Here is a 55,607-nt window from a genome sequence, read left to right as displayed (position 1 = left end):
CCGTGCGGGACGGCGCAGCCTCTACGGCACCTACTGCTCGTCACTGGCCGACGTGTCCTCGATCTGACGTCGGTCGGCGCCGGCGGCATGGCGCGCCCGCTGCTTGGTCTTGAACAGCGAAGCGGCTGCCCCGCGGACCGCGCCGGCTGCACCGGTGATCGCTCCGCCCACACCCTTGACGGCGGTGAGCGCCTGCGGCGCGTCCGGGATGCCGTCGCCGTCCAGGTCGACGCTTCTGAACGGACGCGTCACCGCGCCCGCCGCGGTCGTCACCCCGGCTCCCGCGGCCTCGGCGGCTTCAGAGATCCAGTGTCCCGTCGCCTTCGCGGCGTCTTCCAAGGCCGCGAGCGCTCGGTTCGGTGCGGCCTCGACGTCGTCGTCGGGCTTCGCCTTCACCGGAACGGCCAAGTGTGGCGGGAACTTGCCCGGAGCATCGGCGAACGCGACCCGGGCAGCGTTGACCACCTCCCGGCCGAACAGGAAGCGTGTGACCCCTCCGGCCAGGGCTCCGGCTCCGTATTCGATCGCCGCCTGTTGCTTACCGCTCAAGTTCAGGCGCAAGGTGTCCAGGTGGCCCGTCTGGATGGTGCTGACGAGGCTCTGCGCCGCGCCCCCGGGAAGCATGTCCGCAAGGGTGTTCGCCCAGTGCGACCAGTCGCTGCGACCGGCGGCAATCGCGTGTCCGATGTCAACAGCACTGCCGGTCGACGCATGTGCGAGGTCGGTTGCCATCGTCGCGATCTGTTGTTGGCTGACGCGCCCGTTCGACAGTCCGTAGACCAGGGCGTGAGCTTGTTCTTTGTCGAGGTTCATGTTGTGGATGTCAGCGATGGCGAGCCCGAAGATCGCCGTGATTTCGAACTGGAGTTGCTCGTCACCCGCCGGGAGTAGCGCCGCGACTCGCCGAGCTCCCGTCGTCGCGGCGCCGAGTGCTGCGTTCTTGGCGGCAGCCTTCGCGGCTTCCTTGGCGACGACTTTCGCAGCCTGCTTTCCCGCCTTCTTCGCTGCCTGCCGACCCGCGCTTTTGGCACCGGCCGCAGCGGCCCCGGCGACGGGAATCAGCGCGATCCCGACATCGGCCACGATCGCACCGGCGGCGATGACGGCGCCCGCGGTGCTGATGGCGGTGATGTAGTGACGCTCGAGCAGTCGGATCACTTCGGCGGGCGTTGCATCCGGATTACGGCGGCGGACTCGCATGACGTACTTGCGAGCGATCGAATGTCGAGCGCTGACCGCCTTCGCGATGTCGCGCTCGGCGTCCTCCTCGACGATTTCAACCTCGAACGTACCCTCGTCCATGTCGGTCATCGACCAGCCCCCTATGGCAGATGAAGTATCGCCCTGTCCGCCAACCGGCTCACGAACGTCGTTGTGAGGTCCAGGCTGGAATTCGAGGCAGGCGAGGGTCCATCGAAGCACCGGCGAACCCGGATTGGGCCGCCTGAACGGTCACGATGACATCCGCCCATCGGCATGTCCGCGGGCCGACGACCCAGCCTCCGTCACGTTGCGTAGCGAGCCTCAGCGCGGCAGTTGCGTGCGTTCATGAGCGGGCTGCGCGCGATCTCCGGCTACGTGCGGATGGGCTATCGGTTCTGAAACAGGTTGGGTGATTGCGGCTCGAACCTGCTGGGAGGCCCATGCCCCGGGCCGCCTGCAGCGGCCCACGGAAGAACCAGGACATACCGGCCGAGCTGAGCCGTGCCGCAGGAGGTAGGCCTCGCCTGCCCTCAGCCGGTGGAGTCGAGCAGTTTCGCCTTCTGCCGCTCGAACTCCGCCTCGGTCAGCGCGCCGGCCAGCCGCAGTTCGTTGAGCTTGCCGAGCCGCTCCAGCGGGTCGAACCCGGGCGTGGCCTCCGTGCGCATCCGCTCGTACAGCTCGCGCAGATGTGCGGGGGTGTGGTCGTTGACCGTGAGGATCAGGACGAACGAGTCGGGCGATCCGGGGTCGTAGCCGGCCGCGAACCGCTCGCCGACGCGCGGGATGTTCAGTCGGGACACAACTGCGTTCTTCTCGCCCTCCACCGGGGCGCCACCGTCGGTCGGCGTCAGCCGGACCCGCAGGCCGACAACCGGGTTGTCGTTGACGGTCGTGCCGGTCTCCCGCACCGCCAGCACCTCGGCGACTGCGGCCCGGCCGGTCGTCTGCAGGGTGTCGGGCGTGACGGTCGGCAGGCTGTCGCGGATCGCGGCCCGCATGCCGGCCATGGCCTTACGGGTTGCGCGGCCGACCAGCACCGAGGTGAGGCTGCTGAGCACCATCGCCGCGCCGATGACATAGCCGACCCACTGGCCGGTCGGGTCGGCGACCGCGCCGAGCACCGCGCCGATGCCGAGGCCGGCGAGCAGCGTCGCGATGAGGAGCAGGGTGTCGCCGACCATCGCGGCGATGACCGCGAGAAGCAGCGCGACGACGAAGACCCAGATGCCCGAGCCGCAGCCGTCGCCGGTGCACGAGCCGATAAGCATCAGACGATACATGCCGTAACCGGCCACCGCCGATGCGCCGATGCCGATGGTGGTCGCGATGATCCGGGGCGTAGACACGGGCGCACAGTACGTCATACGCGCGACCGGTGCCCGACCGTCCGGCCCCACACCGCCGCACTGCTCGACGCGATCGAGCGGGACGACACGACGACCGCCGCGACCCGCTCTGACGCGGCGCTGACGGCCTCCTGCCCGGCGTGCCAGGTCCCGGCCGTTCGCGCGGCGCATCGTCCACGCCGAACGTACCCAAGATGCCGCCCCCCCCAGCGCGAAGCGGTGCACACGACGGCTTCAACAAGCGTTTCAGGGAGCACGGCAGGCGGCACAAGATCGGATGCACTGTATTCGGCATGTCAGGAAGCTGACGACTGACCGTCGTGACGTTGCGTAGCGGCCGCCGGCGTCCGGGACGATCGCGGCCGCGGAGGGAAGGGTCTCCGCCTCGGTCCGCGACGTCGCCGCCGGCCACGAGCAGCAGGTGAGCGCCGGCGGCAGCCCGTACGGCCCGCGCAGTCACCGGCGGCGTGGACGTTCGGGTGGTATGCCGCCGGATCCGCCCATTTGGCCGCCGCGGTGCCGACCAGCACCCCGCCGCCGCCCCGCTGGCGGGATCCCAGACGGCCCCGGCGCCGAGCACCGCGCCGGCGTCGACGGCCAGGACGCTGCTACCCGCCACGATGGATCGCCGGGGCGCGGGAAGGTTCCCTACTTCAGCTGACCCGCGGTCAGGCCGGACTGGACCTGGCGCTGGAACACGACGTACAGCAGCAGCACCGGCAGCATCGCGATCGTCATGCCCGCGAACAGGCCGCCGAAGTCGCCCGCGTAGCCCTCGTTGACCGCGAGCGCCGTCAGCCCCTGGGCCAGCACCCAGCGCTGCTCGCTGCCCTCGCCCTGCATCAGCACGATCGGGAAGAGGTACTGGTTCCACTGCGTGAGGAAGTTGAAGATGCCCACGCTGATCAGGCCCGGCCGCGCCATCGGCAGCATGATGCGGAAGAAGAGGCTCCAGTGCGAGCAGCCGTCGACCAGGGCCGCCTCGGCGACCGCGGCCGGCAGGGTGCGGAAGAACGCGGTCAGGAAGAACACCGTGAACGGCAGGGAGTAGGCGGTGTACACCAGGATCAGGCCGGGCAGGGTGCCGAGCAGGCCGAGGTTCTTCACGACGAAGAACAGCGGCACCAGGGCCAGGAACACCGGGAAGACCATGCCGCCGGCGAAGGCGTAGTAGACCAGGCGCAGGCCGCGCAGCTCGTAGCGGGCCAGCACGTAGGCGGCCATCGCGCCCAGGAGCATGGTGAGCAGCAGCGCGCCGGCCACGACGACGACGCTGTTGAGGAAGTACCGGCCCATGTGCGCCTCGTTCCAGGCGCGGGACCAGTTTGACACGCGCAGGACGGACGGCAGGCCCCAGGCGTCGGACAGGATCTCGTCGTCGCTCTTGAAGGAGCTGATGACCGCCCACAGCAGCGGGAACGTGGTCAGCACCGCCCAGCCGGCGAGGAAGACGTGGGAGAAGGCGTTGCTCAGGCGGGCCGGCATGTCAGTACTCGATGCGTTCGCGGCGGGTCACGCGCAGGGAGGCGATCGCGACCGACAGGGTGACGAAGAACATCGCCACGCCGATCGCGGAGGCGTAGCCGAACTTCGCCTCGCCGAAGGCGGTGTTGTACAGCCGCAGGCCGACGACGTCGGTGCTGAACTCGGGGCCGCCGTTGGTGATGATCTGCACGAGCGCGAAGGCGTCCAGGGCGATGATCGCGAGGTACACCCACGCGACCTGAATGGTGTCCCACAGCAGCGGCACCGTGATGCGCAGCAGCGTGGTGAGGCGACCGGCGCCGTCGAGCAGTACCGCCTCGTAGATCTCGCGGGGAATCGCGGACATCGCCGCGCCGAACAGGACCACGTAGAAGCCGACGTTGCTCCAGATCATCACGACCAGCACGGCCCAGAATGCCAGGTCCGCATCGCCCAGCCAGGTGCGGGCCAGCGCACCGAGGCCCACCGCGCGCAGGGCGCCGTTGACCAGGCCGCCGTTCGGGGCGTACATCTCCCGCCACAGCACGCCGATGATGGCGACCGAGAGCACCTGGGGGAAGAAGTAGACGATGCGGTACACGCCGCTGCCCCGGATGCCGCGCACGCCGGCCCGCCCGCCGTGGCCGCCGACGCTGAGCATCGAGGCGAAGAAGAGCCCGAGCGCGATGGTGGCGACCGGCAGCACGGCGAGCAGGATGGCGTTGTGTTTCAGGGCGTTCCAGAAGTACTCGTCGCGCAGCAGCCGGGTGAAGTTGTCCGGGCCGACGTAGTCCCACGTGGGGCTCAGGCCGCGCCAGTTCGTCGCCGAGACCTGAAACGCCTGCAGATACGGCGAGACGACGAACACCGCGTAGACCGCCACCGCGGGCATCAGGAACGTGATGGCGAACAGGCGCCGGCCGTGGCGCATGTTCAGCTCCGCTTGTACTTCTTGATGGTGTCGTCCCTGGCGATGGAGTCCGCGCCCTTCTGGCACTGCTCGACGAACTGCTTGGCGTTGATCTGCTTGGTGAACAGCGCGCCGCAGGCAGCGTCGACGAGCTCGCGCTCAAGCTTGCGGTAGTAGGAGTTGTACACCCAGTTGAAGCCCTTGTCGCCGGAGGCCTTGAGCGCCTTGGTCACCGACTCCAGGCCCGGCGGCAGGTTGACGCCTTCCAGCCCGGCGACGCAGGTGAGGCTCGCGACCCGGTTGGTGAAGTCGGTAGCGCCCTTCTTCGACAGCATCACGCGCAGGTACTCCAGGCCCCCGTTGAGGTTCTTGGCCTTGGCCGGCACGACGAACGGCTCGCCGGCCGTGCCGCGCAGCGCCTCGAACGGCAGTTTGTCGCTTGTGGACAGACTGGAGGTCGGCGCGATCGTCATCTGGAAGTCGGGCGGCGTGACGGCCTTCTGCTCGCTCGGAAGCCACGAGCCGCACGAGATGAACACGGCCTTGCCCTTGCACCACTCGGTCTGCGACTGGATGTGGTCCAGGCCCTCGGATCCGGGCATGATGTAGCCGTCGACGGCGAGCTGGGAGTAGGCGTCGGCGGCGGCCAGGATCGCCTCGTGCTTCCAGGCGTTGGGCTCCAGGTTGTCGATCGCGACGAGGATGTCCGCGCCGGCCATCTTGACCGCGGCGGACAGGATCGGCCAGCTCATGTAGCGCGGGTGCTTACCCTGGTAGGTCCAGGGTGAGATGCCGGCCGCCTTGATGGTCCTGCACAGCGCGATCATCTCGTCCCACGTCTTCGGGTACTGCCAGCCCTTGTCGCCCAGCAGCTTGGCGGAGTACCAGATCCCGTAGGCGGTGTAGGCGTAGTTGAGCGCCATGGTCTTGCCGTCGTAGGTGCCGGGCAGCAGCGAGCCGGGCAGCAGCGTCTCGCGGACCTTCTTGTTCGGGTCGTCGATGCTCGGCGCGTCCAGCAGCGGCGCGAGGTCCGCCAGCGCACCCTGGGAGACGAGGCCGTTGAAGTCGATCTGGCCGGCGCCGGAGTTGTTGACGACGTCCGGCGGGCTGCCGTCGACGAAGCGCGGCTGGAGGGTCTGGCCGATCTGCTGGGTCGCGGAGTGCTTGATCTGCGCCTTGGGGTACTTCTCGGTGTACATCGCCTCGTGCGCCTTGGCGTAGTCCTCGCCGAAGCCGCCGTTGAAGACGACGATCTCCAGCGGCGCGTCCTCCTTCACCCCCAGCGGGTTCACGGAGTTCTTCGCGCCCTGCGCGCTGTCGCTGGGCTTGTCGTCGCCGCCGCCGGACAGGGCGCAAGCGCCGAGCGCGCCGGTCGTGGCGGCCAGGACGCCGGAGCCGGCCAGGGACCGGAGCAGGTTTCTGCGGGAAAGGCTGGTCATCGCCACTCCTTCGAGGCCGAGGGACGCCTGTCGATGAGAATGAAGGTTTCCAACCAAAGTTGCAAGAGGCGAAAAGATTGTTACCGGGTCAGGCGCGCGTGTACCGATGGATCTGCCGCAGCCCCGCTGACCTGCGCGATCGCCAGCCAGAGTGCGCCCGCCGGCCCGTAGCGGGCCGGCTTGGACACGGTCCGGTAACGCTGCCGAACGGCCGCCCGGACCCGCTCCGCGACCGGCCCGGGCGAGAGCAGAACCGAGCCGGCGAGGACCACGGCGGGGTCCCGCAGGCCGGCGCGGGCGCCGACCGTGGCCAGGGTGTGCAGCAGGTGTACCGCGGAAGCCTCGGCGATCCCGGCGGCGACCGGATCGCCGGCCGCGGCGAGGTCGCTCACGGCCGGGGCGAGGGCGCCCAGCGCGGCCGGAGGCCGGTCGAACGTGGCGCGCAGCACCGCCTGGGCCCGCGCCTCGGGCGAGTCCCCGGACGCGCCGAGCGCGGCGCACATCGCGTCGGTGAGGGCGGTGGCGGGACCGCGGCCGTCGAGGGCCCGCATGACGGCGCGCAGGGCCTCGCGCCCGATCCAGACCGCGGAGCCCTCGTCGCCGAGCAGCCAGCCGTATCCGTCGCAGCGGTGCGTCAGCCGGGTGCCGGCGAACGCGGCGGCGACCGCCCCGGTCCCGGCGAGCAGCAGCAGCCCGTCGGGGGCCGGGGTGCCGGCGGCGAAGCCGACCTCGAGGTCGGTCACGACCACCACCCGGCCGGGCAGCCCCGCGGCGCGCCAGGCCGCCTCGGCCGCGGCCCGGGCCTCCGCCATCCGTGCGGCCGCCCCCGCCAAACCGACCACCCCGAGCGCGATCCGGCCGATGCTTTCCGGGCATTGGGCGAGTAGGGTCCGCAGCGCGGCCGCCAGCGTCTCGGCCGGTGGCGCACCGCTGGAGTTGCGGTTCGCCCCGCCCGCCTCGGACCGCGCAAGGATGGTGCCATCGAACTCGCTCAGCGCGCACCGGGTCGCGGTGGCCCCGGCGTCGACGCCGATGACGAGGGGATCTCGCATTCGGGCCACCGTACTCCATTGACGAAATCGGCGAGGCAACGGAAACTTTTCCACATGAAGGACGAGGCTCGCCAGGTCTCCACGGCCGTGAAGATCCGCGGACTCCTGCCCTCGCTCTCCCGCGCCGAGCAGCGGGTCGGAACGATCATCGTCGACGAGGCGGCCACCGCCGCGGCGATGACGATCACCGAGCTCGCCAAGCGCGCCAACACCTCCGAGACCACGGTAATCCGCTTCTGCCGCGCCATCGGCGTCTCCGGCTACCCGGAGCTGCGGCTGCGGCTGGCCGCCGAGGCCGGGCGGGTGCAGCAGGACGAGGGCGCCCAGGAGGCGGTCGGCAGCGACATCAGCCTGTCCGACGACCTCGGCCAGGTCGTGAAGACCATCGCCTACGCCGACGCCCGCGCGGTCGAGGACACCGCCGCCCAGCTCGACCTCGACGCGCTCGGCCGGGTCATCGCCGCGATCGCCGGGGCCCGCCGGATCGACATCTACGGCGTGGGCGCGAGCGCGTTCGTGGCCCAGGACTTCCAGCAGAAGCTGCACCGCATCGGCCTGACCGCCTACGCGTGGTCGGACCTGCACCTGGCCCTGACCAGCGCGGCCCTGCTCGGCGAGGGCGACGTCGCGATCGGCATCTCGCACACCGGCACCACCGTCGACACCATGGAGGCCTTCGCCGAGGCCGGCCGCCACGGCGCGACGACGGTCGCGCTCACCAACTTCCCGAAGTCGCCGATCACCCGGGTCGCCGACCTGGTGCTGACCACCGCCGCGCGCGAGACGACGTTCCGCTCCGGCGCGATGGCCAGCCGGCTGGCCCAGCTCACCGTGGTCGACTGTGTGTTCGTCGGTGTCGCGCAGCGCACCTACGACCGGACGAAGGCGGCGCTGGAGGCGACCCGCGACGCGGTGCGCAGCCGGCGGACCAAGTCCGATCGGGGCCGCTGGTGAGCGTCCCGCCCACCGAGGAGCGCAATCCTCATACAGCCGACATCGACCGGCTGCCCACCCTCGACATGCTCCGGCTGATCAACGCCGAGGACCGCAGGGTCGCCCCGGCGGTCGCGGCGGTCCTGCCCCGCCTGGCCGAGGCCGTCGAGCTCGCGGTCGCCGCCCTGCGCGCCGGCCACCGCATGCACTACTTCGGCGCCGGCACCTCCGGGCGCATGGCGGTCCTGGACGCCGCCGAGCTGCACCCCACCTTCGGCGTCGGTCACGACCGCGTGGTCGCCCACATCGCCGGCGGCCTGCCGGCCCTGCACGACGCCGTCGAGGGCGCCGAGGACGACGTCGAGCTGGGCGCGGCCGCCGCCCGCGCGATGAGCGCCGGCGACGTCGCCGTGGGCACGACGGCCAGCGGCGGCACCCCCTACGTCGGCGGCGCCCTGCGCGCGGCCCGTGCGGCCGGCGCGGCCACGGTCCTGGTCTCGGCCAACCCCGCCGCCGCCCTGGCCCCGCTCGCCGACGTGCACATCGCCGTGGACACCGGCCCCGAGGCGATCACCGGCTCGACCCGCATGAAGGCGGGCACGGCCCAGAAGCTGGTGCTCAACGCCCTGTCGACGGCGGTGATGGTCCGCCTGGGCCGCACCTACTCCAACCTGATGACCGACATGGTGGCCAGCAACGCGAAGCTGCGCGGCCGCCAGGTCCGCATGCTGACCCAGGCGACGGGCCTGCCCGCCCACGCGTGCACGACGGCCCTGGCCGAGGCCGGTGGCGAGTCGAAGGTCGCCCTGGTGGCCCTGCTGGCCCAGACCCCGGCCGCAACAGCGCGACGCGCCCTGGAACGCACCGACGGCGTGGTCCACGCCGCGCTGAGCGACCTCCGCAACCCCTGAGTCCCCCCGCGATCTTCCGCGACGGCGGCTACCATCGCAGGTAGACCGACTTGGATACCGTGTAGAAGTCCAGAGCGACTGATCCCTGTTCCTTGAACGCCGCGTTGGACGAGTCCTTCAGCCCGCCGAAGGGCACGTTGGGCTGATTTCCGGTGGTCGTCTCGTTCACCTTGACGGTGCCGGCCCGGACCTCGTCGGTGAAGGTCTGCGCCGCGGACAGCGAGTCGGTCAGGATGCTGGCGACCAGGCCGTACGGGCTGGCGTTGACGCACGCTATCGCCTCCTCGACGCAGGAGACCTCCACGACCGCGACCACCGGGCCGAACACTTCCGTGTTGAGGATGCGAGCGCCGGGTGGAAGGTTGGTGAGGACCGTGGGCTCGAAGAAGGGCGGGGCCGCGGCTCGCGGAGTATGCCGGATGGCCCCTTCCCGCACGGCTGTGTCGACGATGTCCGCGACCCGTGCGTGAGCGGTCGTGCTCACGAGCGGGCCGACATCCGCCGACGGGTCGGTGCCGTCCCCGAGCCGGAGCGACCGGGCCCGGGCGACCAGCGCCGCCACGAGTGACGACGCGATGCCCGGGGTGCAATAGACCCGGCTGGTGGCGGTGCAGGCCTGGCCGGTCAGCCCGAACGCGCTACGGGCGATCAGTTCCGCGGCTGCGTCCGGGTCCGCGTCGTCCAGGACCACGGTGGCGTTCGATCCGCCCAGCTCCAGTTGGACGCGGGCCATGCGCTGACCGGCCGCCGCGGCGATCTGCCGGCCGACCTGCGTGGAGCCGGTGAAGCTGATGGCGTCGATTCCCGGATGCGCGACGACGGCAGCTCCGATCGTGCCACCGTCGCCGACGAGGACGTTGAGCACACCCGCAGGCAGTCCGGCCGACTCGAGCAGCTCGGCGAGAAGCACACCCGGGCCCGGCGCTTCGAGGGCGGGCTTGAGGATGACGGCGTTGCCGGCGACCAGCGCCGGTCCGAGCTTCCAGGCGGGGATCGCAAGGGGGAAGTTCCAGGGGGTGATCAGCCCGACGACCCCCAGCGGCTCCCGTCGGGAGGTGATGGTCAGGTTCGGTTCCAGGCCGGCGAATTCCTGGCCCGCGAGGCGCCACCCTTCGGCGCCGAAGAAGGAGAGATAGTCGACAGCGCGGTCGACCTCGGCCCCGGCCTCCCGCAGCGTTTTACCTTCCTCGAGCGTGATGGTGGTCGCGAACTCGGCGCGGCGCTGCACGAGCAGCGCCGCGGCGCGGCTGAGGACTTCGCCGCGGCGCGGTGCGGGAGTGCGGCGCCAGGCGTGCTGCGCGTCGGCGGCGGCCTTGACGGCCGTGTCGACGTCCTCGATGCCGCAGAGTGATACGTGTGCGACCACGTCCCCGGCCGGGCCGTGCAGCCTGCGGGTGCTGCCGCCGACCCGGTTACCGTTGATCCGGCCCGCGATCACCGAGGTGTTCGATGTGCGATCCCGGACGCTACTCACGGCCGGGGTCGTCCTCTTCGAGAATGTGCCCCAGGACTTCGCGCACGTGCGCGCGCATCGCGGCCTCGGCGCCGTCGGGGTCCTGGTTGGCGATCGCCTCGGCGACCGTGACGTGCAGGTGCGCCGAGGCCGCCTTGAAGCCTCGCTGCATGGGCCTGATGTTGCGCAGCGTCTGGGCGAGGTCGAGGGCATTGCGGGCGTACCGCTCGAGGTGGCTCGAGCGGGCAGCGCTGACGATCGCGAGATGGAACTGCGCGTCGAGCGCCCTGAACTCGTCGGCCTCGCTGTTGTCGGCCGCTTCGAGGCTGCGGTTCGCCAGCTCGACGATCGAGCCGGACTGCTCGTCGGAGCGCCGCTGCGCCGCCAGCCTCGCGGTCATCCCCTCCAGGCACTCACGCACCTCGAACGCCTCCGCCAGCGCCGGCTTCGACGGTGTGGCAATCCGGATGCCCTGGGGGTGGACCGAGACCAGGCCCGCTTCGGTCAGATGGATGAGGGCCTCCCGGACGGGCGTGGCGCTCACCCCGCAAAGCTTCGCGATCTGCGGGATCTTGAGGTCCATGCCCGGGGCGAGGGTGCCGTCGACGATCGCCTCCCGGAGCAGCGCTGCCGTACGAACCGCGAGGTTCTGGTGCCTTGCCAGCGGTAGGATCCTCGGCGAGGAATCGTCGGCCTTCACTGTTCGTCCCTTTCCGTGATCTGGTGCGACATCGCATACGTCATTGCGCCGCGGACAGGACTGTCCGAGGCAGGCTGCTCAGAAATCTCGTCCCATGCTCCTCGACCGCCAGGATGTCCGTGCACCCGACCGCACCCAGGCCCGGGACCCTGAGCGTCGGCAGGAGATGAAATACCATGCCGACCTCGATCGGGCGGGGATCGCCGGCGCGAATGTCGAGGACGTCGCCTTCACCGAGCCCGGGCGGGTAGGAGATGCCCATGCTGTAGCCGCCTCGATTCGGCCAGTACGCAGCCGGGACCTCCGCCTCCACCAGGGATCGACCGGCCTTGTCGACCTCACCGATCGTAACTCCCGGCCGCGCGGCGGCTCGCATGGCCTCGCCGGCAGCCGCCGAGAGCGTGACCATGTCCCTGAGCTGTCCGGTCGGCTCTGCCCGCGTCACGGTCCGGGTCAGGACACCGTGATACCTGCCCTTCGACGCGCAGACCTCCATGCGCAGCGGCTCCTGGTCGCCGATCGGTCGCTGGGCGTGCGTCGAGTGAGTCACGAGCGAGCTGACACCGGGAACGATGTAGGCCGGCGAGCCGGTGTACTCGCTGCCACTACGCGCGAGGCTGGCCAGCACCGCGGCCGCGACGTCGCTGTCGGTCCCGGCGGCGCGAAGACTCTCGAGCCCGGCGCTGATGGACCCCTCGGCGAGCTCGGTCGCCCGCTGGATCAGAGCGATCTCCGCCGCCGACTTGCGAGCGCGATGGCGTTCCACCAGGCCGGACGCGTCGATCAGGCCGTGCAGCTCGCCCCGCAGCTGGTCGTAGTACAGCGGAGGGAGGAACAGGCTGCGCCGGTCCACGCCGTTGCGTTTGCCGGCGAGTCCCGCCCGCCTGATCGCCGAGAGCAGCGTGGGGATCGGATCCGACAGGGCCTGCACCTCGATCGGGACCGTGTCCGAGATCCACGGCAGGTCGGGGACGTTGACGCGTTCGGTGTTGCGCACCACGAACCTGACGTCGCCCTCGGCCGGCACGATGAGGCATTGGAAGATGTGGTAGCCGGGCGTTGTGTAGCCGGTGAGATACGTGATGTTCTCCGGGCCGGTAACCAGAAGAGCGTCCATGCCCCGCTCAGCCATGTCCGCCCGCACGGCGGCCAGCCGCGCGCCGTACTCCTCGTCGGTGAAGTACCGATTCATCGCATTGTTCCTTTCCCGAACGACAGCTGGTTGGTATCGGCGAGTTCCTCGAGGGCGGCCGACAATCTGCCGAGTCCCTCCTCGAGTTCGGGCCGCGGCACCGAGAAGGTGAGCCGGCCGAACACCGGGTCCCCGAATCGGCCGTTGTGCGCGATCGAGACGCGGGCACGGGAGGCCCATGTCTCGAAGAAGGACCGGCCGTCGCCGGGGGCGATGCCGAGCTCCTCCGGGACGAGCTCGATCAGCTGGTAGATGGCGCCGGACGGCTTGACCGTCCGAATACCGCGCCAGCGCTCGACCACGGCGTTCGACAGGTCTCGCAGCTGCTGATGCCGCCGGACGTCGTGGTGGTTCTGTGGCGTGCCGGTGAGCGCGCCCAAGGCGGCCCATTGGCTGATCGAGGAAGCGCAGTTGCACAGCGATGCGTGAACCCGCCGGGCCACGTCGATGACGGCTTTCGGCCCCGCGGCATAGCCGACCCGCCAACCGGTCATGCCGTAGGCCTTGGAGACACCGTCGATGGTGATCGTCCGGGCCAGGATCTCGGGCCCCAGCGAGCCGATGCTGTGCGCGGCCAGCCCGTCGTACACGAACCGGGAGTAGATCTCGTCGCTCAGCACGATCGCCGAGCTGTGGTTGAGCACCACATCGGCGAGAGCGGCGAGCTCCTCGGCGGTGTACACGGCGCCGCTGGGATTGGCCGGTGAGTTGAGCAGCACCACGCTCGTCTCGTCGTCCAGAGCGTCCCGCAGCTGGGCCCCGGTGACCTTGTAGCCCGTGTCCGGTGTCGTCGTGAGGCCGACGAGCCGCCCGCCCAACTGCTCGACGTGACCGCGGTATCCCCCGTAGTGCGGAACCGGCACCACAACGTTGCTGCCGGGCTTGATCAGTGCGCTGAGTACGCAGAACACGCTCAGCTTGGCCCCGGCGGCCACCATGATCTGCGAAGGATCGTACGCGAGGCCGCGCTCGCGCAGGGACCGGCTGATGGCTTCCCTCAGCGGTGCGATGCCGGCCGCGCCGACGTACCTGGTGTCGCCGCGGCTGATCGCCTCGACGGCCGCAGCCGCCGCCGACTGCGGGGAATCGATGTCCGGCACCCCGGTTGCCAGGTCGATGGTGTCCATCGGGTCACCCGGCCGACGGAACGTCTGGAGCCGAGACCTCGTCCTGCGCCCCGGAGGTGTCGCGAAGGACCCGGGCGGCTGCGTTGTGGCCCGGGATGCCGGTCACCGTTCCGCCGGGCCAGACGCCCGAGCCGCACAGATACAGGCCCTTCACCGGCGTGCGGTACCGGGCGAGGCCGGGGGTCGGGCGGTTGCCGAACATCCCCAGGGGCGTCATGTCGCCGTGCAACTGATGGCCCTCGACCAGCCCGTACTCGCGCTCGAAGTCGACGGGGCTGAAGGTCGCCCGGTCGACGATGATGTCCTTGATGTTCGGGATGAACTCCTCGATGGTGTCGATACAGTTCGCCGCGAACCTGTCCTTCGTCTCGTCGTCCCACGATCCGCAGGCGAGGCGGTACGGCGCGTACCAGACGTTGACGCTCATCAGGTGCCGTCCGGGTGGAGCGAGGCTGGGGTCGACGACCGAGGGGGTCAGCCCCAGCAGTTTGGGACGCCTCGACGGGCGGCCGTACTTGTAGTCGTCGTATGCCTCCTCGAGGTATTCGACGGTCGGTGAGTAGCGGTACTGACAGGCCGCCAACTGTCGTGCCTGCGCGTCGGAGGTGGCCGACCGGTGGACGGGAAGGCCGTCGAGCGCCAGGACGAGCTTGAATGCCCCACCGGCCATCCGCAGGTCGCGCAGCCGGTCGGCGAGGCCGGTCGGGATGAGTGCCGCGTTGTCCAGCAGGCTCAGCAGCGTGGTCTTGGGATTGATGTTGGAAAGGACGGTCTGGGCCGTCACCTCGTCCCCGGAGGAGAGCACGACGCCGGTCGCCCGCTCCCCGGCCGTCAGGATGCGTTCGACCCGGGTCTCGAGGCAGATCTCGACGCCCCGCGCCTCCGCCGCCCCGCGCATGGCTTCGGCGATCGTCCCCATGCCGCCTCGAGGCAGGCCGGTCGAGCCGCGGACCATGTGGCGGCGCGGATCGTCGGCCGCCGTGGTCCCGCTCGCCAGCGACAGCGGGCGGCGCAGGAGCCCGATCGGTGACCCGGGGGTCGAGGGCGCGACGTTGCCCGCGCTCATGGACAGGCTCGCCAGCAGTGCTTTGAGATGCGGACTCGACAGGCGCCGGTCCAGGAAGTCCTGGATGCTGCCGAAGAACACCTCGGCGAACGCCGCTTCGTCGTCCGGTGTGCGCATCGATGCGGCCAGCTCCGCGAGGCTCGGCGGATCGTCGAAGACCGAGACGCCGAGCTTGCGCGCGAAGTCGTTGAAGAACTCGATGACCCCGAAGTAGGCATCGACGTCTTTGGGGGCCAGCGCGTGCAGGTCCGCCTCGGTCCGCTTCCTGTCCCTCCAGCCCTTGAACGACCGTCCGTCCGCGAGCGGGAACACCATGGTCGGATCGGGCCGCTCGAACGTCACCCCGAAGTGCTCGAGCTGCATGTCCTCGAAGATCCGCGGCTCCAGTGCGCTCGGCGTGTTGGTGATCGTGCCGCGATACCCGGGGAAGAATTCCACCGGCGCGCAGAGTCCCCCGGCCTGGGCCCGCTGCTCGACGACCAGGACCCGGCGGCCGGCGGCCGCCAGGTAGAAGCCGGCGACGAGACCGTTGTGGCCCCCGCCGACGATCACGGCGTCATAGTGGGTGCTTCTGGGCTTCATCAAGCTGCTCCATATTCGATATATCGCACGCCGGTGACGTTGACTTGATCGCGAGAAGACCCATGGCTAGTTCGAGAAGCCCGACCTGGACAGGAACGCCTTGAGGCCGTCGGCCTGCGGATCGCGGAGCAGCCGGCTCGGGGCGCCCGACTCGGCGATGCGTCCGTCCTCCATGAACACGATCCGGTTCGCCACCTCCTCGGCGAACCGCAACTCATGCGTGACCACGATCATGGTCATGCCGTCGGCCGCCAGATCCCGCATCACGTCGAGCACCTCTCCCACCAGTTCGGGGTCGAGGGCCGACGTCGGCTCGTCGAAGAGAATCAGCTTCGGGCGCATGGCCAGCGCCCTCGCGATCGCCACCCGCTGCTGCTGGCCACCCGAGAGCTGCCGCGGGTACGAGGCGCTCTTGTGCGCCATTCCGACCCGCTCGAGGAGCTCGACCGCGAGCGCGACGGTGTCGGCGCGCCGGCGCTTGAGTACCCGCATGGGGCCCTCGATGACGTTGTCCAGCACCGTCATGTGCGGGAAGAGGTTGAACTGCTGGAACACGATGCCGATGTGCCGCCGGTTCAGCGCGGCCTTGCGCTCGGAGAGCTCGACGAGCGCGCCGTTCGATTCCCGGTACCCGACGTACTCGTCGTCGACCTTGATGATGCCCGAGTCGACGGACTCCAGGTGGTTGATGCAGCGCAGCAGCGTGGTCTTGCCGGACCCGGACCTTCCGATCAGACAGACCACCTCGCCCCGGTCCACCTCGAGGTCCACCGACTTGAGCACTTCGTTGCCGCCGTAGGACTTGCGCACGCCGCGGATCGTGACAAGGGGCGTCATCCTCGCACCACCTTCCGCACCATGCGGCCACCCGAGAGAACCCGGCCGATGCGCGTCGATCCGGCGCGAGCGACGCCCTTGCCGAATATCCGTTCGATGTAGATCTGCCCCACCATGAGGATCGAGGTGCAGGCGAGGTACCACGTAGAGGCGGCGAGCAGCAGCGGGATCGGCTGGAAGTTCCGGGAGAAGATCTGCTCCGAGACGTACAGCAGGTCGCCGAGCGACAGCACACTGACCAGTGACGAGTACTTCAGCATCCCGATGATGTTGTTGAACGTCGGCGGGATGATGACCCGGACGGCCTGGGGCAGGACGATCCGGCGGAACGTCTGCCATGGCGTCATCCCCAGACCCATGGCGGCCTCGGTCTGTCCCCGGTCGATGGACAGCAGACCCCCGCGAACGATCTCGGACATGTAGGCCGCCTCGTTGAGGCCGAGCCCCAGCACGCCGGCGACCATCGCCGAGATCAATGCGTTGGTCGGCCAGCTGTGCAGGTCGGGACCGAACGGGATGCCCAGCGTCACCTTCGGGTACAACGCGCTGAGGTTGTAGAAGAAGATGAGTTGCACCAGGGTCGGCGTGCCCCGGAAGATCCACGTGTAGAACCAGGCGAAGTTCGACAGGATCGGATTCCGCGACATCCTGCACACGGCGATGACGATCCCGAGCACGATGCCCAGGGCCATCGCCATCGCCGTCACTTCCAAGGTCAGCAGAAGGCCGCTGAGGATCGCCTCGCTGAACATGTACTGCGCGAAGACGTCCCACCGGTACGCATCGTTGGTGATCATCGAGACCACCAGGCGACCCGCGAGCAGGAGCGCGATCGCGACCGAGACCCAGCGCCAGGGGTGGCGCTGCTTGACTACGCGAAACGGGTCCGGCGCCGCCGGCCCGAGTTCTCGCCGATCGGCTGTAGCACTACTCATGCCGGTGCCATTCGTCGTCGGCCTGGAGCCACCGGGTCGTACCACCTGCCTTCAGGGCCATCTGCGTGAAGCTCTCCTCCGCATTGACGGAGCCGTGCCAGTGGTGGGCGTGCGCCGGGATCACCACCCAGTCGCCGGGCAGCAGTTCGTGGACCTCCCCCTCGATGGACACTGCCCCCCGGCCGCTGACGGCATAGAGCACCTGGTCGACGCTGTGGGTGTGGGGCAGGGTGCGCGCCCCGGGCGCGAAGTGGACCCCGGTGATGTCGGTGCCGGCCTCCTCGCCGTGGCGGTAGAGGTCTGTGCGGGAGACCGCCCCGGCGAAGCGTTCCGGCTCATCGGCCAACTCAGCCTGAACCGGGTCGAAGTGCCTCGGCTGCATCATGTCTGCCTCCGTTCAGTGGGTGTCGAAGACCTCTTGCAGGGATTGGACGTACGCGGCGGTGGCGCGCTGTTCCGCGGCGGTGGGCCGGTTCGGGTCCTCGGCCGCGGGCGCTGCGCCGAACCTGAGCAGGCAGGCGAGCAGCAGCATCCGGGCCTTCGTGGCGCTGAGGTTGCTGCCCGCGACGAACGGCGTGGGCGTTCTGCCGACCGGATCCTCCGGCCGGCCGCGGCCGCACCAGACAACGGGGAACCCCGAATAGACGGCGACCGACAGGGACGACTCGACCGCGCGGCTGGCCCATCCGTTGGGGGCGATGCCCTCCAGCACGAAGCCGGCCAGGCCGTGGCGCTCGACGTTGTGCGACACGGCGTCCTTGACACCGAGATCGGCACAGCCGCACGCGCCGGCGATGCCATACCTGCCGTACACGACGATGTCGACGACCGGAAGCACCTCGGGGGCGAGCCGGCCGCGGCTGTCCGTCACCCGGACGAGCCGGCTGCCACCGGCGCCGTCCAGAGCGCGGACCTCGCGGGGCAGCGCGGAGATCCGCACGGCCGAGTCGCGGGTGTGCCGCCGCAGCGGCCGATACTCCAGCCGGATCGGCCACCGGGTGGTACAGGTGGCCACCGGGCCGCCACCGGCGTAGCCACCGGGGCGGCCGGCCACCTTGTACACCCCCCGCGCCGTGCGGACGACACCGTCGGCCACCAGGACCGCGCCCACGGCGTCACCTCGACCGTCCAGATTCCATGCCTCCGAGACGATGTACCGCACGCCATCGACGAGGTTCTGCCCGCCGTCGGATCCGATCGAGCGGTGCAAGCGCTGGGCGACCTGACCGACGATGGGCTTGCCGGTGTCGATGAGCAGGCCGAGCCAGTACAACGTCTCCTCGATCACCGGACTGCCCTCGAGCCACTGCACCCCGGCGACCTCGGCCGCACCGACGATCTCCTGGACCTTGTTGGTGATGGTCATGAGCGTGCCGATGTCGGGCTCGGCACGGCTGTCCCAGGCGCCGTACGGAAAGTAGTCGACGCCGAGGACCTCCGGCGTTTCACCGAAGGTGTATCCGGCCGGCGGCCCGGCGCGGAAGTGCCGGTATCGGGCCAGCCGGCCGAGCGCGCCGGTACGCCCTGCCTCGTCGGTCCAGAGGGTGTCAAGCTCTTCGTAGAGGCGCTCAGCGGACGGGAAGAAGCTTTGCGAGGCAGGTCCCGCGCCCTGCGGCAGCGGCAGCGCCACGAGCTGCCCGCGGGCCGGCGCGACCTTGCGCAGGGCTCGGTCCGTCGCACTGTTGAGATGCTCGTCGATCGGGTGGCCGCTTCGGTCGACGACTTCGATGGAACCGTCCTCACCCAGGCGCTGTGGAATCAGCGCGGCCGGGTCGGCGCCCATCGGCGGCGTGTTGAGGATCGTCGCGGTGGGACCCGCGACGACCGCGATCACTGGGCGGGAAGCCCCGTCAGGCTGCGTGCCGGGCTGGCTGTTCATCGCGCGGGCCCCTAGTCGGTGCCCGCGTTGATGACGGCTTTGTCAGACGCGATGCCCTGGACGTTCCACTTCTCGAGGATCTTCCGGTAGGTGCCGTCGTCCATCAGTTCCTGGAGCGCGGCCTTCATCGCGTCGCGCAGCTCCGGCTTGTTCTTGGCGACCGCGATTCCGGTGTAACCACCGGCCATGCGCGGGTCCCCGAACAGTTTGAGCGCACTACCGGCCTGCTTGACCGCATAGGCGGCCGGTGCCGTCGAGGCGAACACCGCGTCGACTCGCTGGCTGGTCAACGCGACGACCGCCTGTGGATTGCTCGGGTAGATGGCGGGCTCGATCGCCGGCTTGCCCGCATCCACGCATTCCTTCTTGGACAGGTCCTCGATGATCAACGCCTCGGCACTGCCGGCTCCGACGCCGACCCGCTTCCCGCACGGAATCGGGTCGCCCTGGTAGTCGCTGAGCGTGATGAAGGACTGGGAGACGCGGTAGGTGTCGAGGATGTCGACGGCCTTCTGGCGCTCCTTCGTGTCGAGGAAGCTGATTCCCGCATCGAAGCGGCCGGCCTCGATTCCGGTGATCACGCCCGTGAACTTCGTCCGGGTGAAATTGATCTTCAGCCCGAGTTTGGCCGCGATCGCGTCGAGCATCTCGGCGTTGTAGCCGATCACGTCCTTCTCATTGGTGTCGAGGAAGTTGTCGGGCGGGAAGTCGGCCGAACCGGCGACCTCGATCGTGCCGCGTGCGGCGATCTCGCTGGGCACGAGGGCTCGCAGGCTGTCGTCGGCCGCCACCTCGGCGGCCGGCTTCCCGGCGTCACCGCCGCCTCCACAGGCGCTCACGGTCACGAGAAGTGCAAGGGCCACGGGGATGAGAACAGGAGATCGCTTGCGCGTGGAGAGGTTCATGGCGCCTCCAGAAATACGTGATGCGGCGTACGCTATGCGATATATTTCTGCCCGGCAAGAGTCGGTCAGCCGCTCGATGACCTCGACGCCCACGCCCCCGCAGCCCTCGGCTCCGCGCCCGGGACGCCCTCCGCCGTGAAGATGACGCCGGCCGTCGCGCCACCGTAGCCGTCACACCGGCCCTTCGGGCCGAGCCCGCTCCGGTCCGAACTCGCCGGCCAAGTGCGGCAACTTCAGCGCCGAGAACGACGTGCAAGCTCATAGCGACGTCGAGCGACGCGGGCAGGCGGCCAGGAAGGAGCAAATCACGGCCGGGGCGCGGGGCTTCACGGATCGCCCACCATCGTTGTAAGTTACTTTCGCATCGGAATTCCGAGGCGTAGATGATGTTCGGGAGGCGGCCCCATGACCATGACGCCGCTCGATGTCGGGACCCGCTCGGCCGGGCAGATGACCTGGGTGCGGCTCCGGCGGGATCGCACGGCGACCGTGAGCGGGCTCGTCTCGCTGGTGCTCGTCCTCGTCGCACTCGCCGCCCCGCTCATCCGGATGGCGTACGGCATCGGGCCGCAGGACGCGTTCAAGGACGATCTCGACCGCTACGGCATGCCGTACGGCATCGCGGGCGGCATCACCGGTGAGCACTGGTTCGGGCTCGAGCCGGGGCAGGGCCGCGACCTGTTCATCCAGATGGTCTACGGGCTGCGGACCTCACTCGGCATCGCCTTCGCCGCCGCGCTCATGACCACCGCCGTCGGGGTGCTGCTCGGCATCGTCGCCGGATACCTCGGCGGGTGGATCGACGCGGTCATCAACTGGATCACCGACGTGACGCTGGCGCTGCCGTTCCTCATCTTCACCCTCGCCGTGATCCGCCCCATCGAGCTGCACTTCTACGGGCCGCGGGAGGCGGTGCCGGGCTGGTTCCGGGTCGTCGTGCTCGTCTCGCTCTTCACCGCGTTCGGGTGGACCACCACCGCGCGGCTGGTGCGCGGGCAGGTGCTGTCGCTGCGCGAACGGGAATTCGTCGAGGCAGCGAAGGCGGGCGGGGCGCGACTGCCGAGAATTCTGGGCAAGGAGCTCCTGCCCAACCTCGGGGCGCCGATCCTCGTCGCGTTCTCGCTGTCGATCCCGGCGTACATCACCGGCGAGGCCGCGCTGTCCTTCCTCGGCATCGGGATGCTGGAGCCGACGCCGGACTTCGGGCGGACCATCTTCCGCAGCCTCAACTACCTGCGGACCGACCCGGCGTACGTGCTCTTCCCCGGCGTCACGATCTTCGTGCTCGTGCTCGCCTTCAACCTCTTCGGCGACGCGCTGCGCGACGCGCTCGACCCGAAGTCGCGGCGGTAAGCGCCCATGGGCACCTTCCTGCTGCGCCGGGTCCTGCTGGGCCTGCTCACGCTCTTCGCGGTCAGCGTCGTGACGTTTCTGATGTTCTTCGCGCTGCCGCGCGACCCGGCCACCGCGATGTGCCCGAAGAACTGCGACGCGCAGCGGCTGGAGCGGGTGCGGGACGAGCTCGGGCTCAACGATCCCAAGCCGGTGCAGTATCTGCGGTACTTCAAGGGCGTCCTCACCGGCCGCGAGCAGTGCCCGGCGCCGTGTCTGGGGTACAGCTACGTCAACAACGAGCCGGTGGCGGAGACGTTCGCGCGCACCATCCCGGTGACCCTGAGCATCGTGATCCCGGCGGCGGTGCTGTGGCTGGCGCTCGGCATCGGGCTGGGCATGCTCTCGGCTCTGCGCCGCGGGACCGTCTTCGACCGCCTGGCGATCGGCTTCTCGCTGTCGGGAGCCTCGATGCAGCTGTACTTCGTGGGCGGCGTCCTGCTGCTGGTCTTCGTCTACACGCTCAAGCTGCTGCCGTACCCGCACTACACCCCGCTGCTGGAAGACCCGCTCGGCTGGCTGTCGGCGCTGGTGCTGCCGTGGTGCGCGCTGGCGTTGCTGTTCTCGGCCGGGTACGCCCGCCTCGCCCGCGCGCAGCTGCTGGAGACGATGTCGGAGGACTTCGTGCGCACCGCCCGCGCGAAGGGCCTGCCGGAGCGGGTCGTGGTGCGCCGGCACGTGCTGCGCGCCGCGATCACGCCGCTGGTGACCGCCGCCGGGCTGGACATCGGCGCGGCGCTGGGCGGCACCGTCATCACCGAGACCACCTTCGGCTTCCGCGGCCTGGGGCGGACCGCGATCGACGCCGTGCGCGACGGGGACCTGCCGACCATCATGGCGACCGTCCTGCTCGCCGCCGTCTGCATCGTCGTCGCCAACATCGTCGTCGATGCGCTCTACACCACCATCGACCCGCGGGTCCGGCTTCGATAAGGGGAGGACTTTTGCGCAGACCACTCACGGCCGCCGTGGCGCTCACGCTCGTCGCGGCGCTCGGCGCGTGCACCAACAACAAGCGGGGCGACGACGAGCCGGAGGCCGGCACCGGCCGGCAGGCGACCGGCGCGATCGCCACCGACCCGAAGGACTCGCAGGGGCCGGCGGCCGAGGTGCCGGGCGCGGCCAAGGGCGGCACGGTCACCGTCCTCCGGCAGACGAAGATCTCGCACCTGGACCCGCAGCGCATCTACAGCTTCGTCGGCCTCAACGCTTCCCAGCTGTACGCCCGCCGCCTCACCACGTTCAAGGACGACGGGCAGGGGCACGTGACGCTCGTCGGCGACCTCGCCACCACCCCGGGCACCGACGTCAACCAGGACTGCAAGACCTGGAGGTTCACCGTCAAGGACGGGGTCAAGTTCGAGGACGGCAGCCCGATCACGGCCAAGGACATCGCCTACGGCATCGCGCGCTCGTTCGACCTGTCCCTGACCGGCGGGCCGACCTACATCCAGGAGTGGCTCGCCGACACGCCGCAGTTCGACACCAGGTACGACTTCAAGAACACCAAATCGTCACTCCCTCCGGGCCTGGCCGTCCCTGACGACAAGACGCTCACGCTCACCTTCGCCAAGCCGCACTGCGACCTGCCCTTCGCCGCGTCCCTGCCGGCGACCGCGCCCGTGCCCGCGGCGAAGGACACCGGGACGCAGTACGACGCCAGGCCCGTCGCCTCCGGGCCGTACAAGATCACGAAGAACGAGGCCGGGACCCGGATCACCATGGAACGCAACACCGCCTGGGACCCGGCCACCGACGCGGTGCGCCACCAGTACCCCGACGCGTTCGTGTGGTCGTTCGGGTCCGACCCGGTGACCCAGACCAACCGGATCATCGCCGACAGCGGCGCCGACCAGACCGCGGTGAGCTGGAACGGCGTCGACCCCTCGCTGGTGTCCAAGGTGGTCGGTGACGGCGCGCTCAAGGACCGCATCCTGCAGGCCCCGACGCCGCAGCACTACACGCTCACCATCAACAACCAGCGGGTCACCGACCTGAAGGTGCGCCAGGCGCTCAACTACGCCATCGACCGCGACGGGATCGTCAAGACCCTCGGCGGAGCCACGTTCGCCGCGCCGGTCACCACGCTCATGCCGCCCGCGACGATCGGCTGGAAGAACTACGACGCGTACCCGGCCGGCAAAAGCGGCGACCCGGCCAAGGCCAGGGAACTGCTCGGCGGGGCGAGCCGGGAGCTGGTGCTCGCCTTCCAGGACGACAGCACCTTCCAGGCGCTGAGCACCACGCTGAAGAGCGACCTGGAGAAGGCCGGGTTCCGCATCACCCTCAAGGCGATCCCCGCCGACTCGTTCCTGGACGAGACGAAGAAGAAGGACAACCCCTGGGATCTGTACATCGGATCCTGGGGCGCGGACTGGCCCAGCGGGGCGGCGATCCTGCCGGTGCTCTACGACGGGCGCGCCATCAAGGCCGACGGCAGCAACAACGGCGCCTCGTATCTCAACCAGCCCGCCCTCAACGCCGACTTCGACCGGATTCTTGCCCTCCCCACCGAGCAGCAGGGCGCCGAATGGGCGAAGCTGGACGAGAGGATCATGCGCGAGTATGCCCCGGTGGTCCCGCTCTACGTGCAGGTGATGTTCACCCTGCACGGCTCGCGGGTCGGCGGGGTGTTCATCGACAGCGTCTTCGGCAGTCCGCAGTTCGTGAATGCCTATGCGAAGTGAGGTTCATGAACGCCTCGGTTTCCATCTGGGTCGGTGACCCGGGCGGTCCGGCCTGGCACTGCCAGGACCCGGATCGCCCGCACGGCGCCGCGAGCACGATGAAGGTCGCCGTGCTCGCGGCGCTGTACCGCGCCGCCGACGCCGGCGAGCTCGACCTCGACGCGCCCGTGCCGGTCGTCAACGACTTCGCCGGCGCCCTCGGCGACGGCTCGCGGTATCGCATCGACCGCGGCTACGACGACGAGGACGAGGTCTGGACCCGCCTCGGCGGCACCGCACCGGCCCGCTGGCTGGCCCGCCGGATGATCGTGCGCTCCAGCAACCTCGCCACCAACCTGCTCCTGGCCCGGGTCGGCCTGCCCGCGGTCGCCGACGTGTGGCGGCTCGCCGGCGCCCGGCACAGCGTGACCGCGCGCGGTATCGAGGACTACGCGGCCCGCGACGCCGGCCGCGACAACGTCGTCACGGCGGCCGACCTCGCCGCGCTCTTCTCCGCCCTGCACCTGGGCACCCTCGCGAAGCCGGACTCGTGCGCGCGGATGCTCGACCTGCTCGCCGCCCAGCAGTGGCGCGTGGACCTCGCCGCCGGCCTGCCCGAGGGCGTCCGCGTCGCCCACAAGAACGGCTGGATGCCGGGTGTACGGCACAGCGCCGGCCTCGTCTTCCCGCCCGACGCCCCGCCGTACGTCATCGCCGTGTGCACGACCGCGCAGGGCACCCCGCCGGAGGACTACGACGAGCGGGCCTGCCGGCACATCGCCGACATCTCCGCGACCGTGTGGGCGGAGCGCGGCCGATGACGATCGCCGCCGTGCGCACCCACCGGGTCAGCGTCCCCTTGCACACCCCGTTCGTCACCGCCCTGCGCACCGCCACCACCGTCGAAAGCCTCCTCGTCGAGGTCGTCGACGCCGACGGCCGGTCCGGCTTCGGCGAGGCGCCCCAGGTCTGGAAGGTCACCGGCGAGTCGGTCGCGGGGGCGGCGGCCTGCGTCGAGCAGCTGATCGCCCCGGCGCTGACCGGCCGCGACGCCGACGACGTGGCCGGCAGCGCCCGGCTCGTGCGCGCGGCGGCGGCCGGCAACCACGGCGTCAAGGCGGCCGCCGACACCGCCCTGCACGACCTGGCCGCCCGCCGCCTCGGCATCCCGCTCGTCCGGCTCCTCGGCGGCACCCGGCTGCGGGTCCCCACCGACGTCACCCTGCCGGCCGGCGACCCGGACACCCTCGGCGCGGCCGCGCGGGCCCGCACCGCCGAGGGTTTCCGGGTGCTCAAGGTGAAGGTCGGCAAGGCCGGCCCCGGCGAGCGCGACGCCGTCGCGGCCGACATCGCCCGCATCCGCCGCGTCCGTGCCGAGGCCGGCCCCGACGCGCTCATCCGGCTCGACGCCAACCAGGGCTGGACCCCGCGCCAGGCGGTCCGGGCGATCCGCGGCATGCAGGACGCGGGCCTTTCGATCGAGCTCGTCGAGCAGCCGGTGCCCGCCCCCGACCTCGACGGCCTGGCCTGGGTCAGCGACCGCGTCGACGTGCCGATCCTCGCCGACGAGGCGGTCTTCGGCGTGCGCGACCTGACCGAGGTGATCCGCCGCCGCGCCGCCGACATGGTCAACGTCAAGCTCGCCAAGTGCGGCGGTCTTGGCCCGGCCCGCACCCTGCTGGAGCTCGCCGCCGCCCACGACGTCGGCACGATGGTCGGCTCGATGATGGAGACCGAGGTCGGCGTCGGCGCCGCGGCGAGCCTGGTCGCCGCCTGCGGCACGACGGTCGTGTCGGACCTCGACGCCGCCTGGTTCCTGGCCGGCTCGCCGCTGACCGGCGGCCTGCGCTACGACGGCGCCGAGGTCGTGCTGCCCGACGCGCCCGGACTGGGTGTCGCCTGGTCTGGGGCGATCGCCGCTACGCGTCATCGAGCCATGAGCCTGAAGGAGGCACCGTGACCCACGCCGTGCGCGTGCCGCTGGCCACGCTGTGGTCGGACCCCGATGATCGTACGGACGCAAACGTTGTCACGCAGGCCCCGCTCGGCGACGCGGCGAGCGTCGAGGAGATCCGCGCCGACGGATGGGCCCGGGTCCGGCTGCCCGACCAGGGCGACTACCCCGGCTGGCTGCCGCTCGCCCAGCTCGCCGAGGCGTCCACACCGGACGTCTCCTCGGTGTCCATGGTGGACGCGCTCTTCGCCGACCTGCGGGACGCGCCGAACGGGACCCTCGCCATGCCCGGCGTCCCGCTCGGCACCCGCCTGTCCGCGGCCGGCCCGCCCGAGGGCGGCTGGCTGCCGGTATGCGTGCCCGGGGCCGCGAAACCGTTGTGGGTGGCCGAGTCCGACGTCTGCGCGAAACCCGCCGACCCGCTCGCCACCGCGCGGCGGCTGCTCGGCGTCGTCTACGTCTGGGGCGGCCTGTCGCCGGGCGGCATCGACTGCTCGGGCCTGGTCCACCTGGCCTGGCGCTGCCACGGGGTGCGGCTGCCCCGCGACGCCCACCAGCAGGCGGACGCGGCCACGCCCCTCGCGCCGGGCGAGGAGCGGGCCGGCGACCTGTACTTCTTCGCCCACCCCGGCCGCCGCGTCCACCACGTCGGCATCGTCGTCGAGCCCGGGGTCATGCTGCACGCGTGCGGCACGGCGCGGTCCGTCGTCGAGGGGCCCCTGACGCCCGACCGCGCCGCGACGCTCACGCTGGTGGCGCGCCCAGCGGCGAGGGCAGGATCGTGACGTCGTCCAGGCTGATGTACATCAGCCGGTGGCCGAACTGGATCTGGGCGTACCACGTCTTGCCCCGCACGACCGTGCGGTAGCCGGGCGCGGAGCCGTCGAACGACACGGCCCGGTAGTACTCCCCCGGCTTGAAGTCGGCGACCGCGTAGGTCTGGCCCGCCGAGACCCGCGAACCGTTCACCAGTTGCCGGAGCCGGCCACACGGGGCAGCGGCTTGCCCGGGGGCGCGATGATGTAGGCGATGCCGCCGCTGGCGGAGGCGACGGAACCGTCGGCGCGGTGGCGCTTGGTGCGCAGCCACACCTGCTCGAACTCGGAGCGTTTGTAGACGTTGCGGACCGCGTCGTCGGACGAGGACGCGGGGTCGTTGACGATGACGTCGCCGGTCGCGGTGAACCCGACGATCACGAACAGGTGCCCGGACGTCGAGTAGTTCGCGCCGCCGAGCTCGCCGGCCAGGAACGACTGCGAGGTGACGACCGGGATGCCGACGGCGATGAACCGCTCGGCCTCGTCGAGGGAGTGCAGCCGGGTGACGATCCCGGCGAGCCCGTACGTCGCCGCGTACGCGGTGTTGAACGGCCAGTTCCCGGCGCCCTCGTAGGTGTAGTCGTACGTCATCCGGGCCGCGTGGTCGACCTGCGGGTCGGCGTAGGCGGGATCGACCCAGGCGAGGTCCGCCGCGCTGGGCTTGTGCCCCCAGTACTCGACGACCATCTCGGTCGAGGTGGGCGAGCACCACGCCTCGCCGCCGCCGTCGTACTGCGGGTACTGTCCGATGTGGATGTTCTGCGAGTATCGCGGGACGTCGAGTTCCTTGCCCCAGGCGATGTGGCCCGCGCTCGGCGCCACCGTGAAGCGGTCCGGCACGCTGGAGACCATGGCCCCGAGCTGGGACACGCGCGGGAACTCGCGGGTGCCGGGGGTGCGGTAGAGGGTCAGCCGCAGCCGGTAGTCGGCCAGCAGCACCCCCTTGGACGCGTCGTCGATGGCGAACGTGTCGGTCAGGATCGAGGAGTGGGCGTCGCCCTGCCCGTCCACCGAGGACCGCTTGATGTCCTGGTCGCCGGCGGCCCAGCGCCCCATGACGTACCACGGGGTGCTCTCCCCGTCGGTGTAGTGCCCCTGCATCTCGACCTGCAGCCAGGTCCCCGCGGGCGTCCGGGCGTTCCACGAGGCGACGAGCTCGCTGGCCCCGAACCCGATCCTGCGGGTGGGCGAGGTCCAGGTCGCGGTCTCCCACGCGCCGGTCCGTCCGGCCTGCCAGTGCGGGAACGCCCGCCACCGGTGAAACGCGATCTGCTCGTCGTGCCGCACGGGAACGGGATGCCCCGCCGCCGGCGAGACGGGGACGAGCGCGGCCAGGCAAACCAGCACGGCGGCCACCGCGAATCGTGCCATGGCCCCTCCAAAGGGAAAACGATGGCAATTGATTGACGGCACGCTATACCTCCGACGCCGTGATGTCGATACCTTCCACCCCTCTAGACGAATACGAAGGTTTTTTACCAACGGTTTACGGCGGCGCGGTGGCCGGGGTGCGCTAGTCTGCGCGGGCGTGGGGAGGCTCGTGCGAATCGTGGTCGCCGGAGTGGTTTCGGCGCTGGCGCTCAGTGGGCTGATCCGGCTCTACGCGCCCGTCTCCGGCGCCGAGCGGCAGCTGGCGTTCATCCGCGCCGAGCTCGACCGCGGGGCCGGCGAGGCGGCCCAGGGGATGTTTCCCGAGGGATACTTCTTTCTGCACGCGCTCTACGGGCTCGCCTGGGTCGACGTCGGGCGGCACCATCGTCGCGCCGAGGCGGTCCGCGAGGCCCGGTGGGCGCTGGCCCGGCTCGACGGGCCGCAGGGGACGGCGCCGTTCAGCGAGGGGCTCTCGCCGCGCTTCGGCGTGTTCCACGCCGGGTGGACCAACCGGCTGCTCGGCGGGATCGTGGGCCTCGATCCGGACCCGGCGCTCGTGGAACGGTTCGAGGCGGACGCGCGGGCCATCGCGGCGGCGTTCGACGGGTCCGCGTCGCCGTTCCTGCCGGCGTATCCGGGGCAGTCGTGGCCGGTCGACTCGGCCGTGGCGGTCGCGTCGCTGCGGCTGCACGACGAGCTGCTCACGCCCGCGTTCGGCGCGACCGTGCAGCGGTGGGTGGCGGCGGCCCGGCAGCGGCTCGACCCCGCGACCGGGCTGCTCCCCCACGTCACCGATCCCGCCTCCGGCGAGCCGCTCCAGGGGGCGCGGGGCAGCTCGCAGAGCGTCATCCAGCGGTTCCTGCCCGAGATCGACCAGGAGTTCGCCCGGGAGCAGTACCTGCGGTTCCGGGAGCTGTTCGTCGGGCGGCCGCTCGGGCTCGGGCCGGCCGTGCGGGAGTATCCGAAGGGCACGGACGGGCCCGGGGACGTCGACAGCGGGCCGCTGCCGCTCGGGGTCTCGCTCTCGGCGACCGTGGTGACGATCGGGGCGGCGCGGGCGGAGGGCGACGACTCGCTCGCCTCGGCGCTGGCGCACTACGGCGAGCTGGCCGGGGTGCCGATGCAAACGCCGGGCACGAAGCGGTACGCGTTCGGGCTGCTGCCCATCGGCGACGCGTTCCTTGTCTGGGCGCAGACCGCACCGGCGCGGGCCGAGGCGCCGCCCGCGGTCGCCGGGCCGCTGTGGCGGGTGCCACTGACCGTGCTACTGCTGCTGGCCGGGGCCGGGCCCTGGCTGCGGTGGCGCAAACCCAAGCGGCGCCAGCAGCTCGGCGAATGAACGTCCAGTTTTACAACATGAGTGCGAGCTGATCCCCCACGGCGTTGAGCAGGTCGGTCCCGGTGAAGGGCTTCTCCAGCAGGTGTACGCCGGGATCGAGGATGCCGTTGCTGGTCAGGACCGGTTGGGCATAGCCGGACATGAACAGCACGCGGGTCGTGGGGCGCAGCTGCAGGACCCGCTCGGCCAGCACCCGGCCCAGCATCCCGGGCATCACCACGTCGGTGAGCAGCAGGTGGATCGGGCCGCCGTGCTCGGAGGCGAGTTGCAGCGCGGCGACGCCGTCCGCCGCGGCGAGCACCGTGTATCCGCCGCGGCGCAGGATCCGCGTGGTGACCTCGCGCAGGGCCGGCTCGTCCTCGGCGACCAGGACCGTCTGGCCCCGGCCCGGCGGGCGCGCGGCCCGGCCGGTGTCGTCGGCGACCAGTTCGGCGTCGCTGGCCGGCAGCAGGATCGTGATCGTGGTGCCGACGCCGGGCTCGGAGTAGATCCGCACGGTGCCACCGGCCTGCGCCACGATGCCGTACACGGTCGCGAGGCCGAGCCCGGTCCCCTCGCCGCTGGGCTTGGTCGTGAAGAACGGCTCGAACGCCTGCTCGATGACCTCGCGCGGCATGCCGGTGCCGGTGTCGGAGACGCGGATGCGCACGTACGCCCCGCTGGCCAGCCCGTCGCGGGCCGCGGCGTGCCCCTCGTCGATGTGCACGAGCCCGGTGTCGATGGCCAGGTGACCGCCGGCCGGCATCGCGTCGCGGGCGTTCACCGCGAGGTTGACCAGGACCTGCTCCAGCTGGCCGAGGTCGGCCACGACGGTGGGCAGCCCGTCGGCGAGGTCGGTGGCGAGCGTGATGTGCTCGCCGATGGAGCGGGTCAGCATCTGCTGTACCTCGGCGATGACCCGGTTGACGTCGAGGGGCTTGGGCCGGATGACCTCGCGCCGGGCGAAGGCGAGCAGCTGGTGGGTGAGCTCGCTGCCGCGGCGCCCGGCGCGCAGGATCTGCTCGGCGTCCAGCGCGAACGGGGTGTCGGCGCCGTCCTCGACGATGAACTCGGCGTAGTTGAGGATGACGGCGAGCAGGTTGTTGAAGTCGTGCGCGATGCCGCCGGCGAGCTGGCCAAGGCTCTCCAGGCGCTGGGTACGCTGCTGGCGTACCTCATCCTTCTGCCGCTCCGCCTCCTCCCGCAGCCGCTGCTGCTCGGCGAGCGCGGCGAGCCGCTCGGTCATGTCCCGCACCCCGGCCAGGACGATCACGCCGTCCTCGCCGCCGAGCGCGCTCAGCGTGATGTCGACCGGCACCTCGCTGCCGTCCTGGCGCAGGGCGACCGGCTGGTCACCGGAGCCGGGCGGGGTCCGCACGCCGCCGGGCAGCAGGCGGTGCACCGGCAGCCCGGTCATGTCGAAGCGGGGAATGCCGAACAGGCGCTCGGCGGCGGCGTTGACGAGTACGATCCGGCCCTGCTCGTCCACCCCGAGCAGCGGATCGGGTGCGGCGTCGAGCACCGCCTGCACGCGGGCCTCGGCGCGCTCGGACTCGCTCATGTCGCGGGTGATCGTGGTGACCCCGACCGTGCGGCCGTCGGCGCCGGTGAGCGGCGAGACGAGCATCGACACGGCGAGTTCGGTGCCGTCGCGCCGCCGCCGTACGGTGCGGAAGCGGTCGACCCGCCCGCCCGCCGCGACGATCGCGCGGATCTCGACCTCGTCCGGGCGCCGATCCGGCGGGATGATGACGTCCTTGGGCCGCCCGACCATCTCCCCCGCCGCGTAGCCGTAGAGCCGCTCGGCCCCGGGGTTCCAGGACAGCACCCGGCCCTCGAGGTCAGTGGTGACGATCGCGTCGTGCGAGGACTGCACGATCGAGGCGAGCAGGGACTGGGCCGGGTCGAAGCCCTCGGCGCCGGTGTCCCGGATGGTGGCGACGAGCACCGGCCCGTCCTCCCCGGCGATGACCGACAGCGCGATGTCGGCGAGAAACTGGGTGTCGTCGCCGCGCAGCATGCGCAGCGGCTGGCCGGTGCGCCGGAGCGGGTGTTCACCCTCCATGTACGCGGCGAGCCGGGGCAGCATCGAGGGCCCGTCGGCGGGCACGAGCACGTCGACGGTGCGCCCGGGCAGGTCCTCACGGCCGAACAGCTCCCGCGCGGCGGCGTTGGCGAGCAGGATCCGCCCGTCGTGCCCGGCCACCACGAGGGCGTCCGGCGCCACCTCGAGGAGGCTCTCCGCCAGCCCGACCGTCCACCGCACCCCACTAAGGGTAGAAGGATCGTCACTGAACGTTTCGAATTTCGGACTTTTCGGAACAATCAGTCAGTGAGCATTGACCCGAACCGCCCGAGCGCGGCCCGTATGTACGACCGGTACCTCGGCGGCAGCCACAACTTCGCGGCGGACCGCGCGATCGCGGACCGGGCGATCGAGCTGGTGCCGGACATCCCGCGGATCGCGCGGGCGAACCGGGCCTTCCTGCGCCGCGCGGTGCGCTACGCCGCCGGGCGGGGGATCCGGCAGTTCCTGGACATCGGCTCGGGCATCCCGACCGAGGGCAACGTCCACGAGGTCGCGCGGGCGCTCGATCCGGGGGCGCGGGTGGTGTACGTCGACGTCGACCCGACCGCCGCGGTGCACGCCCGGCAGCTGCTGGCCGGCGACCCGCTCACCGCGGTCGTCCAGGCCGACCTGCACGAGGCCGAGCGCATCCTGCGCGACCCGGAGGTGGAGACGCTGCTCGACCTCACCGAGCCGGTCTGCCTGCTCATGGTCGCCATGCTGCACTTCGTGCCGGACACGCCCGAGCTACGCTCGGCCATGCGCGTGCTCCACTCGGCGCTGGCGCCCGGCAGCGTCCTGGCCGTCTCGCACGCCACGGCCGCCGCGCAGCGCCTCGCCGACCTCTACACCCGGGCCGGCACCTCGATGGTGGTCCGCGACCGCGGCGAGCTCGCCGCCCTGCTCGCCGGGTGGGCGCCGGTCGAGCCCGGCATCGTGTGGGGCCCGCTGTGGCGCCCCGATCCGGACGCCGGCCCGACCGGCGACCCGGAGTCCTACGCCACCCTGGTCGCGGTCGCCGAGCGGACCTGACGCGTGCGGGCGATCCGCTCGATGCGGGCCTCGGCGAGCCGCGGATCGATGATGCCGCGCTGAACCCGGCGACGCAGCTTGTACGCCACGTACTCGGCCAGCGGCACGTCGGCGCACTTGCGCCACCGCTTGGGCCGCTCGGCCCCCAGCCGCTCCTGGCCCACCTGCGGGTCGGCGCCCTTGAACGCCTGCCGCGCCCGGTGCCGGTTGGCCCGGTTCACGTGCCGCTTGTTACGCCGGATGCTGCGGCGCGAGCCTTTGTCGTTCTCGCCGTAGGTGTTGCGGTGATCGCGCTCGTAGCTCAGCGCCTTCTTCTCCTGCGGCGTCATGCGGCCAGTGTCACCCTGCGCGGGTCCCGGCCTCAACCGGATTCAGAGCAGGCCGGCGAGGGGGTCGGCGGCGTCTCCGGTGATGACGAGGGGGCCGACGTGCCGGTGCGGGGCGGCGCCGGCGCCCGGTTCGGCGGTCTCGGTCTCGGCCGCGACCGCCTCCAGGGCCGTCCAGAACTCCTTGAGCGCGTCGTCGGCGCCGGTCAGGTGCAGCGTGGGCGGCGCCCCGCGCAGCTCGATCGCGAGCGGACCCTCCGTGCGCTCCTGCGCGACGGCGCCGTTGCGGATCGGGACCTCGACCGCGGCGCCGGCCTCGCGCAGGCTCGTGGCGAGGGCGCGCAGGGCGGCGGGCGGGCCGATCAGGTCGAGGTTGTCGCCGAACACGCGCAGGCGGGAGTCGTTCATGCGCCCATTCTGCCGCCTCCCGGCGGTGGCCCACCGCCGACCTCAGCCGCTCGCGGCACGGTCCTCAGCGGGCGGCGCCGCCAGTGCCCGGCCGGCGGCGGCGAACGCGCGCTCGGCGGTCCCGCGCACGGCGCGGCGGGTCGCGTCCGGGGACTCGCCGGCCAGCATCGAGCGGCGGATCTGCCCGTGCAGGGCGCGGTCGATGCCGGCCAGCATCGCGGCGATCCAGCGGGCCTCGTCCTCGGCCCGGCCGGACTCGGCCAGCGCGTCGCCGAGGGCCAGCTCGGCCTGCTCGCCGCGCAGGCGGGCCCGGGCCTGCAGGGACGGGCTGTCGCCGACGACCCGCCAGAACGCCGGCGCGTCCGGGTGCAGGCCGAGCGTCGGCTCGCCGCGGTCGAGCTCGTCGCGGAACAGGGCCAGGGCGGCCGCGGCCGGGTCGGCGGGGGCCGCCCGGACGGCGCCGGCGAGGCGGACGACGACCTCGTCCTGGCGGTCGAAGAACAGGTCCTCCTTGGTCGCGAAGTAGTTGAAGACGGTGTTCACGGAGACCCGCGCGACCTCGCCGACCTCGGCGACGGTCACCTTGTCGAAGCCGCGGGCCAGGAACAGGCCCATCGCCGCGTCCGCGATCGCCGTGCGCGTCGCCGCCTTCTTCTCCGCCCGGAGCGCCATCCCGGAATTCTAGCGTGAACCCAAATTTGGGGTGACACCAAATTTAGCGGTACGGTCGGGGCATGACCCTCGAATTCGGCATCTACGCAGGCGGGCTCGGCGCGGACATGGAGGGCAACGTCACGCCGGGGCCGCCCGAGGACGCGCAGCGCATCGCCGAGCGGCTCGACGAGCTCGGCGTGCACCTGGTGCGCGGCTATGTCCAGTACGACGACGCGCACGGCGGGCACCTCGCGGCGCCACCCGAGCCCTGGCAGCACGCGGTGCACGGGCGCCGGCTGGACCTGGTCGCGTGCTTCCGCGAGCGCGGCGACGACCTCGGCGGCTGGCTTTCCTTCCTGCGCGGGCTGCTGCGCACGCACGGGGAGTGCCTGGCGACGCTGCAGGTCGCCGAGGAGGCCAACCACCAAGGGCCGGGCGGCGACGGAGGCTCCCCGGCAGTACGCCGCGCGATCGTCGAGGGCGTCCTCGCCGCCCGCGCCGAGGCGGACCGGCTCGGGCTCGACGTGCGCATCGGGTGCAACTCGACGCCGGTCTTCGACCCCGCGCAGGAGTTCTGGGCCTCACTCAAGGAGATCGGGCCGGTCATCGACTACGCCGGCCTCGACTTCTTCCCCGGCGTGTGGCGCCCGGTCACCGACTTCCCGCCGGCGGTCGAGGGCGTGCTGCGCAACTTCCGCGAGCAGAGCCTGGCCGCCGCGGGCGTGCCGGCGACCGCTGCGATCCACGTGACCGAGAACGGGTGGGCGACCGGGAACGGGCGGACGTACGAGCGCCAGGCCGAGGTCCTGGAGCAGATCGTGCGAACCGTCGCGGTCTGCGCGCCCGAGCTGAACATCGCGGCGTACGAGCACTTCGCGCTGCGCGACGCCGACTCCGCGATCGACGACCACATGTTCCAGTTCGGGCTTCTGCGCTCGGACTACTCCGCGAAGCCGGCCTTCGCGCGGTACAAAACCCTGATCCGCGAACTCGGAACACGTTGACCGCCCGTGTTTGCCGGTGCACGATCCCTCGATGGACGGCGTCATTGACCTCGATGTCCCCGACCGGCGCTCGGTCGCCCCGTTGTCGCGTCGATGGCGCCGGGCGGCGTCGATGAAGGTTCCCGCACTCGGCGTGGCGGTGCTGATGCTGTTCGGCGTGGCGGCGGGTGCGGTCGCCGGGCAGCGGTGGGAGGCCGCGCGGGAGCGGGGCCGGCAGGCGGCCGAGGCGTCGTTGTTCCTGGCCGTCGCCGGGCTCAATTCCGGTGGCGGCCAGGACGGTCTGGTGATCATCGAAGGGAGCGTCGCGGTCACCAACGGCGGCCCGATGCCGGTCGAGGTCGCCGGCGCGGAAAACGCGGCCGTCGTCATGGTCCGGGGGCAGCTGACGCTCGCGCCCGCCGCGACCGGCTGGTTCGCGGCGAGTGCGAGCATCACCTGCCCGCAGGACGCCGCCGACGCGGCCAGGCCCCTGCCGGTCGGCCTTTCGGTGGTCACCGCCGACGGCGTGCGCCGGGCGGTGACAGTGCAGCTTCAGCTCAGCGGCAGCCGCTGGTACGAGCTCGTGGCGCAGAGCTGCCGGGCGCTTCGATGACGACGCCGGACCCGCACACATGCAGCGGCCCGCGTTGTGGCGAACGCGGGCCGCTGCGGCGAGAGGGAATTCGGGTCGTTAGGGGGCCTCGCCCAGGGTGACGGTGACCGTCTGCTGGGTGCCGTTGCGGTTCACCTGGACCTGGACCTGGTCGCCGGCCTTGGCGGCCTGGACCGCGTTGATGAGGCTGGTCGCGTCGCTGACCGTCGCCGAGCCGAACTTCGTCACCAGGTCGCCGGTCTGCAGGCCCGCCTTGTCGGCCGGGCCGCCGGAGACCACGCCGCCGACGAGCGCGCCGCCGTTGCCGTCGGTGAGCTGCACGCCGAGGTACGGGTGGCTGACCTTGCCGCCCTTGGCGAGCTGGTCCGCGGCCGACCGGGCCCGGTTGGCGGAGATGGCGAAGCCGACGCCGATGTTGCCGCTGCTGCTCTCGCCGGCGGTCGCGATCGCGGTGTTGATCCCGACGACCTCACCCTTGAGGTTGACCAGCGCCCCGCCGGAGTTGCCGGGGTTGATGGCGGCGTCGGTCTGGATCGCGTCCGCGATGCTCTTGCCGCCCGACTCCCCCGAGATCGTACGGTGCAGCGCACTCACGATCCCAGCCGTCACCGACCCCTGCAGGCCGAGCGGGCTGCCGACCGCCAGCACGGTGTCGCCGACCCGCAGCGCGTCGCTGTCGCCGAACTTGGCCGGGGTGAGCCCGGAGACGCCCTGGATCTTGATCACGGCGATGTCGCCGGCCGGGTCGGTGCCGACCACGGTGGCCTGGGCCGTCTTGCCCGTGCTGAACGTGACGGTGAGCTGGCGCGCCCCCGACACCACGTGGTTGTTGGTGATGACCTGGCCGTCGGCGGTCATGATCACGCCCGAGCCCTCGGCCTCGCCGGTGCTGATGTCGACGACGCTGGGCAGTACCGCCTCCGCGACCCCGCCCACCGACGAGCGGTCCAGGTTGGGCGCCGGGTCGCGAACCACGACGCTCGGCGAAGCGGCGGACTTGCCGTCGGCCAGCTGGGTCGCGACGACCCCGCCACCGACCGCCGACACGAGCGCGAGGAGAACGGCGGCGACGACGAGCAGCGCGACCCGCCCGCCGCGCCCGGACCGGGGCGCGCCGCCGGGCTGGTAGAGGCCGGGGTGGCCCGGCTGCCCCGGGGGCGGCGGGTATCCGACCTGGCCGAAGGCGCTGGTCGGCTGGTTGTACCCGGGCTGCCCGTACGGCGACCCGATCGGCAGTGAGCCGGTGGGGATCGGCGTCGTGGCGAACGTGGGCGTACCGGGGGCAGCGCCGGGCAACTGCTGCGTGGCGGCGGTCCCGTCACCGGTCCGCGGAAGGTGCGGGTAGCCATTGGTGCCACCGGGCCGGCTCCACGGCGACCCGATGCCGGCCGGCGCTCCAGGTCCCGCAGGCGCCCCAGTCCCGGCTAGTGCCCCGAAGCCGGCCGGTGACCCAGTCCCGGCAGACGTCCCAACTCCCGCGGGCGCCCCTGTCCCGTTAAGTGCCCCGGAGCCGGCCGGCGCCCCGGACCCCGGCGGCGGGAACCCGGGGTTCGGCACGGACGGCGGCGGAACCTGCGGGTTGGCGGCCGTCTGGTTTCCAGCCGCCGGACCACTGGTTGGGCCGGCAAACGTTCGGTCACCCAACGATTCACTCCCGGCCGCGTTCGTTGGACTGGCAGACGTTCGGTTACTCAACGAATCGCTCCCGCCGGCGTTCGTTGGAGAGGCGGACGTTGGAGCACCGAACGATCCGCCATTACTGGCCGGACCGCCCGACGCCGGAGCGGCATGAGGGTCGGCCGAGGCCGGAGCGGCATAGAGGGCGCCCGACGCCGAAGCAGCGTAAGAAGCCCCCGACGCAGGAGCGGCATAAGGGGCGCCCGACGCCGAAGCGGCATAAGGAGCCCCCGAGGCCGGAGCGCTCGTGGCCGGAGCAGCGTAAGAAGCCCCCGACGCCGGAGCGGCATAAGGAGCCCCCGACGCCGAAGCGGCATAAGAAGCGCCCGACGCCGGGGCGCTCGTGGCCGGAGCTGGGTAAGGGGCCGCCGAGGCCGGAGCGGCATAAGGGGCGCCTGAGGCGGGAGCGACCTGAGAGGCGTTCGATGCCGCGGAGGTATACGGAACCCCTGAGGCCGGAGCGGTGAAAGGAACACCCGACGCCGGAGCGTCATCAGGAACCGCCGAGGCCGGAGCGGTGAAAGGAACGCCCGAGGTCGGAGTGGCGGTGGCTGGGGTGGGGTGGGCGGTGGGCGGCGAGGCCGGCGACGGCGGGGGCCAGGAGGCCTGCGGTGGAGAGCCCGCGGGCTCGGCCGGCTTCGGCGCGGAGCCTGGTGCTTCCGTGTCCTGTGGGATGCTCCACTGGCGGTCCTGGTCACTCATGGTGTCCAGATTGCACCTCCCGGCTGCCACGAAACTGGATTCTCCCTGGGAGAAAGCCGAGAGCGCGCAAATCGGTCAGGACCGCCGCTCGCCCGCGAACCGGAGGCCCCGCCGGATCGGACATCGGGCGAAATTTCGGGCGCGGTCGCGCATGGACGCACCTGCCGCCGGCTTGCCCGAAACGAGCGGCAGCGCCGGCGGCAGGTGTGAGAACGCGGGGTCAGGCGGTCCAGTCGGGGCGGAGCGGGTACGAGGAGATGCCGTCCTTCGTGGTCTTGGTCGCCAGGATCTGGTGCAGCTGGATCTCGTTGCGCTCGAAGGCGAGCCGCGAGCCGGCCATGTAGAGGCCCCACACCCGCGCGGTGCCCAGGCCGACCTCCTCGACGCAGGCGTCCCAGTTCTCCACCAGGTTGCGGTTCCAGCCGGCCAGCGTCAGCGCGTAGTGCAGCCGCAGGTTCTCCTCGTGCTGGACCTCGAAGGCCGCGTCGTGCACGGCGCTGACCAGGCGGCCGGGCGAGGCCAGCTCGCCGTCGGGGAAGACATAGCGGTCGATGAAGGCGCCGGGCTTGTGTGAGGCGCGGTTGTCGGAGCGGGTGATGCAGTGGTTGAGCAGGCGGCCGCCGGGCTTCAGGCGGTCACGGAGCGCCCCGAGGTACTTCGGATAGTTTCGCACCCCGATGTGCTCGGTGAGGCCGATCGAGCTCACGGCGTCGAAGTGCTCCAGCGGCGCGTCGCGGTAGTCGAGGTGGCGAACCTCCGCCAGGTGGCCGAGGCCCTCGCGCTCAATGGCGGCCTGAGCCCACTGGGCCTGCTCGCGGGAGAGCGTGACGCCGAGGGCGCGCACGCCGTACTCGCGGGCGGCGTGGCGGACCATGCCGCCCCAGCCGCAGCCGACGTCGAGCAGGCGCTGGCCGGGCTTGAGGGCGAGCTTGCCGGCGACCAGGTCGTACTTGTTCGCCTGGGCCTGCTCCAGGGTGTCGGACTCCGAGCGGAAGACGGCGCAGGTGTACGTCATCGACGGCCCCAGCACCATCTCGTAGAAGCGGTTCGACACGTCGTAGTGGTGGTGGATCGCGTCGGCGTCGCGGCCGCGGGCGTGGCGCAGGCCGAGGCCGGCCAGGGTGCGCTTCCACGCCGGGGTCGCCTCCTGCGGCGGGGGCGGCGGCGGGCGCAGGCGCTCCCAGCCCAGGCCACGCACCAGGCGCAGCGCCTCCCCGGCGGCGGGCAGGCGCAGCTGCAGGCCGGTGGCGAGCTGGTTGAGGGCCTCGTACGGGTCGCCGGGGTGCACGCCGCGGACCTCGAGGTCGCCGGTGACGTACGCGCGGGCCATGCCCAGGTCGCCGGGGGCGGTGAGCACGTACGACAGTCCGCGCTCGGAGGCGACGTGCAGGGTGACGGGGGCCGACTCGGGGCCGATCGCGCTGCCGTCGTAGGCGGTGATGCGCACGCGGGGCTCGCCGGTGGTGACGGCCCGGACGATGGTGGCGACCTTGGGCACGGGGGGCCGGCGGCGGGGCTGGCCGGGTGCGGATCCTTGGGTGCTGCTGGAACGGTAGGTACTGGTCATCTGCGCCCCACAACCTTGTCGTAGAGGTCGGTCAATCGGTGACCGGGGTCGTAGCGGTCCTTGGCGGCGCGGTACGCGAGGCCGCCGTAGAGCCGGTCGAAGGTCTCCCGGTCGTAGTAGGCGTCGGAGTAGAGGGACTTGTGGCCGCCGAGCTCGAAGACCTTGTCCTCGATGAGCCGGTTGACGTCGCCGTCGGCCCGGCCGGGCTCGACCGGGACGGTCCCCCAGAATCCGACGTTGACGTATGCCTGGCCGGCGTGCATCGGGTACAGCGGCCACTCGCGCTCCCGCAGGCGCAGCGGGCACAGCCACAGCGGCGCCATCGGTACCTCCCGGGCGAACCAGCGCAGGAAGTCGCCGGTGCGCTCCAGTGGCAGCTCGACATCCTGCACGACGCGCTCGCGGTCGGGCCGGCCCCGCCACCGATCCACCCGTGCGGCGACGCCGTAGCGATTCTCGAGGCGCACGATGCGGTGGTACACGTCGGAGCGGCGGTACTGCCGCGGCCACAGCCGGCGCACGGCGGGAATCTGCGCGCCGAAGGCGGCCGAGCACCAGAACCAGTCGGTGTCCCAGCGCCACAGGTAGTCGTAGGCGCTGAGGCGGTCGGCGGCCTTGGCGCGCAGCGACTGGTAGTAGATGTCCTGGCCGGTGTAGTCGCTGGCGGGGCCGGGCTCGTCGGTGAAGGTGCCCAGCACGAGGTACGACTCGCCGGGCCGGAACACCACGCCGTCCATGACGTCGACGGGCCGCCCGTCGTACTCGCCCTTGTCCATGATCTCGCCGACGAGCGCGAGCAGCTCGTCGACGTCGTCGAAGCGGAGGTTGACGGTGCGGACCCAGGGGGCGATCGGCATCAGCTCGATGCGCAGGCGGGTGGCGTACCCGAGGCTGCCCAGCGAGTTCGGGAACGCCGCGAACAGCTCGGCGTGCTCGTTGCCGGGCCGGGCTGTGAGCACCTCGCCGGTCCCGGTGAGGATGTCCAGCTCCAGCACCGACTCGTGCGGCAGCCCGTGGCGGAACGAGGTCGCCTCGATGCCGAGCCCGGTGACCGCCCCGCCGAGCGTGATGGTGCGCAGCTGCGGCACGACGAGCGGCATCAGCCCGTGCGGCAGCGTGGCGTCGACCAGGTCCTCGTACGTGCACATGCCCTGCACCTCGGCGGTGCGCGCGTCCGGGTCGACCTCGATCACGGACCCGAGCCCGCTGACGTCCAGCCCGTGGTCCACGGCCGCGCGGGGCCGGAACAGGTTCGAGGTCTTCTTCGCCAGCCGTACGGTGTCACCGGGCGGGATCGCCGCGTATGACTCCTGCAGCGCCTCGACCGCCCGGCGGTGCGCCGCCCAGCCGACCGGTTGCCCACGTCCCACTCGACCACCTCGTCGTCGTGCCGTGCTCCCCGTGTGGCGGCGGGGAGCGTCCCCGTTGTGGTGCCCGGGAAGCGGAGGCCCCCCTCAGCCCAAACTTGCACACTCCGCAAGATCAACCAACGCCTGGTGACTGAACTCACGCTTCCGATAACGCTCCAGGATGAGCTGACCAGCCGCGAGAATATGCGCGTGAATCATTGATCGAGCAGTATTTTTGAGATGTGGCACACCGGCGACACTGCGGCCGCAGCCGAGATTCTGTCCCCGGCCGGGGTGGATCACGGCCACCCGGAGGTGACGAACCCGGCGAACGTGGCCCCGGCGCCGCGCTTCACCCTGGATCAGATCACCGGCCACGCGGGCGAGGCCACCCCGCGGCCCCACCCTCCTGGCGCGGCCCTTCTGAGCCCCCGGACGGTCAGGCCGGGGTGACGCGGAAGACGGGCCAGCCGATCTCGGTGCGCCAGGCGGCCGGGTCCCGGGTGTCGCGCGGGCCGAGCACATACGTCTCGTGGATCGGGCCCGCCACCGCCAGAGCGTGCTCGGCCACCCAGGCGCCCAGGCAGCCGTAGGTCACGTCGATGTCGTCGTGCGGGCCCTCGTGCACCGCCACGGCCAGATCCGCCGCGGGCAGGGCCAGCCGCTCGATGCGCCCGCGGGCGCGCGGCTCGCGGACCGGGCGGTACACCGTCAGGGTGCCCTCCCCGTCCGTGAAGAGCTCGTTGGCGTAGCGCCCGCCCGGTGGGCCGGTGCGCTCCGGCGCGGGGTACGCGGCGTCGAGCTCGGCCATGGCGCCGTCGTGCCAGGGCACGGCGTCGGCCAGGGGCACCTCCGCCGTGATCGCGGCCACCGTTCGTGCCGGGACCGACCGCAGCTCGAACGGCTGGGGCCGGGGCTGCAGGAGCCGGCGCAGGGAGACCACCGCCGACCGCGTGCGGTCCAGGGTCTCCTCGAGGCGGTTCAGGTGTACCGCGATCAGCCCGGCCCGCCGCGCGGGATCATCCGTGGACAGGATCTCGCGGACCTCGGGCAGCGGGACGTCCAGCTGGCGGAGGCGGTGGATCACCTGGGCGGGCGGGATCTGGGCCGCGGTGTAGTAGCGGTACCCGGTCGACGGGTCGACCTCGGCCGGTTCCAGGAGTCCGGCTTCGTGGTAGCGGCGCAGCGTCCGGACGCTCAGGTGGGTCAGCGTGGCGAACTCACCGATGGTCAGCACCTCACCACTGTGCACCCTCCCGTGGCGAGAGGGTCCAGAACCTTGCCGCTCGCGCAGCGGGAGGGGGCAGGCTCGCAGGCATGACTGAGCTTCCGGAGACGATCTCGGCGTACCTCGGCGCGCACGGGCGGCGGGACGCCGTCGCCGTCGCGGCCGTGCTGGCCGACGACGTCGTGGTCGTGGACGACGGCCACACCTACCGCGGGGTCGAGGCCGTGAAGGACTGGGTTCGAAGCGCGGCGGGTGAGTACACCTATACCTCCCGGCTGATGTCCGTGACGCGCGAGGAGGACGGGCGGTACGACGCGCTGCACCGGCTGGAGGGGAACTTTCCTGGCGGGGTGGTGGACCTGCACTACCGGTTCACCCTGCGGGGCGGGAAGGTCGCGCGGCTGGAGATCGCGGCGTGAGCCGGGTCTGGTTCATCACCGGTGGGTCCGGCGGGTTCGGGTCGGCGTTCGCGGAGGCCGCGCTGGAGGCCGGGGACCGGGTGGTGGTGACCGCCCGGCACGTCGGGCGCAGCCGCGGTGAACGGGTGCTGCGGCTGCCGCTCGACGTCACCGACCCACGCCAGGTGCACGACGCCGTCGACGCGGCCGTCGCGCATTTCGGGCGGGTCGACGTGCTGGTGAACAACGCCGGACGGGGATGGTTCGGGTCGGTCGAGGGGATGGACTGGCCGGCCGTGCGGGACACCTTCGAGCTGAACTTCTTCGGCCTGGTGTCCGTCACCCGGGCCGTGCTGCCGTTCATGCGGGCCCGGGGTCGCGGGTGGATCGTCAACATGTCCTCGGTCGCGGGGGTGCGGGCCGTGCCCGGGTTCGGGTTCTACAGCGCGGCCAAGCACGCCGTCGAGGGGCTCACCAGCGCGCTGCGCAGCGAGGTCGAGCCGTTCGGGATCCGGGTCATGCTCGTCGAGCCGGGGGCCTTCCGGACCCGGGCCTACGAGGGGTTCGCCGGGGAGCCCGTGGCCGAGACGGTCGACGCGTACGAGCCGTTCATCGCCGGCGTTCGGGACGCGCTGATCGCCCAGCACGGCCAGCAGCCCGGGGATCCGCGGCGCGGGGCCCGGGCCGTCATCGCCGCCATGGCGCAGGAGCCGCCGCCTGCGCGGCTCGTGCTCGGGTCGGCCGCGTTCGACGCCGTCACCTCGGCGCTGGAAGAGGCGTTGGCCGGCGTCCGAGCCTGCGAACCCGCGGCCCGCAGCGCCGACTATCCACCGTGACCGCCGAGGCTCTTGGCCACACGGACCTGGCAGAGAGGCCGGCCACGGCCGAACGCTCTCTGGCGGGAGCGACGGTCCGTCAGTGACGCGGACCCGAGCCATGAAACGCCTTCCAGGCGTTCTCCAGCTCCTGCGGGTCCGTCCCCGCGAAGTCGTGGACTGCCACCGCGTCGGTGCCGCCGAACGCCGAGCGGCCGAAGAAGCGGATCATCGCGTCGCCGGTGCGCAGGCCCAGGAAGTGCGGGTGGCGGTAGTCGACGACCGCCTCGGCCGCGCCCACCACCGGCAGGTCGACCCACGCCGTCGCGCCCTGGGCCGCGTCGCCGGCGATGCGGCGGAAGTCCAGCGGCTCCGAATAGTCCACTGTGGAGTACGTGGCGGGGCGGCCGCGGAAGTGCAGCAGGTACTGCGCGAAGGTGTGCAGGTAGAAGTCGGTGTGCTGGGAGGCGCCGTCGTACTGCTGCTCCCAGTCGTCGACGAAGATGCCGCTGTGCACGTAGCGGAAGTGCGCGCCGCCCGGCGCCGGGACGACCTCGTGCGACAGCTCGTTGAACCAGCCGTCCGGGCCCTCCATCCGCGACACCACCTTGTGCGGCGGGTCCCACACCGTCACGGTGCCGCCGAAGCCGGCCGCGCCGCCCTCGCGCGGCTCGTACTCCACCGGCCACAGCCAGCCGGCGGTGCCCGTCGTGAAGCCGTCGAAGACGTCGACCTGGCCGACCGGCAGCGTGCCCTCGCGCACGATCTCGAAGCGTTTGCCCACGACATCGAACCTAACCCGCCGCGGGCGAGCCCGCCCGGCGGCGCGCGGAGGCACGGTGGGCGCATGACGGTGAAGGACCTGGCGATGCTGACCCCGACCGGCTATCCGGCGGTCTCGTTGCTCATGCCGACCCACCGCAAGGCCCCGGGGAACGAGCAGGACCCGATCCGGCTGCGCAACCTGCTCGCCGAGGCGCGGCGGCGCCTGGAGGCCGACGAGACGGTGTCGCGGGAGGTCGCCGCGCAGGTGTACGGTGAGATCGCCACCGCCGCCGAGCACCTCGACCTGCGGCACACCGGCGAGGGGCTGGCGGTGTTCGCCTCGCCCGGCCAGGTGCACGTGCGGCTGCTGGACAGCCCGGTGCAGGAGCGGGTCGTCATCGCCGACACGTACGAGGTCCGTGACGTCGTCGCCGACGCGGCGCGCCGGCACCGGTACTGGGCCGTCGTGCTCTCCGAGCAGCCGACGCGGCTGTGGAGCGGCGACGGGGCCGACCTCGTCGAGGTGCACTCGCACGGCTTCCCGTTCACGCACGGGGCGACGGGGCTGCCGCGCGACTACGGGCAGGAGCCGAGCAAGTTCGAGATCGAGTGGCACCGGCAGTTCTTCCGCGACGTCGCGACCGCGCTGGGCGAGATCGACCGGCTCGACCCGCGGCCGGTGTTCGTCCTCGGCGTCGAGCGCCACCTCGCCTCCTTCGCCGCCGAGTGGCCGCGGCCGTTCGCCGGCACCGTGCTGGGCAACTATGACCACGCCGGGGCGCACGACGTGTATCAGCTGCTCGCCCCGCGCCTGGCCGCCTACACGGCGATGGAGCAGGGGGCGGCGCTGGAGTCGCTGGACGCGGCCCGCGGTGCCAACCGGTTCGCGGCCGGGATCGCCGAGTGCTGGAGCCTCGCACACCAGGGCCGCGGCGCGCACCTCGTGGTCGAGGAGGGCTACCACACCCCCGCCGTGGTCCACGGCGACCATCTCGATCCACCCGGCCAGGACGTGCCCGGGGTGCTCGTCGACGACGCGGTCGACGACATCGTCGAATCGGTGGCACGGCAGGGCGGGGACGTCACGTTCGTAGGCGACGACAGCCTCGCGGCCGACGGCCGGATCGCGCTCATCGTTCGCTTCTGAGCGTCCCACCGCCACGGCACCGCCCTGTTCGGTCCGCGCCGCCACGTGCGGCGGCCCCGCCGGTCGCTGGGCCCGCCGCCGGCGCGGGCGGCGGCGGTCAGGAGCTGAGCCGCGGCAGCGGATGCAGGCCGCGTTCGTCGGCGAGTTGCTCCGCTGCGACGATGAGCGCGTCCAGTTCCGGGCCGCCGCCACGCAGGCCGAGCTCGGCCACGGACCGGGAACGTTCGACGTCGACACCGATGTGACGTGGTTGCCGGGTCCACATCCGGACGACGTTTCGGTGCGTCGGGGGCTCAGAGCCGCAGACCGGCCACGAAGGCGGCCGCTGCTGCCTTGTCCTCGCGCGGGGCCGGCGCGAAGAAGCTGGTGAACGCGTGCTGGAAGCAGGCCCCGAGCAGGAGCCCGGCGATCGCCTCGGGGTCGGCGTCCGCCGCGATGTTGCCCAGCGACTGCTCCGCCCGCAGGTACGCGGCCAGCCCCTCGTTGGCCCGGTGCGGTCCGAGGTCGCGTGCGCTCAGGTGGGCGCGGTGCGCGGCCAGGATCGCCGGGTCGGAGAAGATGGAGGCGAACATCGGGAACCCGTCGCGGTAGAACGTGATGCACACGGCCGCGAGCTCGCTCAGCAGCTCCCGCACCGGTGCCGTGCCCGCCCGCGCCGGCAGTGTCATCAGCATCGGGATGAACTGCGGCCCGCGCTCGTGCAGCACCACGACCATCAGCTCGAGCTTGTCCCGGAAGTGCTTGTACAGCGTCGCCTCGGAGAACCCGGCCGCCCGCGCGATCTCCTTGGTGGTGGCGTTGGCGAGCCCGCGCTCGCGCAGCACCCGCGCGGCCGCGTCGAGAATCAGCTCACGCGTCGAGGCCACGCCGACCCCTTCCGAAACGAGTGCACGCGTGTCATTGTAGGGGTTAGTGAGCACTCACTAACCCGCAGGGGGGAACCACGTCATGAAACTCACCGTCTTCGGCGCGACCGGCGGCATCGGCCGCCGGCTCATCAGCCAGGGCCTGGCCAAGGGCCACGAGATGACCGCGATCGCCCGCCGCCCGGCCGATCTGGGCTGCGACGTGGTCGTCGCCGACCTGAGCGACACCGAGGCCCTGGCCGCGGCGGTGGCCGGGCGCGACGCGGTGCTGTCCGCGCTCGGCGTCCGGACCGGCGAGATGAAGGCCCGCCGGGCCAACGACCCGGCCGCGCGCAGCACCGTGCAGGCCGACGGCGCCCGCGCCCAGGTCGCCGCGATGCGGGCCACGGGCGTGCGCCGGCTCGTCACCGTCGACGCGGCGGGACGGGTGAGCGACGCGGGCGACGGGCCCGTCACGCGCGCGATCGCCAAGCCGCTGCTGCGGCGACTCCTGCGCGAGGGCTTCGAGGACCTCGCCGAGGCCGAGCGCATCCTGCGCGCGAGCGACCTGGACTGGACCCTGCTCGCGCCTCCGCGCCTGGCCGACGGCCCCAACCGTCCATATCGGACCGTCGTCGGCGTGAACGTCCGGGGTGGACGGTCGCTGTCACGCGCCGATGTCGCCGACGCGATGTTCCGCGCGCTTGAGCACCCGGAGTGGATCCACGAGCGCGTGAACGTGGCCTACTGAACGACCTGAAAAGCGGCCCGGGTCCGTCGGGCCACGGACCCGGGCCGGACGCGACCGGCCACCCCAAGGAGGAAGAGCGGCCGGCCGTGTCACCGCCGTGCCCGGGAAGTCCCTCGTCAACCCGGGCACTCCCGAAGCGGTCAGCTCATGACGCCGAGATTACCGAAGTCGACCATCCCGTAGTACTGCGTGATGTACACGTTCGTCAGGCGCGGGTTGCGGTAGTTCAGCGCCTTGTCGAAGACGAACGGCATGTACGCCGCCGTCGCCGACACCTTCGCGTTGATCTGCTTCCAGATCTCGGCGTTCTTCGCCGGGTCGGGCTCGGCCGAGGCCTGGTCGATCAGCGCGTCGATGGCCGGGTCGGACAGCTCGGCGTAGTTGTTGTTGCCGGACTCGGAGATCGCCCGGCTGTCGACGATCACCCGCAGGAAGCCCGCCGCCGTCGGGTAGTCCGCGCCCCAGCCGGCGAGCATCAGGCCGTAGCCCTTGTTGTGCACGTTGCTCGGCGAGCCGATGATCGAGCGGAAGTACAGCGCCGCGTCCTGCGGGTCGATCCGCGCGGTGATGCCGATCGCCGCCAGCGACTGCTGCAGCGCCTCCGCCGTCTTGAGCTCCTTGCCGGCGTTGCGCGTCGCGATGACCGTCTCGAAACCGGAGGGCTTGCCGCACGCGGCGAGCTCCTCCTTGGCCTTGTCGATCTGCGGCTTGCCGGACTTGGTGTTGAACACGTCGTCGGCGTCGTCGTGCCCGGCGATCGTCGGCGGCAGCATGTTCGTGGCGATCGCACCACCGGCCTCCGCGCCGCCGCGGGCGGTCTGCATGGCCGTCTTGTCCAGCGCGTACTGCACCGCCTTGCGGCAGTGGATGTTGTCGAACGGCGCGACCTTCGTCGAGATGGCCACGTACCGGATGAAGCCCGTCACCGGCGCGTCGGCGTTCTTCTTCTTGTCCGGGTTCAGCAGCACCTTCGCCTGCGAGCCGGGCTGGAAGCCGGTCTGGGCGATGTCGAGGTCGACCTCCTCGGACAGCAGCTGGTTGTCGATCTCCTCGTTCGCCGTGCCGTAGGTGACCTCGACGCGGTCCGGCAGCGCCTTGCGCACCGTGTCGGTCTTCGGGTCCCACTGGTCGTTGCGGACCATCACGAGCTTCTTGCCCGCGTCGTACGACTCGAACTTGTACGGGCCGGAGGAGACCGGGTGGTTGGCGTACTGCGAGCCGGTGTCCTTGGCCCGCGGCACCGGGCTCGCCGCCGGCATCGACAGCAGGTAGAGGAAGTCCGCGTTGGGCTTGGCCAGCGTGAAGACGATGGTGGTGTCGTCCGGCGTCTGGACCGACTTCAGGCCGAGCTTGTTCGGGTCGGCGTCCTTGTACACGCCCTCGTACTTCTGACCCTGGTCGAGCACGTCGACGAACTGCTTCGGCCCGGCGTTGACGACCTCGGTGGCGAAGACGCGCTCGATGCCGTACTTGATGTCCTTGGACGTGATCGGCGAGCCGTCCTCGAACTTGATGCCGCGCTTGAGCTTGAAGGTGTACTTCTTGGCGCCGTCCTCGATCGTGGGCATGTCGGCGGCCAGGTCCGGCACGAGCTTGAGCCCGTCGGCACCCGGCTTCACATCGTTGGTGAGCAGCGCCCGGACGTAGAAGCCCTTCATGAGGTTCCACTCGCTCGCGTAGTACGCGATCTGCGGGTCGAGCGAGTCCGGCTCGTCGTGGATGGTGAGCTTGAGCGTGCCGCCCTTCTTGTCGGACGGGTTCACCACGCCGGTGAGCGCGGAATTGAAGCCCCAGGCACCTTTCTGACCATTGTCCTTGCTGGTATTGTCGCTGCTGGATCCGCCGCCGCAGGCGGACAGCACGAGCGTCGTGGCGACCGCACCGGCCACCAGCGCCCCTCGCGAGATATTCATATGTAAGTGCCTCTCCGGTTGCCGCAGTTGTGGGGCCGCGGATTTCGGGTCTCGCACGCGGGCAGCACCCATCACCCGGCGACCGTCCACTTTGTGTGCACTGTGGACAGTGCACAGTGCACAGGGCGCGGGCATGCACCACGCCCACCGTGTGGGTCGCCGAATTCTTCGGGTATTCATGTGGGCTATGTCGATTTGGGACTGTCGCGTGGGACGGCGATGTGCGTCGCCGTTCACAGAGCAATGACCTCGGGCTCACCGGCCCGGTTGCGCCTTACTACATAACGGAATGGTCACCGCCCGGCGTCGAGCCCCTTGAGCAGCGCGATGCTCTCCGCCTCGTCGGGGTCGGGCGCGGGAACTTCCAGGAACGCCCGCAGCACCTCGACCGCCACGTCGGGCGCGAGCCGCTTGAGGCTCATCGCGAGCACGTTCGCGTCGTTCCACAGCCGCGCACCGCGGGCCACCCAGGGATCCCAGGCGACCGCGGCGAGCGCCCCGGGCACCTTGTTGGCCGCGATCGCCGTGCCGGTGCCGGTCCAGCACATGACGACCCCGAGCGCGGCCCGCCCCTCGGCCACGGCCCGCCCGACCCCGGCGCCGAGGTCCGGCCAGGCCGGCTCGGTGATGCGCAACACCTCGTGCCCCTGCGCGGCCAGCTCAGCGAGCACGGCCTCGGTGGTGGCGTTGGAGTCATCGGCGGCGAAAGCGATCAGCATGCAGTCCATTGTCCCGCGCCGAGTCGCGGGCCGCCGGATGTACGCCTCCTGGTGCGCCGGGTCGAACGGGAACTCGTCCGCCGGACGATGAGATCGCGCCCGGTGCTGGTCGCTCCGCAGCCGGTGCGCGCAGGCGCTGGGTCAGGGCCACGCAGGCGAGGACGGCGAGGGCGGCCACGAGCGCGGCCGGCGCGACGTGCTCGTGCAGCAGCGCGGCGGACCAGGCCAGGGTGAGGACCGGCTGGGCGAGCTGGATCTGGCCGACGCGGGCGACGCCGCCGCGGGCCAGGCCGCCGTACCAGGCGAAGAACCCCAGGAACATGGACACGACGGTGAGGTAGGCGAAGCCGGACCAGGCCGCGGCCGGCGCGTGCGGCGGGCGGTGCACCGCGGCGGCCGCGGTGACGGCGATCGTGAACGGCAGGGCGAGGACCAGGGCCCAGCAGATGGTGCGGGCCCCGCCGAGCTCGCGGGAGAGGGCGCCGCCCTCGGCGTATCCGAGACCGCACAGCGCGACGGCCGCCAGCAGGAACAGGTCGGCGGGCCCGACCGCTCCCGCCACGGTGCCGCTGAGCCCCAGGAACACCAGCACGGCGGCCAGCCCCGCCGCGCCCGCGAGCCAGAACGCCGGCGTCGGGCGCTCCCGGGCGCGCAGGACGGCGAACCCGGCCGTGACCGCGGGCAGCAGCGCGATGACGACGGCCCCATGGGCGGCGGTACTGCTCCGCAGCGCCAGCGAGGTGAACATCGGGAACCCGGCGACGACCCCGGCCGCGACCACGGCGAGGCGCCGCCACTGCGCGGGTGACGGCCGCGGTGCCCGGACGGCGACGAGGTACGCGACCGCGAGCAGCCCGGCCCCGACGGCCCGGCCGAAGGCGACGAACCACGGGTCGAGGTGCTCGACGGCGACCCGCGTGGCCGGCAGCGACAGGCTGAACCCGAGGACGCCCAGCGCTCCGAGCGCGGCCCCCGTTATCGCCCCGCGGTGAGTAACGTTATCCTTACCTGTCATGAATGACGATAACGCAGCCGAACGCGTTATCCAAGATCTGCGTGCGGCCCTGACCGGCGCTCCCCCGGGCACCCGCCTGCCGACGGTCCGCGAGCTGACCGCCCGCCACCAGGCGTCCCCGATCACCGTGACGAGGGCGATCCGGGCCCTGGCCGCCGAGGGCCTGCTGGACACCCAGCCGGGCCGCGGCTCGTTCGTCGCGGCCCGGCCCGCGCCGCCGGCGTCCGCCGCGCCGGACCTGTCGTGGCAGTCGATCGCGCTCGGCCCCCGCCCACCGGGCGAGGACTCGATGCAGGCGCTGCTGGCCATCCCCCGCCCGGGGGCGATACCCCTCTCCAGCGGATACCTGGACCCGGACCTGCAACCGGCGTCCGCCCTGGGCGCGGCCCTGGCGCGGGCGGCCCGCCACCCGGCGAGCTGGCAGCGCGGCCCGGTCGAGGGCCGCGAGGACCTGCGCGCCTGGTTCGCCCGCGGCGCCGGCCCGATGCGGGCCGAGGACTTCGTGATCTGCCCGGGCGGCCAGTCGGCGCTCGCCACGGCGTTCCGGGCGCTCGCGGCCCCGGGCGACACGGTGCTGGTGGAGTCCCCGACGTACCTGGGCGCCCTGGCCGCGGCCCGGGCCGCCGGCCTGCGCGTCGTCCCGGTGCCCGCCGACGTCGACGGCGTGCGCCCCGACCTGCTGGCCGCCGCGCTGCACCGGACGGGGGCCCGCCTGTTCTACTGCCAGCCGCTGTTCGCCAACCCGCACGGCGCGACCCTCTCCCCCGCCCGCCGCCCCGAGGTCCTGGCCGAGGTCACCGCGGCCGGCGCCTTCCTGCTCGAGGACGACTACGCCCGCGACCTGGCCGTCGACGGCGATCCGCCGCCCCCGCTGGTGGCGAACGACCCGGGCGGCCACGTCGTGTACCTTCGCTCGCTGACCAAGTCCGCCGCGCCGGGCCTGCGCGTGGCCGCGATCGGCGCCCGGGGCCCGGCCGGCGCCCGCCTGCGCGCGGCGCGGGTGCTGGACGACTTCTTCGTGGCGGGCCCGCTGCAGCAGGCCACCCTGGACTTCGTCACCTCCCCGGCCTGGCCCCGCCACCTGAGGTCTCTGCGCACGGCCCTGCGCACCCGCCGCGACGCCCTCCTCGACGCGGTCCGCCGCCACCTGCCGGCGCTCGACCCGCCGGCAGTGCCGCGCGGCGGCCTCCACGCCTGGCTCCGCCTCCCCGAGGGCACCGACGACGTCGCACTCACCACCGCCGCAGCGGCTCGCAACGTGGTCGTCTTCCCCGGCCGCCCCTGGTACGCCGCCGAGCCCGACGCCCCGCACCTGCGCCTCACCTTCGCCGCCGCTCCCCCGCCCCTGCTGGAGGAGGGCGTCCACCGCCTGGCACAGGCCCTGCGCGACGGTTGACCACCGAGGCCCGGCCCGCCTCGCCCGCGAAGACGGCCCGGACGACCATCCGCGGCGGAACCGGGCCGGTGGCGGCTACGCGGACTTGGGCGGGGCCCACCCGCTGGTGCCGGTCGGGGTGCCGAGGACCTCCAGCAGGCCCAGCAGGCTCAGCACGCGGCGGACACCGGGGCTGGGGTTGACGATCCACAGGTCGCTGCCGTTGGCGCCGGCGTGCGCGCGGGCCGAGACGAGCTTGCCGATGCCGGTCGAGTCGATGAACGTCACCAGGGCGAGGTCGACCTCCACGGCGCGGGCACGCACGTCGTCGATGGCGCGCAGCAGCACGCAGCGAAGTTCGCCGACGTTCTCCATGGTCACCTCGCCGGCGACGCGGACGCGCAGAGCCTGGCCGGGCAGGGGTTCGACGGTGACGTTGAGTTCGGGGAACACGGCGAACCGATCGGCGGGACTCATCAGGCTCAACACCTTCCAACATCCGAGCCGCTCTCACGATACGGCCATTCGCGAGCCGAGTCACGCGGCGCAGCGAGGCACGTCGATCATTTACGCCCGGACGGGGTCAGCGGCGACGCGGAGGCCTCGTAGCTCGTACGCGCTGATGTCCGGCTTCATCGCGACCCGCGGCGGGCTGCTCATCCGGATGCCGGGCAGGGCGAGGAGGCGGGTGAGGAAGATGTCGGACTCCTGTATCGCCACGTGGGCGCCCGGGCAGCGGTGCGGGCCGTCGCCGAACGACAGCGCCGCCGGGGCCACGCCCGGCGCGAGGGGTCGGGCGGGGCGGACCGCGCCGGGGTCGGCGCCGACGGCGTCCGGGTCGAGGTTCGCGGCGCTCACGTCGACGTCGACGAGCGCACCGGCCGGAATCGTCACCGTGGCGTCGCCGGAGGAGACCGTCAGCGCGGCGGTGGTGCGGCGCCCGAGGTTGCCGACGACCGGCTCCAGGCGGAGCAGTTCGTGCAGGAGCGCGAGGCGGTCGGGTTCGGGGCTCTCGCGGTACTGTATCCGGAGCCCTTGATCGGTGAAGAGGTGCCAGGCGGCGACCTTGATGAACTCCCGCGTCGTCACCATGCCCGCGGCCGCGAACGTGATCACCTCGCCGAGGATCTCGCCGTCGCGGCAGCCCTCGTCCAGCAGGTGCGAGATCAGGTCGTCGCGGCGCGCCCGGCGGCGGGGGCGGATCGCGGGGCGCACGTCCTTGAGGTAGATGCCGAGGAACTGCGCGTTCTGGCGCACGAACCAGCGAATGCCGTCGATGCTGGTGAACCCGTGGCGGCCGAACTTCTCGGGGAAGAAGCGCTCGAGGCGCGCGTCGATGCCCGGGCGGCTCTCGGTCAGCCCGGTCACGGCCGCGGCGACGTCGACGGCGAGGCGGAAGCTCAGCGTGGACAGTTCGGCCTCACCGTCGCAGCGCAGCACGTCCAGCTGCCGCTCGGCGATCTCGACCATGAGACCGCGATAGTGCTGCTCGACCCGGCGGGGAGTGAAGAACTTCGCGGTCTGCCGGCGGTACTGCTGGTGCTCGCTCCCGTCCCGGTAGAGCACCGGCCGCCGGATGCTGGGCGGCAGCTTCTCCACGGTCTGCACCCCGAGCCCGGCCTGCACGGTGTCCGTGCTGCGCAGCACCGCCCGCCCCGCGGCGAGCCCCCGGACGCGCCACACCCCGTCCGGGCCGGCCTCGACCGGGCATCCGGGCTCCGTCGCGCCGCGATCAACTTTGCGTGCCGACTGCATCGACATACTGTAAGGCCTTGGCGCGTCTTCACGTGTCGTGCTCGTACGCGTGTTCGAAATCGGGTATCATTGCGAGCATGATTGACCTCGCGTACCAGCCGTCGATGTTCGACGTCGCGGGCCCTTCCCTGGGGTCGCTGATCGGCCAGGTCACCCGCCACCACCTGAGCCGGGGTGCCTGGGTCGATCACCTGCCGGGCTGGGTGCTCGGCTCCGACGCGATCCTGCAGACCCTCCTGCACGAGGTGGACTGGCGGGCGGAGCGCCGCAAGATGTATGACGACGTGGTCGACGTGCCGCGCCTGACCCGGTGGTATCCGGCCGAGGAGACGCTGCCGCACCCACTGCTGACGCAGGCCCGCCGCCGGCTCACCGCGCACTACGTGGAGGAACTCGGCGAGCCGTTCATGACCGCGGGCATGTGCCTGTATCGCGACGGCCGCGACAGCGTCGCCTGGCACGGCGACACGATCGGCCGCGGCGCCCGCTTCGACACGATGGTCGCGATCGTGTCGTTCGGCTCGCCGCGCTCCCTGCTGCTACGCCCGCGCGGCGGCGGCGACAGCGTGCGGTTCCCGCTCGGCCACGGCGACCTGGTCGTGATGGGCGGCTCGTGCCAGCGGACCTGGGAGCACGCGGTGCCGAAGACGGCGCGCCCGGTCGGCCCGCGCGTGTCGGTCCAGTTCCGCCCGGCCGGGGTCGCCTGACCTCGCCACCCAGCCCCCAGCGCCGACGCCACGACCACTCACACCAGGCCGGGAAGCCGCCGCCGTCGGCTCCGCCCGGCCCGGGTTGCCCTGACGCCACCCAGCCTCCGGCCGCCACCAGCGCCGACGCCACGACCAATCACGCCAGGCCGGGAAGACTCCGCCCGGCCTGGGTTGCCCTGACGCCACCCCGCCCGCGGCCCCACCAGCGCCGACGCACGACCACTCACACCAGGCCGGGAAGGCTCCGCCTGGCCCGGGTTGCCCTGACGCCGCCCAGCCACCGGGGCCCCACCAGCGCCATCGTCAGCCAGCCCGGATCGCCTGATGCCACCCGGCTACCCGCTCATCACGGCACGTCGCCGAGGATCGCGTGGCCGGCGGTGAAGCGCGCGAGGGCCGCGTCGAAGGAGGCTACGTAGGAAACGAACGGCCGCCGGGGAGACCGGCGGCCGTTCGCGTTCTGGGCTGGTGCGTGGTTACGGGTTGATGGTGAGGGTGAAGGTGGACGTGGTGTTGCGGATGTTCTCGGCGTTGTTCGAGAACGTCAGGTGGTTGAACGTGGCCGACCCGCGGGCCGGGCCCTGGCCGGGCTCGGGCATCTCGTTCGCCCAGATGCCGATGCCGGACTTCGCGTCGAACGCGTCACCGCTGCGCTTCGCGCCGCTGATGGTGATGTTGGTGAAGATGGTGTCCGTGATCAGGTTCTCGGGCGTGTTGGGGTCCTTGTACTTCGTCTGGAACATGATGCCGGAGTACGTCGGGTCCACGATGTCCACATCGGACACCCGGATGCCGCGGAACTCCTTCGAGGCCGAGAACACCCAGATCGCGCCGAACGCCTGCTGGCCCCAGAAGTGGCCGCCGTCGCGGACGAGCGTCACGTTCTGGATCGTCGTGGGCTGCGTGCCGAAGCCGACGAACGGGTAGCCGAAGTCCAGCGAGCTGATCGTGATGCCCGAGTACGTCAGCATGTCCGCGATGTACATGTTGCGGAACGTGTTGTTGTACCCGCCGTAGACCGCGAAGCCGGCCGCGCGCCAGGTGAGCGTCGCGGACAGGTTCTCCCACAGGTTGTCGTGGTTGCCCACCGAGCCGCCGGAGTCGATCGCCGAGAACAGCGCGAACGAGTCGTCACCCGTGCTACGGGCGTCGATGTTGTTCAGGTGGGTGTTGGTCGTGTCGTTGGTGAAGTTGATGCCGTCGGCGAACGTGTTACGGATGCGGCTGTTGGAGATGTTGATGCCGCTGTTGTGCACGCCCCAGTACATGCAGAGGGTGTGCTCCACCCAGACGTTGTCGATCGTGAGGTTCTGGTTGTCCTTGAGCTCGCCCCACACCT

At 71.6% G+C, this 55,607-nt stretch carries 53 protein-coding genes (1 of these 53 only partly in view); 18 read left to right on the top strand and 35 right to left on the bottom strand.

The window, feature by feature from the left end:
- Nucleotides 1-30: 30 nt before the first annotated feature.
- The 6 genes from ACQPY0_RS14475 to ACQPY0_RS14450 form a co-directional block, all read right to left on the bottom strand.
- Complete coding sequence (locus tag ACQPY0_RS14475; RefSeq protein WP_432988870.1) at nucleotides 31-1,311, bottom strand: hypothetical protein; 1,281 nt, start codon at nucleotides 1,309-1,311, stop codon at nucleotides 31-33.
- Nucleotides 1,312-1,733: 422 nt separating this feature from the next.
- On the bottom strand, nucleotides 1,734-2,549 hold the full coding sequence (locus tag ACQPY0_RS14470) for an SHOCT domain-containing protein (RefSeq protein WP_432988868.1): 816 nt from the start codon (nucleotides 2,547-2,549) through the stop codon (nucleotides 1,734-1,736).
- 648 nt (nucleotides 2,550-3,197) lie between these two features.
- Nucleotides 3,198-4,034, bottom strand: a complete 837-nt coding sequence (locus ACQPY0_RS14465; protein WP_432988866.1) for a carbohydrate ABC transporter permease — start codon at nucleotides 4,032-4,034, stop codon at nucleotides 3,198-3,200.
- Between the two features lies 1 nt (nucleotide 4,035).
- A complete protein-coding gene (locus ACQPY0_RS14460) occupies nucleotides 4,036-4,944 on the bottom strand; it encodes a carbohydrate ABC transporter permease (protein ID WP_432988864.1) in 909 nt (302 codons plus the stop codon).
- Nucleotides 4,945-4,946: 2 nt separating this feature from the next.
- Nucleotides 4,947-6,362, bottom strand: coding sequence for an N-acetylglucosamine/diacetylchitobiose ABC transporter substrate-binding protein (ngcE, locus tag ACQPY0_RS14455; protein ID WP_432988862.1), 1,416 nt, complete (start codon nucleotides 6,360-6,362; stop codon nucleotides 4,947-4,949).
- 80 nt (nucleotides 6,363-6,442) lie between these two features.
- A complete protein-coding gene (locus ACQPY0_RS14450; protein ID WP_432988860.1) occupies nucleotides 6,443-7,414 on the bottom strand; it encodes an N-acetylglucosamine kinase in 972 nt (323 codons plus the stop codon).
- A 54-nt stretch (nucleotides 7,415-7,468) separates the two neighbouring features.
- Between ACQPY0_RS14450 and ACQPY0_RS14445 the strand changes: the two genes are divergently transcribed.
- Both ACQPY0_RS14445 and murQ read left to right on the top strand, forming a co-directional pair.
- Nucleotides 7,469-8,368 carry a MurR/RpiR family transcriptional regulator gene (locus ACQPY0_RS14445; protein WP_432988858.1) on the top strand — a complete coding sequence of 300 codons (900 nt, stop codon included), beginning with the start codon at nucleotides 7,469-7,471 and terminating at the stop codon, nucleotides 8,366-8,368.
- The gene (gene murQ / locus ACQPY0_RS14440) at nucleotides 8,365-9,258 is read left to right on the top strand and encodes an N-acetylmuramic acid 6-phosphate etherase (RefSeq protein ID WP_432988856.1); all 894 of its coding nucleotides are present in this window, start codon (nucleotides 8,365-8,367) and stop codon (nucleotides 9,256-9,258) included. Before ACQPY0_RS14445 ends, murQ begins: the two co-directional genes overlap by 4 nt.
- A gap of 28 nt (nucleotides 9,259-9,286) precedes the next feature.
- Here murQ and ACQPY0_RS14435 read toward each other — a convergent pair whose 3' ends face one another.
- From ACQPY0_RS14435 to ACQPY0_RS14390, 10 genes are all read right to left on the bottom strand, one after another.
- Nucleotides 9,287-10,732 (bottom strand): aldehyde dehydrogenase family protein, encoded by a 1,446-nt coding sequence (locus tag ACQPY0_RS14435; protein WP_432988853.1) that lies wholly within the window; start codon nucleotides 10,730-10,732, stop codon nucleotides 9,287-9,289.
- A complete protein-coding gene (locus ACQPY0_RS14430) occupies nucleotides 10,725-11,411 on the bottom strand; it encodes a GntR family transcriptional regulator (protein ID WP_432988851.1) in 687 nt (228 codons plus the stop codon). Before ACQPY0_RS14430 ends, ACQPY0_RS14435 begins: the two co-directional genes overlap by 8 nt.
- Before the next feature lie 40 nt (nucleotides 11,412-11,451).
- Nucleotides 11,452-12,603 carry a M24 family metallopeptidase gene (locus ACQPY0_RS14425; RefSeq protein WP_432988849.1) on the bottom strand — a complete coding sequence of 384 codons (1,152 nt, stop codon included), beginning with the start codon at nucleotides 12,601-12,603 and terminating at the stop codon, nucleotides 11,452-11,454.
- A complete protein-coding gene (locus tag ACQPY0_RS14420; RefSeq protein ID WP_432988847.1) occupies nucleotides 12,600-13,730 on the bottom strand; it encodes an aminotransferase class I/II-fold pyridoxal phosphate-dependent enzyme in 1,131 nt (376 codons plus the stop codon). The genes ACQPY0_RS14425 and ACQPY0_RS14420 overlap by 4 nt, the downstream gene beginning before the upstream one ends.
- Before the next feature lie 4 nt (nucleotides 13,731-13,734).
- A complete protein-coding gene (locus tag ACQPY0_RS14415) occupies nucleotides 13,735-15,378 on the bottom strand; it encodes a phytoene desaturase family protein (RefSeq protein ID WP_432988845.1) in 1,644 nt (547 codons plus the stop codon).
- 66 nt (nucleotides 15,379-15,444) lie between these two features.
- Nucleotides 15,445-16,215, bottom strand: a complete 771-nt coding sequence (locus ACQPY0_RS14410; RefSeq protein WP_432988843.1) for an amino acid ABC transporter ATP-binding protein — start codon at nucleotides 16,213-16,215, stop codon at nucleotides 15,445-15,447.
- Complete coding sequence (locus ACQPY0_RS14405; RefSeq protein ID WP_432988841.1) at nucleotides 16,212-17,150, bottom strand: amino acid ABC transporter permease; 939 nt, start codon at nucleotides 17,148-17,150, stop codon at nucleotides 16,212-16,214. The genes ACQPY0_RS14410 and ACQPY0_RS14405 overlap by 4 nt, the downstream gene beginning before the upstream one ends.
- Complete coding sequence (locus ACQPY0_RS14400) at nucleotides 17,143-17,535, bottom strand: cupin domain-containing protein (protein WP_432988839.1); 393 nt, start codon at nucleotides 17,533-17,535, stop codon at nucleotides 17,143-17,145. Before ACQPY0_RS14400 ends, ACQPY0_RS14405 begins: the two co-directional genes overlap by 8 nt.
- A 12-nt stretch (nucleotides 17,536-17,547) precedes the next feature.
- Complete coding sequence (locus tag ACQPY0_RS14395) at nucleotides 17,548-19,029, bottom strand: asparaginase domain-containing protein (RefSeq protein WP_432988838.1); 1,482 nt, start codon at nucleotides 19,027-19,029, stop codon at nucleotides 17,548-17,550.
- Nucleotides 19,030-19,040: 11 nt separating this feature from the next.
- Nucleotides 19,041-20,027, bottom strand: coding sequence for an ABC transporter substrate-binding protein (locus ACQPY0_RS14390; protein WP_432988836.1), 987 nt, complete (start codon nucleotides 20,025-20,027; stop codon nucleotides 19,041-19,043).
- A 312-nt stretch (nucleotides 20,028-20,339) separates the two neighbouring features.
- Here ACQPY0_RS14390 and ACQPY0_RS14385 point away from each other — a divergent pair, with 312 nt between their 5' ends.
- Genes ACQPY0_RS14385 through ACQPY0_RS14360 form a run of 6 tightly spaced genes read left to right on the top strand, consistent with a single transcriptional unit; the run spans nucleotide 20,340 to nucleotide 26,731 of the window.
- Entirely contained in the window at nucleotides 20,340-21,287 is a 948-nt protein-coding gene (locus tag ACQPY0_RS14385) for an ABC transporter permease (RefSeq protein ID WP_432988834.1), read from the top strand.
- 6 nt (nucleotides 21,288-21,293) lie between these two features.
- Nucleotides 21,294-22,259 carry an ABC transporter permease gene (locus tag ACQPY0_RS14380; protein WP_432988832.1) on the top strand — a complete coding sequence of 322 codons (966 nt, stop codon included), beginning with the start codon at nucleotides 21,294-21,296 and terminating at the stop codon, nucleotides 22,257-22,259.
- Between the two features lie 11 nt (nucleotides 22,260-22,270).
- Complete coding sequence (locus ACQPY0_RS14375) at nucleotides 22,271-24,013, top strand: ABC transporter substrate-binding protein (protein WP_432988830.1); 1,743 nt, start codon at nucleotides 22,271-22,273, stop codon at nucleotides 24,011-24,013.
- A 5-nt stretch (nucleotides 24,014-24,018) separates the two neighbouring features.
- Entirely contained in the window at nucleotides 24,019-24,813 is a 795-nt protein-coding gene (locus ACQPY0_RS14370; RefSeq protein WP_432988828.1) for a serine hydrolase, read from the top strand.
- Entirely contained in the window at nucleotides 24,810-25,952 is a 1,143-nt protein-coding gene (locus tag ACQPY0_RS14365) for a mandelate racemase/muconate lactonizing enzyme family protein (protein ID WP_432988826.1), read from the top strand. The genes ACQPY0_RS14370 and ACQPY0_RS14365 overlap by 4 nt, the downstream gene beginning before the upstream one ends.
- Complete coding sequence (locus ACQPY0_RS14360) at nucleotides 25,949-26,731, top strand: NlpC/P60 family protein (protein ID WP_432988824.1); 783 nt, start codon at nucleotides 25,949-25,951, stop codon at nucleotides 26,729-26,731. The genes ACQPY0_RS14365 and ACQPY0_RS14360 overlap by 4 nt, the downstream gene beginning before the upstream one ends.
- Here the strand turns inward: ACQPY0_RS14360 and ACQPY0_RS14355 are convergent.
- Together ACQPY0_RS14355 and ACQPY0_RS14350 are read right to left on the bottom strand one after the other, a co-directional pair.
- A complete protein-coding gene (locus ACQPY0_RS14355) occupies nucleotides 26,691-26,915 on the bottom strand; it encodes a hypothetical protein (RefSeq protein ID WP_432988822.1) in 225 nt (74 codons plus the stop codon). The two genes, ACQPY0_RS14360 and ACQPY0_RS14355, sit on opposite strands and share 41 nt — an antisense overlap.
- The gene (locus ACQPY0_RS14350) at nucleotides 26,912-28,135 is read right to left on the bottom strand and encodes a C39 family peptidase (RefSeq protein ID WP_432988820.1); all 1,224 of its coding nucleotides are present in this window, start codon (nucleotides 28,133-28,135) and stop codon (nucleotides 26,912-26,914) included. The genes ACQPY0_RS14355 and ACQPY0_RS14350 overlap by 4 nt, the downstream gene beginning before the upstream one ends.
- 157 nt (nucleotides 28,136-28,292) lie before the next feature.
- Here ACQPY0_RS14350 and ACQPY0_RS14345 point away from each other — a divergent pair, with 157 nt between their 5' ends.
- On the top strand, nucleotides 28,293-29,474 hold the full coding sequence (locus ACQPY0_RS14345; RefSeq protein WP_432988818.1) for a hypothetical protein: 1,182 nt from the start codon (nucleotides 28,293-28,295) through the stop codon (nucleotides 29,472-29,474).
- 10 nt (nucleotides 29,475-29,484) lie between these two features.
- On the opposite strand, the gene ACQPY0_RS14340 is transcribed toward ACQPY0_RS14345, so the two are convergent.
- Nucleotides 29,485-31,719 (bottom strand): PAS domain S-box protein, encoded by a 2,235-nt coding sequence (locus tag ACQPY0_RS14340; RefSeq protein ID WP_432988816.1) that lies wholly within the window; start codon nucleotides 31,717-31,719, stop codon nucleotides 29,485-29,487.
- A gap of 102 nt (nucleotides 31,720-31,821) precedes the next feature.
- Between ACQPY0_RS14340 and ACQPY0_RS14335 the strand changes: the two genes are divergently transcribed.
- Entirely contained in the window at nucleotides 31,822-32,553 is a 732-nt protein-coding gene (locus tag ACQPY0_RS14335) for an SAM-dependent methyltransferase (protein ID WP_432995229.1), read from the top strand.
- Here the strand turns inward: ACQPY0_RS14335 and ACQPY0_RS14330 are convergent.
- The 3 genes from ACQPY0_RS14330 to ACQPY0_RS14320 are packed head-to-tail and all read right to left on the bottom strand — an operon-like array spanning nucleotide 32,517 to nucleotide 33,959.
- Nucleotides 32,517-32,882: a hypothetical protein gene (locus ACQPY0_RS14330; protein ID WP_432988814.1), complete on the bottom strand. Its 366-nt coding sequence runs from the start codon at nucleotides 32,880-32,882 to the stop codon at nucleotides 32,517-32,519. The two genes, ACQPY0_RS14335 and ACQPY0_RS14330, sit on opposite strands and share 37 nt — an antisense overlap.
- Nucleotides 32,883-32,924: 42 nt before the next feature.
- A complete protein-coding gene (locus ACQPY0_RS14325) occupies nucleotides 32,925-33,287 on the bottom strand; it encodes a hypothetical protein (RefSeq protein WP_432988812.1) in 363 nt (120 codons plus the stop codon).
- 42 nt (nucleotides 33,288-33,329) lie between these two features.
- Nucleotides 33,330-33,959 (bottom strand): TetR/AcrR family transcriptional regulator, encoded by a 630-nt coding sequence (locus ACQPY0_RS14320; RefSeq protein ID WP_432988811.1) that lies wholly within the window; start codon nucleotides 33,957-33,959, stop codon nucleotides 33,330-33,332.
- 62 nt (nucleotides 33,960-34,021) lie between these two features.
- Between ACQPY0_RS14320 and ACQPY0_RS14315 the strand changes: the two genes are divergently transcribed.
- The gene (locus tag ACQPY0_RS14315; protein WP_432988809.1) at nucleotides 34,022-34,945 is read left to right on the top strand and encodes a hypothetical protein; all 924 of its coding nucleotides are present in this window, start codon (nucleotides 34,022-34,024) and stop codon (nucleotides 34,943-34,945) included.
- Between the two features lie 31 nt (nucleotides 34,946-34,976).
- Nucleotides 34,977-35,537 carry a hypothetical protein gene (locus ACQPY0_RS14310; protein ID WP_432988807.1) on the top strand — a complete coding sequence of 187 codons (561 nt, stop codon included), beginning with the start codon at nucleotides 34,977-34,979 and terminating at the stop codon, nucleotides 35,535-35,537.
- Nucleotides 35,538-35,615: 78 nt separating this feature from the next.
- On the opposite strand, the gene ACQPY0_RS14305 is transcribed toward ACQPY0_RS14310, so the two are convergent.
- The 5 genes from ACQPY0_RS14305 to ACQPY0_RS14285 form a co-directional block, all read right to left on the bottom strand.
- Nucleotides 35,616-36,833 carry a S1C family serine protease gene (locus ACQPY0_RS14305; RefSeq protein ID WP_432988805.1) on the bottom strand — a complete coding sequence of 406 codons (1,218 nt, stop codon included), beginning with the start codon at nucleotides 36,831-36,833 and terminating at the stop codon, nucleotides 35,616-35,618.
- 1,303 nt (nucleotides 36,834-38,136) lie between these two features.
- On the bottom strand, nucleotides 38,137-39,483 hold the full coding sequence (locus tag ACQPY0_RS14300; protein ID WP_432988803.1) for a class I SAM-dependent methyltransferase: 1,347 nt from the start codon (nucleotides 39,481-39,483) through the stop codon (nucleotides 38,137-38,139).
- On the bottom strand, nucleotides 39,480-40,853 hold the full coding sequence (locus ACQPY0_RS14295; protein ID WP_432988801.1) for an FAD-binding oxidoreductase: 1,374 nt from the start codon (nucleotides 40,851-40,853) through the stop codon (nucleotides 39,480-39,482). Before ACQPY0_RS14295 ends, ACQPY0_RS14300 begins: the two co-directional genes overlap by 4 nt.
- A gap of 84 nt (nucleotides 40,854-40,937) precedes the next feature.
- A complete protein-coding gene (locus ACQPY0_RS14290; RefSeq protein WP_432988799.1) occupies nucleotides 40,938-41,210 on the bottom strand; it encodes a hypothetical protein in 273 nt (90 codons plus the stop codon).
- 61 nt (nucleotides 41,211-41,271) lie between these two features.
- A complete protein-coding gene (locus ACQPY0_RS14285; protein ID WP_432988797.1) occupies nucleotides 41,272-42,069 on the bottom strand; it encodes a MerR family transcriptional regulator in 798 nt (265 codons plus the stop codon).
- Between the two features lie 80 nt (nucleotides 42,070-42,149).
- Here ACQPY0_RS14285 and ACQPY0_RS14280 point away from each other — a divergent pair, with 80 nt between their 5' ends.
- Complete coding sequence (locus ACQPY0_RS14280) at nucleotides 42,150-42,479, top strand: nuclear transport factor 2 family protein (protein WP_432988795.1); 330 nt, start codon at nucleotides 42,150-42,152, stop codon at nucleotides 42,477-42,479.
- Complete coding sequence (locus ACQPY0_RS14275; protein ID WP_432988793.1) at nucleotides 42,476-43,294, top strand: SDR family NAD(P)-dependent oxidoreductase; 819 nt, start codon at nucleotides 42,476-42,478, stop codon at nucleotides 43,292-43,294. The genes ACQPY0_RS14280 and ACQPY0_RS14275 overlap by 4 nt, the downstream gene beginning before the upstream one ends.
- Before the next feature lie 79 nt (nucleotides 43,295-43,373).
- On the opposite strand, the gene ACQPY0_RS14270 is transcribed toward ACQPY0_RS14275, so the two are convergent.
- Nucleotides 43,374-44,057 (bottom strand): SRPBCC family protein, encoded by a 684-nt coding sequence (locus ACQPY0_RS14270; protein ID WP_432988791.1) that lies wholly within the window; start codon nucleotides 44,055-44,057, stop codon nucleotides 43,374-43,376.
- Between the two features lie 63 nt (nucleotides 44,058-44,120).
- On the opposite strand from ACQPY0_RS14270, the gene ACQPY0_RS14265 reads away from it, so the two are divergent.
- On the top strand, nucleotides 44,121-45,185 hold the full coding sequence (locus ACQPY0_RS14265) for a hypothetical protein (RefSeq protein WP_432988789.1): 1,065 nt from the start codon (nucleotides 44,121-44,123) through the stop codon (nucleotides 45,183-45,185).
- Between the two features lie 293 nt (nucleotides 45,186-45,478).
- Here ACQPY0_RS14265 and ACQPY0_RS14260 read toward each other — a convergent pair whose 3' ends face one another.
- Nucleotides 45,479-46,051 (bottom strand): TetR/AcrR family transcriptional regulator, encoded by a 573-nt coding sequence (locus ACQPY0_RS14260; RefSeq protein ID WP_432988787.1) that lies wholly within the window; start codon nucleotides 46,049-46,051, stop codon nucleotides 45,479-45,481.
- An 82-nt stretch (nucleotides 46,052-46,133) separates the two neighbouring features.
- On the opposite strand from ACQPY0_RS14260, the gene ACQPY0_RS14255 reads away from it, so the two are divergent.
- Nucleotides 46,134-46,781: an NAD(P)-dependent oxidoreductase gene (locus ACQPY0_RS14255; RefSeq protein WP_432988785.1), complete on the top strand. Its 648-nt coding sequence runs from the start codon at nucleotides 46,134-46,136 to the stop codon at nucleotides 46,779-46,781.
- Nucleotides 46,782-46,921: 140 nt separating this feature from the next.
- Here the strand turns inward: ACQPY0_RS14255 and ACQPY0_RS14250 are convergent, their stop codons facing one another.
- The 3 genes from ACQPY0_RS14250 to ACQPY0_RS14240 all read right to left on the bottom strand — a co-directional run bounded on the left by ACQPY0_RS14250 (nucleotide 46,922) and on the right by ACQPY0_RS14240 (nucleotide 50,428).
- Entirely contained in the window at nucleotides 46,922-48,694 is a 1,773-nt protein-coding gene (locus tag ACQPY0_RS14250; RefSeq protein WP_432988783.1) for an ABC transporter substrate-binding protein, read from the bottom strand.
- Nucleotides 48,695-48,987: 293 nt separating this feature from the next.
- A complete protein-coding gene (locus ACQPY0_RS14245) occupies nucleotides 48,988-49,413 on the bottom strand; it encodes an RpiB/LacA/LacB family sugar-phosphate isomerase (RefSeq protein ID WP_432988781.1) in 426 nt (141 codons plus the stop codon).
- A complete protein-coding gene (locus ACQPY0_RS14240; protein WP_432988779.1) occupies nucleotides 49,388-50,428 on the bottom strand; it encodes a DMT family transporter in 1,041 nt (346 codons plus the stop codon). Before ACQPY0_RS14240 ends, ACQPY0_RS14245 begins: the two co-directional genes overlap by 26 nt.
- Between ACQPY0_RS14240 and ACQPY0_RS14235 the strand changes: the two genes are divergently transcribed.
- Nucleotides 50,427-51,824 (top strand): PLP-dependent aminotransferase family protein, encoded by a 1,398-nt coding sequence (locus tag ACQPY0_RS14235; protein ID WP_432988777.1) that lies wholly within the window; start codon nucleotides 50,427-50,429, stop codon nucleotides 51,822-51,824. The genes ACQPY0_RS14240 and ACQPY0_RS14235 overlap by 2 nt on opposite strands.
- 75 nt (nucleotides 51,825-51,899) lie before the next feature.
- Here ACQPY0_RS14235 and ACQPY0_RS14230 read toward each other — a convergent pair whose 3' ends face one another.
- Nucleotides 51,900-52,280 (bottom strand): STAS domain-containing protein, encoded by a 381-nt coding sequence (locus tag ACQPY0_RS14230; protein ID WP_432988775.1) that lies wholly within the window; start codon nucleotides 52,278-52,280, stop codon nucleotides 51,900-51,902.
- Between the two features lie 90 nt (nucleotides 52,281-52,370).
- Nucleotides 52,371-53,558 (bottom strand): cytochrome P450, encoded by a 1,188-nt coding sequence (locus ACQPY0_RS14225; RefSeq protein ID WP_432988773.1) that lies wholly within the window; start codon nucleotides 53,556-53,558, stop codon nucleotides 52,371-52,373.
- A 77-nt stretch (nucleotides 53,559-53,635) separates the two neighbouring features.
- Here ACQPY0_RS14225 and ACQPY0_RS14220 point away from each other — a divergent pair, with 77 nt between their 5' ends.
- Nucleotides 53,636-54,265 (top strand): alpha-ketoglutarate-dependent dioxygenase AlkB, encoded by a 630-nt coding sequence (locus ACQPY0_RS14220; RefSeq protein WP_432988771.1) that lies wholly within the window; start codon nucleotides 53,636-53,638, stop codon nucleotides 54,263-54,265.
- Between the two features lie 479 nt (nucleotides 54,266-54,744).
- Here the strand turns inward: ACQPY0_RS14220 and ACQPY0_RS14215 are convergent, their stop codons facing one another.
- Nucleotides 54,745-55,607, bottom strand: partial view of a discoidin domain-containing protein gene (locus ACQPY0_RS14215; RefSeq protein WP_432988769.1) — the end only. The gene runs 3,436 nt beyond the window's last position; 863 of the gene's 4,299 nt are visible here — the last part of the coding sequence; the start codon falls outside the window, past its right edge — the gene reads right to left on this strand; it ends in the stop codon at nucleotides 54,745-54,747.

The organism is Dactylosporangium sp. CA-233914, assembly GCF_050942935.1.
Taxonomy (GTDB): Bacteria; Actinomycetota; Actinomycetes; order Mycobacteriales; family Micromonosporaceae; genus Dactylosporangium.
The sequence above is the reverse complement of the archived record's forward strand: the minus strand, read 5'-3'. Positions and strand labels throughout refer to the sequence as shown.

Coding starts and splice junctions, on each gene's coding strand:
- ACQPY0_RS14450 (WP_432988860.1), bottom strand. CDS start 7,414: ATGCGAGATCCCCTCGTCATCGGCGTCGACGCCGGGGCCACCGCGACC.
- ACQPY0_RS14255 (WP_432988785.1), top strand. CDS start 46,134: ATGAAACTCACCGTCTTCGGCGCGACCGGCGGCATCGGCCGCCGGCTC.
- ACQPY0_RS14415 (WP_432988845.1), bottom strand. CDS start 15,378: ATGAAGCCCAGAAGCACCCACTATGACGCCGTGATCGTCGGCGGGGGC.
- ACQPY0_RS14370 (WP_432988828.1), top strand. CDS start 24,019: ATGAACGCCTCGGTTTCCATCTGGGTCGGTGACCCGGGCGGTCCGGCC.
- ACQPY0_RS14460 (WP_432988864.1), bottom strand. CDS start 4,944: ATGCGCCACGGCCGGCGCCTGTTCGCCATCACGTTCCTGATGCCCGCG.
- ACQPY0_RS14320 (WP_432988811.1), bottom strand. CDS start 33,959: ATGGCGCTCCGGGCGGAGAAGAAGGCGGCGACGCGCACGGCGATCGCG.
- ACQPY0_RS14300 (WP_432988803.1), bottom strand. CDS start 39,483: ATGACCAGTACCTACCGTTCCAGCAGCACCCAAGGATCCGCACCCGGC.
- ACQPY0_RS14335 (WP_432995229.1), top strand. CDS start 31,822: ATGTACGACCGGTACCTCGGCGGCAGCCACAACTTCGCGGCGGACCGC.
- ACQPY0_RS14365 (WP_432988826.1), top strand. CDS start 24,810: ATGACGATCGCCGCCGTGCGCACCCACCGGGTCAGCGTCCCCTTGCAC.
- ACQPY0_RS14400 (WP_432988839.1), bottom strand. CDS start 17,535: ATGATGCAGCCGAGGCACTTCGACCCGGTTCAGGCTGAGTTGGCCGAT.
- ACQPY0_RS14265 (WP_432988789.1), top strand. CDS start 44,121: ATGACGGTGAAGGACCTGGCGATGCTGACCCCGACCGGCTATCCGGCG.
- ACQPY0_RS14410 (WP_432988843.1), bottom strand. CDS start 16,215: ATGACGCCCCTTGTCACGATCCGCGGCGTGCGCAAGTCCTACGGCGGC.
- ACQPY0_RS14475 (WP_432988870.1), bottom strand. CDS start 1,311: ATGACCGACATGGACGAGGGTACGTTCGAGGTTGAAATCGTCGAGGAG.
- ACQPY0_RS14235 (WP_432988777.1), top strand. CDS start 50,427: ATGAATGACGATAACGCAGCCGAACGCGTTATCCAAGATCTGCGTGCG.
- ACQPY0_RS14465 (WP_432988866.1), bottom strand. CDS start 4,034: ATGCCGGCCCGCCTGAGCAACGCCTTCTCCCACGTCTTCCTCGCCGGC.
- ACQPY0_RS14350 (WP_432988820.1), bottom strand. CDS start 28,135: ATGGCACGATTCGCGGTGGCCGCCGTGCTGGTTTGCCTGGCCGCGCTC.
- ACQPY0_RS14380 (WP_432988832.1), top strand. CDS start 21,294: ATGGGCACCTTCCTGCTGCGCCGGGTCCTGCTGGGCCTGCTCACGCTC.
- ACQPY0_RS14310 (WP_432988807.1), top strand. CDS start 34,977: ATGGACGGCGTCATTGACCTCGATGTCCCCGACCGGCGCTCGGTCGCC.
- ACQPY0_RS14425 (WP_432988849.1), bottom strand. CDS start 12,603: ATGAATCGGTACTTCACCGACGAGGAGTACGGCGCGCGGCTGGCCGCC.
- ACQPY0_RS14385 (WP_432988834.1), top strand. CDS start 20,340: ATGACCATGACGCCGCTCGATGTCGGGACCCGCTCGGCCGGGCAGATG.
- ACQPY0_RS14330 (WP_432988814.1), bottom strand. CDS start 32,882: ATGACGCCGCAGGAGAAGAAGGCGCTGAGCTACGAGCGCGATCACCGC.
- ACQPY0_RS14445 (WP_432988858.1), top strand. CDS start 7,469: ATGAAGGACGAGGCTCGCCAGGTCTCCACGGCCGTGAAGATCCGCGGA.
- ACQPY0_RS14405 (WP_432988841.1), bottom strand. CDS start 17,150: ATGAGTAGTGCTACAGCCGATCGGCGAGAACTCGGGCCGGCGGCGCCG.
- ACQPY0_RS14220 (WP_432988771.1), top strand. CDS start 53,636: ATGATTGACCTCGCGTACCAGCCGTCGATGTTCGACGTCGCGGGCCCT.
- ACQPY0_RS14250 (WP_432988783.1), bottom strand. CDS start 48,694: ATGAATATCTCGCGAGGGGCGCTGGTGGCCGGTGCGGTCGCCACGACG.
- ACQPY0_RS14225 (WP_432988773.1), bottom strand. CDS start 53,558: ATGCAGTCGGCACGCAAAGTTGATCGCGGCGCGACGGAGCCCGGATGC.
- ACQPY0_RS14420 (WP_432988847.1), bottom strand. CDS start 13,730: ATGGACACCATCGACCTGGCAACCGGGGTGCCGGACATCGATTCCCCG.
- ACQPY0_RS14315 (WP_432988809.1), top strand. CDS start 34,022: ATGACCCTCGAATTCGGCATCTACGCAGGCGGGCTCGGCGCGGACATG.
- ngcE (WP_432988862.1), bottom strand. CDS start 6,362: ATGACCAGCCTTTCCCGCAGAAACCTGCTCCGGTCCCTGGCCGGCTCC.
- ACQPY0_RS14230 (WP_432988775.1), bottom strand. CDS start 52,280: ATGAGTCCCGCCGATCGGTTCGCCGTGTTCCCCGAACTCAACGTCACC.
- ACQPY0_RS14395 (WP_432988838.1), bottom strand. CDS start 19,029: ATGAACAGCCAGCCCGGCACGCAGCCTGACGGGGCTTCCCGCCCAGTG.
- ACQPY0_RS14240 (WP_432988779.1), bottom strand. CDS start 50,428: ATGACAGGTAAGGATAACGTTACTCACCGCGGGGCGATAACGGGGGCC.
- ACQPY0_RS14280 (WP_432988795.1), top strand. CDS start 42,150: ATGACTGAGCTTCCGGAGACGATCTCGGCGTACCTCGGCGCGCACGGG.
- ACQPY0_RS14325 (WP_432988812.1), bottom strand. CDS start 33,287: ATGAACGACTCCCGCCTGCGCGTGTTCGGCGACAACCTCGACCTGATC.
- ACQPY0_RS14245 (WP_432988781.1), bottom strand. CDS start 49,413: ATGCTGATCGCTTTCGCCGCCGATGACTCCAACGCCACCACCGAGGCC.